Origin of the sequence: Spirillospora sp. NPDC052242 (assembly GCF_040679555.1) — a bacterium.
Lineage (GTDB): Bacteria > Actinomycetota > Actinomycetes > Streptosporangiales > Streptosporangiaceae > Spirillospora.
The window spans coordinates 1-56,614 of the sequence record NZ_JBFAUZ010000052.1; the positions used below are offsets into that span (position 1 = coordinate 1).

51 protein-coding genes and 1 tRNA gene (1 of these 52 cut by a window edge) are annotated in these 56,614 nt (G+C 75.0%); 21 read left to right on the forward strand and 31 right to left on the reverse strand.

The genetic code is table 11. The annotated features are described in order from the left end of the window. Nucleotides 1-284: 284 nt before the first annotated feature. Together AB0L25_RS32970 and AB0L25_RS32975 are read left to right on the forward strand one after the other, a co-directional pair. On the forward strand, nt 285-1,298 hold the full coding sequence (locus AB0L25_RS32970; protein ID WP_500176724.1) for a phosphotransferase family protein: 1,014 nt from the start codon (nt 285-287) through the stop codon (nt 1,296-1,298). Continuing rightward, a complete protein-coding gene (locus AB0L25_RS32975; RefSeq protein WP_500176666.1) occupies nt 1,298-2,947 on the forward strand; it encodes a long-chain fatty acid--CoA ligase in 1,650 nt (549 codons plus the stop codon). Before AB0L25_RS32970 ends, AB0L25_RS32975 begins: the two co-directional genes overlap by 1 nt. Before the next feature lie 26 nt (nt 2,948-2,973). Here the strand turns inward: AB0L25_RS32975 and AB0L25_RS32980 are convergent, their stop codons facing one another. The 8 genes from AB0L25_RS32980 to pfkB all read right to left on the reverse strand — a co-directional run bounded on the left by AB0L25_RS32980 (nt 2,974) and on the right by pfkB (nt 8,938). Beyond that, on the reverse strand, nt 2,974-3,576 hold the full coding sequence (locus AB0L25_RS32980; RefSeq protein WP_500176667.1) for a TetR/AcrR family transcriptional regulator: 603 nt from the start codon (nt 3,574-3,576) through the stop codon (nt 2,974-2,976). A gap of 118 nt (nt 3,577-3,694) precedes the next feature. Continuing rightward, nucleotides 3,695-4,456: a DeoR/GlpR family DNA-binding transcription regulator gene (locus AB0L25_RS32985; protein WP_500176668.1), complete on the reverse strand. Its 762-nt coding sequence runs from the start codon at nt 4,454-4,456 to the stop codon at nt 3,695-3,697. 55 nt (nt 4,457-4,511) lie between these two features. After that, the gene (locus AB0L25_RS32990) at nt 4,512-4,820 is read right to left on the reverse strand and encodes an HPr family phosphocarrier protein (RefSeq protein WP_500176669.1); all 309 of its coding nucleotides are present in this window, start codon (nt 4,818-4,820) and stop codon (nt 4,512-4,514) included. Between the two features lie 18 nt (nt 4,821-4,838). Beyond that, complete coding sequence (locus tag AB0L25_RS32995) at nt 4,839-5,879, reverse strand: zinc-dependent dehydrogenase (protein WP_500176670.1); 1,041 nt, start codon at nt 5,877-5,879, stop codon at nt 4,839-4,841. Then, a complete protein-coding gene (locus AB0L25_RS33000; RefSeq protein ID WP_500176671.1) occupies nt 5,876-6,382 on the reverse strand; it encodes a PTS mannitol transporter subunit IIA in 507 nt (168 codons plus the stop codon). The genes AB0L25_RS32995 and AB0L25_RS33000 overlap by 4 nt, the downstream gene beginning before the upstream one ends. Next, nucleotides 6,375-6,677: a PTS lactose transporter subunit IIB gene (locus AB0L25_RS33005; protein WP_500176672.1), complete on the reverse strand. Its 303-nt coding sequence runs from the start codon at nt 6,675-6,677 to the stop codon at nt 6,375-6,377. Before AB0L25_RS33005 ends, AB0L25_RS33000 begins: the two co-directional genes overlap by 8 nt. Continuing rightward, nucleotides 6,674-7,942 carry a mannitol-specific PTS transporter subunit IIC gene (gene mtlA / locus AB0L25_RS33010; protein ID WP_500176673.1) on the reverse strand — a complete coding sequence of 423 codons (1,269 nt, stop codon included), beginning with the start codon at nt 7,940-7,942 and terminating at the stop codon, nt 6,674-6,676. The genes AB0L25_RS33005 and mtlA overlap by 4 nt, the downstream gene beginning before the upstream one ends. Before the next feature lie 54 nt (nt 7,943-7,996). Continuing rightward, nucleotides 7,997-8,938, reverse strand: a complete 942-nt coding sequence (gene pfkB, locus AB0L25_RS33015) for a 1-phosphofructokinase (RefSeq protein ID WP_500176674.1) — start codon at nt 8,936-8,938, stop codon at nt 7,997-7,999. Nucleotides 8,939-9,160: 222 nt separating this feature from the next. On the opposite strand from pfkB, the gene AB0L25_RS33020 reads away from it, so the two are divergent. Both AB0L25_RS33020 and ligA read left to right on the forward strand, forming a co-directional pair. Next, on the forward strand, nt 9,161-11,281 hold the full coding sequence (locus AB0L25_RS33020; protein ID WP_500176675.1) for a bifunctional phosphatase PAP2/O-acyltransferase family protein: 2,121 nt from the start codon (nt 9,161-9,163) through the stop codon (nt 11,279-11,281). A 66-nt stretch (nt 11,282-11,347) separates the two neighbouring features. After that, on the forward strand, nt 11,348-13,441 hold the full coding sequence (gene ligA, locus AB0L25_RS33025; protein ID WP_500176676.1) for an NAD-dependent DNA ligase LigA: 2,094 nt from the start codon (nt 11,348-11,350) through the stop codon (nt 13,439-13,441). Between the two features lie 6 nt (nt 13,442-13,447). Here the strand turns inward: ligA and AB0L25_RS33030 are convergent, their stop codons facing one another. The 4 genes from AB0L25_RS33030 to AB0L25_RS33045 all read right to left on the reverse strand — a co-directional run bounded on the left by AB0L25_RS33030 (nt 13,448) and on the right by AB0L25_RS33045 (nt 17,757). Further along, entirely contained in the window at nt 13,448-14,611 is a 1,164-nt protein-coding gene (locus AB0L25_RS33030) for a PucR-like N-terminal domain-containing protein (protein ID WP_500176677.1), read from the reverse strand. A gap of 52 nt (nt 14,612-14,663) precedes the next feature. Beyond that, nucleotides 14,664-15,920 carry an acyltransferase family protein gene (locus AB0L25_RS33035; RefSeq protein ID WP_500176678.1) on the reverse strand — a complete coding sequence of 419 codons (1,257 nt, stop codon included), beginning with the start codon at nt 15,918-15,920 and terminating at the stop codon, nt 14,664-14,666. Between the two features lie 119 nt (nt 15,921-16,039). Continuing rightward, on the reverse strand, nt 16,040-16,933 hold the full coding sequence (locus AB0L25_RS33040) for an SAM-dependent methyltransferase (RefSeq protein ID WP_500176679.1): 894 nt from the start codon (nt 16,931-16,933) through the stop codon (nt 16,040-16,042). A gap of 374 nt (nt 16,934-17,307) precedes the next feature. Further along, the gene (locus AB0L25_RS33045; protein WP_500176680.1) at nt 17,308-17,757 is read right to left on the reverse strand and encodes a hypothetical protein; all 450 of its coding nucleotides are present in this window, start codon (nt 17,755-17,757) and stop codon (nt 17,308-17,310) included. 238 nt (nt 17,758-17,995) lie between these two features. On the opposite strand from AB0L25_RS33045, the gene AB0L25_RS33050 reads away from it, so the two are divergent. Then, on the forward strand, nt 17,996-18,532 hold the full coding sequence (locus AB0L25_RS33050; protein ID WP_500176681.1) for a hypothetical protein: 537 nt from the start codon (nt 17,996-17,998) through the stop codon (nt 18,530-18,532). A gap of 24 nt (nt 18,533-18,556) precedes the next feature. On the opposite strand, the gene AB0L25_RS33055 is transcribed toward AB0L25_RS33050, so the two are convergent. Further along, a complete protein-coding gene (locus AB0L25_RS33055) occupies nt 18,557-19,465 on the reverse strand; it encodes a LysR family transcriptional regulator (protein ID WP_500176725.1) in 909 nt (302 codons plus the stop codon). An 80-nt stretch (nt 19,466-19,545) separates the two neighbouring features. Here AB0L25_RS33055 and AB0L25_RS33060 point away from each other — a divergent pair, with 80 nt between their 5' ends. Beyond that, nucleotides 19,546-20,481 (forward strand): EamA family transporter, encoded by a 936-nt coding sequence (locus AB0L25_RS33060; RefSeq protein WP_500176682.1) that lies wholly within the window; start codon nt 19,546-19,548, stop codon nt 20,479-20,481. 10 nt (nt 20,482-20,491) lie between these two features. Next, nucleotides 20,492-21,403: a phosphotransferase gene (locus AB0L25_RS33065; RefSeq protein WP_500176683.1), complete on the forward strand. Its 912-nt coding sequence runs from the start codon at nt 20,492-20,494 to the stop codon at nt 21,401-21,403. A 28-nt stretch (nt 21,404-21,431) separates the two neighbouring features. On the opposite strand, the gene AB0L25_RS33070 is transcribed toward AB0L25_RS33065, so the two are convergent. The 5 genes from AB0L25_RS33070 to AB0L25_RS33090 all read right to left on the reverse strand — a co-directional run bounded on the left by AB0L25_RS33070 (nt 21,432) and on the right by AB0L25_RS33090 (nt 25,555). Beyond that, entirely contained in the window at nt 21,432-22,415 is a 984-nt protein-coding gene (locus AB0L25_RS33070) for an anti-sigma factor RsbA family regulatory protein (protein ID WP_500176684.1), read from the reverse strand. 177 nt (nt 22,416-22,592) lie between these two features. Next, nucleotides 22,593-23,714, reverse strand: a complete 1,122-nt coding sequence (locus tag AB0L25_RS33075; RefSeq protein WP_500176685.1) for a carboxylate-amine ligase — start codon at nt 23,712-23,714, stop codon at nt 22,593-22,595. Between the two features lie 122 nt (nt 23,715-23,836). Next, complete coding sequence (locus AB0L25_RS33080; RefSeq protein WP_500176686.1) at nt 23,837-24,019, reverse strand: hypothetical protein; 183 nt, start codon at nt 24,017-24,019, stop codon at nt 23,837-23,839. 2 nt (nt 24,020-24,021) lie between these two features. Next, a complete protein-coding gene (locus AB0L25_RS33085) occupies nt 24,022-24,231 on the reverse strand; it encodes an HGxxPAAW family protein (protein ID WP_500176687.1) in 210 nt (69 codons plus the stop codon). A 145-nt stretch (nt 24,232-24,376) separates the two neighbouring features. Continuing rightward, nucleotides 24,377-25,555, reverse strand: a complete 1,179-nt coding sequence (locus AB0L25_RS33090; RefSeq protein ID WP_500176688.1) for an acyl-CoA dehydrogenase family protein — start codon at nt 25,553-25,555, stop codon at nt 24,377-24,379. A 133-nt stretch (nt 25,556-25,688) separates the two neighbouring features. On the opposite strand from AB0L25_RS33090, the gene AB0L25_RS33095 reads away from it, so the two are divergent. The 7 genes from AB0L25_RS33095 (at nt 25,689) to AB0L25_RS33125 (ending at nt 33,667) form a co-directional block, all read left to right on the forward strand. Next, nucleotides 25,689-27,509, forward strand: coding sequence for a methylmalonyl-CoA mutase family protein (locus tag AB0L25_RS33095; protein WP_500176689.1), 1,821 nt, complete (start codon nt 25,689-25,691; stop codon nt 27,507-27,509). Further along, complete coding sequence (gene scpA, locus AB0L25_RS33100; protein ID WP_500176690.1) at nt 27,509-29,740, forward strand: methylmalonyl-CoA mutase; 2,232 nt, start codon at nt 27,509-27,511, stop codon at nt 29,738-29,740. Before AB0L25_RS33095 ends, scpA begins: the two co-directional genes overlap by 1 nt. Further along, complete coding sequence (gene meaB / locus AB0L25_RS33105; RefSeq protein ID WP_500176691.1) at nt 29,737-30,717, forward strand: methylmalonyl Co-A mutase-associated GTPase MeaB; 981 nt, start codon at nt 29,737-29,739, stop codon at nt 30,715-30,717. The genes scpA and meaB overlap by 4 nt, the downstream gene beginning before the upstream one ends. Nucleotides 30,718-30,809: 92 nt before the next feature. Then, the gene (locus tag AB0L25_RS33110) at nt 30,810-31,835 is read left to right on the forward strand and encodes a GNAT family N-acetyltransferase (RefSeq protein WP_500176692.1); all 1,026 of its coding nucleotides are present in this window, start codon (nt 30,810-30,812) and stop codon (nt 31,833-31,835) included. A 95-nt stretch (nt 31,836-31,930) separates the two neighbouring features. Further along, nucleotides 31,931-32,002, forward strand: a tRNA-Asn gene (locus AB0L25_RS33115). A gap of 24 nt (nt 32,003-32,026) precedes the next feature. Then, nucleotides 32,027-32,467 carry an HNH endonuclease gene (locus tag AB0L25_RS33120; RefSeq protein WP_500176693.1) on the forward strand — a complete coding sequence of 147 codons (441 nt, stop codon included), beginning with the start codon at nt 32,027-32,029 and terminating at the stop codon, nt 32,465-32,467. 162 nt (nt 32,468-32,629) lie between these two features. Continuing rightward, nucleotides 32,630-33,667, forward strand: coding sequence for a VldE C-terminal domain-containing protein (locus tag AB0L25_RS33125; protein ID WP_500176694.1), 1,038 nt, complete (start codon nt 32,630-32,632; stop codon nt 33,665-33,667). Nucleotides 33,668-33,695: 28 nt separating this feature from the next. On the opposite strand, the gene AB0L25_RS33130 is transcribed toward AB0L25_RS33125, so the two are convergent. Continuing rightward, nucleotides 33,696-34,745 (reverse strand): Gfo/Idh/MocA family oxidoreductase, encoded by a 1,050-nt coding sequence (locus AB0L25_RS33130; protein WP_500176695.1) that lies wholly within the window; start codon nt 34,743-34,745, stop codon nt 33,696-33,698. A gap of 107 nt (nt 34,746-34,852) precedes the next feature. On the opposite strand from AB0L25_RS33130, the gene AB0L25_RS33135 reads away from it, so the two are divergent. Then, complete coding sequence (locus tag AB0L25_RS33135; protein ID WP_500176696.1) at nt 34,853-36,499, forward strand: NAD(P)/FAD-dependent oxidoreductase; 1,647 nt, start codon at nt 34,853-34,855, stop codon at nt 36,497-36,499. Next, nucleotides 36,496-37,908, forward strand: a complete 1,413-nt coding sequence (locus AB0L25_RS33140) for an ATP-binding protein (RefSeq protein ID WP_500176697.1) — start codon at nt 36,496-36,498, stop codon at nt 37,906-37,908. The genes AB0L25_RS33135 and AB0L25_RS33140 overlap by 4 nt, the downstream gene beginning before the upstream one ends. A 43-nt stretch (nt 37,909-37,951) precedes the next feature. On the opposite strand, the gene AB0L25_RS33145 is transcribed toward AB0L25_RS33140, so the two are convergent. After that, complete coding sequence (locus tag AB0L25_RS33145) at nt 37,952-38,746, reverse strand: class II aldolase/adducin family protein (protein WP_034521876.1); 795 nt, start codon at nt 38,744-38,746, stop codon at nt 37,952-37,954. 127 nt (nt 38,747-38,873) lie between these two features. Between AB0L25_RS33145 and AB0L25_RS33150 the strand changes: the two genes are divergently transcribed. Then, entirely contained in the window at nt 38,874-40,004 is a 1,131-nt protein-coding gene (locus AB0L25_RS33150) for a helix-turn-helix domain-containing protein (RefSeq protein ID WP_500176698.1), read from the forward strand. Nucleotides 40,005-40,102: 98 nt separating this feature from the next. Further along, complete coding sequence (locus tag AB0L25_RS33155) at nt 40,103-40,972, forward strand: LLM class flavin-dependent oxidoreductase (RefSeq protein ID WP_500176699.1); 870 nt, start codon at nt 40,103-40,105, stop codon at nt 40,970-40,972. A gap of 95 nt (nt 40,973-41,067) precedes the next feature. Here the strand turns inward: AB0L25_RS33155 and AB0L25_RS33160 are convergent, their stop codons facing one another. From AB0L25_RS33160 to aceA, 11 genes are all read right to left on the reverse strand, one after another. Then, nucleotides 41,068-41,928: a helix-turn-helix domain-containing protein gene (locus tag AB0L25_RS33160; protein ID WP_500176700.1), complete on the reverse strand. Its 861-nt coding sequence runs from the start codon at nt 41,926-41,928 to the stop codon at nt 41,068-41,070. A 56-nt stretch (nt 41,929-41,984) separates the two neighbouring features. After that, on the reverse strand, nt 41,985-42,734 hold the full coding sequence (locus tag AB0L25_RS33165; protein ID WP_500176701.1) for a hypothetical protein: 750 nt from the start codon (nt 42,732-42,734) through the stop codon (nt 41,985-41,987). A 251-nt stretch (nt 42,735-42,985) separates the two neighbouring features. Beyond that, nucleotides 42,986-44,395: an aldehyde dehydrogenase family protein gene (locus AB0L25_RS33170; RefSeq protein ID WP_500176702.1), complete on the reverse strand. Its 1,410-nt coding sequence runs from the start codon at nt 44,393-44,395 to the stop codon at nt 42,986-42,988. A 140-nt stretch (nt 44,396-44,535) separates the two neighbouring features. Continuing rightward, the gene (locus AB0L25_RS33175) at nt 44,536-45,180 is read right to left on the reverse strand and encodes a hypothetical protein (RefSeq protein ID WP_500176703.1); all 645 of its coding nucleotides are present in this window, start codon (nt 45,178-45,180) and stop codon (nt 44,536-44,538) included. Between the two features lie 5 nt (nt 45,181-45,185). Further along, complete coding sequence (locus tag AB0L25_RS33180; protein ID WP_500176704.1) at nt 45,186-45,818, reverse strand: hypothetical protein; 633 nt, start codon at nt 45,816-45,818, stop codon at nt 45,186-45,188. An 85-nt stretch (nt 45,819-45,903) separates the two neighbouring features. Continuing rightward, complete coding sequence (locus AB0L25_RS33185) at nt 45,904-48,006, reverse strand: DUF6077 domain-containing protein (RefSeq protein WP_500176705.1); 2,103 nt, start codon at nt 48,004-48,006, stop codon at nt 45,904-45,906. Between the two features lie 252 nt (nt 48,007-48,258). After that, nucleotides 48,259-49,323: an ABC transporter ATP-binding protein gene (locus AB0L25_RS33190; RefSeq protein ID WP_500176706.1), complete on the reverse strand. Its 1,065-nt coding sequence runs from the start codon at nt 49,321-49,323 to the stop codon at nt 48,259-48,261. Between the two features lie 79 nt (nt 49,324-49,402). Beyond that, entirely contained in the window at nt 49,403-50,188 is a 786-nt protein-coding gene (locus tag AB0L25_RS33195; RefSeq protein ID WP_500176726.1) for an ABC transporter permease, read from the reverse strand. 22 nt (nt 50,189-50,210) lie between these two features. Further along, complete coding sequence (locus AB0L25_RS33200) at nt 50,211-50,933, reverse strand: ABC transporter permease (RefSeq protein ID WP_500176707.1); 723 nt, start codon at nt 50,931-50,933, stop codon at nt 50,211-50,213. A gap of 161 nt (nt 50,934-51,094) precedes the next feature. Beyond that, nucleotides 51,095-51,457, reverse strand: a complete 363-nt coding sequence (locus AB0L25_RS33205) for a M1 family aminopeptidase (RefSeq protein ID WP_500176708.1) — start codon at nt 51,455-51,457, stop codon at nt 51,095-51,097. A gap of 194 nt (nt 51,458-51,651) precedes the next feature. Further along, nucleotides 51,652-52,935, reverse strand: a complete 1,284-nt coding sequence (gene aceA / locus AB0L25_RS33210; protein ID WP_500176709.1) for an isocitrate lyase — start codon at nt 52,933-52,935, stop codon at nt 51,652-51,654. 150 nt (nt 52,936-53,085) lie between these two features. Between aceA and AB0L25_RS33215 the strand changes: the two genes are divergently transcribed. The 3 genes from AB0L25_RS33215 to AB0L25_RS33225 all read left to right on the forward strand — a co-directional run. Then, a complete protein-coding gene (locus AB0L25_RS33215) occupies nt 53,086-54,519 on the forward strand; it encodes a helix-turn-helix domain-containing protein (protein ID WP_500176710.1) in 1,434 nt (477 codons plus the stop codon). A gap of 203 nt (nt 54,520-54,722) precedes the next feature. Beyond that, nucleotides 54,723-55,706, forward strand: coding sequence for a glucosyl-3-phosphoglycerate synthase (locus AB0L25_RS33220; RefSeq protein ID WP_500176711.1), 984 nt, complete (start codon nt 54,723-54,725; stop codon nt 55,704-55,706). Between the two features lie 111 nt (nt 55,707-55,817). Beyond that, nucleotides 55,818-56,614, forward strand: the 5' portion of a protein-coding gene (locus AB0L25_RS33225; protein ID WP_500176712.1) for an acyl-CoA dehydrogenase family protein. The gene runs 433 nt beyond the window's last position; 797 of the gene's 1,230 nt are visible here — the first part of the coding sequence; the start codon lies at nt 55,818-55,820; the stop codon falls past the right edge of the window.

A 56,614-nucleotide genomic window follows, 5' to 3' on the forward strand; every position in this document is an offset into this window, starting at 1 on the left:
GCGGTCACCGCGAGCACCAGCGCCGCGGTGACCGCCGCCGCCCGCGCGGCGATCTTCATGACCCCCGATCAAACGCCCCGGGGCGCCCTGGGCGATACGTCCCGGTCCACAGAAATCCCGGGCGGGCTTTGGTCATCGGGCACAGTATCGGCGCGAATCCGGCCGGACTCTTGCGTACCGACCGGTCGGTATGGTGTTCTCGGCGGGTGTTCGACGACTCCGCCGCCCCCGGCCCGGACGAGCGCGGGCCCGCGGGCTCCGGACCCGGCGGGTTCGGGACCGACGTGCCCGGCCTCGACCTGGACCGGTTCCGCGCCTTCTTCGACGGGGCCCGCCCGGGCGCCGTCACCGGCCCGCTGCGCGCCCGCGTCGTCGCGGGCGGCCGGTCCAACCTCACCTACGAGGTCACCGACGGCGCCGGCCGCTGGATCGTGCGCCGCCCGCCGCTCGGCCACGTGCTCGCCACCGCCCACGACATGTCCCGCGAGCACCGGGTGATGAGCGCGCTCGCGGGCGGCGGCGTGCCCGTCCCCGAGACGTACGCGCTCTGCGAGGACCCCGGCGTCATCGGCGCGCCGTTCTACGTGATGGAGAAGGTCGAGGGCACCCCGTACCGGGACGCCGCCGAGCTGGCGCCGCTCGGCCCCGCGCGCGCCGCGGCGATCGGGGAGCGGATGGTCGACACCCTCGCCGCGCTGCACCGCGTCGACCCGGACGAGGCGGGCCTCACCGGCTTCGGCCGTCCGGACGGCTTCCTTGAGCGGCAGGTGCGCCGCTGGAAGAAGCAGCTCGACGCGTCCCGCAGCCGCGACCTCCCGGACGCCGACGCGCTGCACGCGCGGCTGGCGGCGAACGTCCCCGCCCAGTCCCCGCCCGCCGTCGTCCACGGCGACTACCGGCTCGACAACCTCCTCGTGGACGCGGACGACCGCATCGCCGCCGTCCTCGACTGGGAGATGGCGACGCTCGGCGACCCCCTCACCGACCTGGCGCTCCTCCTCGTCTACATGCGGCGGCAGGCGCCCGAACCGGGGCGGGGCGACGCCATGCGCGCGCCCGGGTTCCCCTCGCCGGACGACGTCGCCGCCCGCTACGCCGAGCGGAGCGGCCGCGACCTCGCGGCGCTCGGCTTCTACGTCGGGCTGGCCTGCTTCAAGCTCGCGGTGATCTCCGAGGGCATCCACTACCGGTACCTGCACGGCCAGACGGTGGGGGAGGGCTTCGAGGCGATCGGCGCCGCCGTGGAGCCGCTGCTGAAGTCGGGGCTGGAGGCCCTGGAAGAACTGGGAGAAGAGTGATGATCCAGAGCACGATGCAGGACTTCCCGCTGTCGGTCGCCGCGATCCTGCGGCACGGGGCGCGGGTCTACGGCCGCAGCGAGTGCGTCACGTGGACCGGCGGAGGGACGCCGAAGCGGGCGACCTTCGCGGAGGTCGCCGCCAACGCCGAGCGGCTAGCGGCGGCCCTCACCCGGCTCGGCGTGCGCCCCGGCGACCGGGTCGCGACGTTCCAGTGGAACGACCAGGAGCACCTCGAGGCGTACTTCGCGGTGCCCGCGATGGGCGCCGTGCTGCACACCCTGAACATCCGGCTCTTCCCCGAGCAGCTCTCGCACATCATCAACCACGCCGACGACCAGGTCGTGATCGTCGACGACAGCCTGATCCCGCTGCTGGCCCGCGTCGTGCACGAACTCCCGGCCGTGGAGGCGTTCGTCGTGGTCGGCGACGGCGACGCGGCGCCGCTCGAGCGCAACGGCAACGGCGCGCCCGTGCTGCGCTACCACGACCTGCTCGCCGCCGAGGAGCCCGGCTTCGCGTGGCCCGACGTGGACGAGCGCGCCGCCGCGTCCATGTGCTACACCAGCGGCACCACCGGCGACCCCAAGGGCGTCGTGTACTCGCACCGCTCCACGTTCCTGCACGCGATGGCCGTCCAGTCGGCGTCGCTCGTCGGCATCACCGAGGCCGACCGGGTGCTGGCGATCGTCCCGATGTTCCACGTCAACGCGTGGGGGCTGCCGTACGGGGCGTTCCTGTCGGGCGCGACGCTGCACATGCCCGGGCCGTTCATGCAGGCCGAGCACCTGACGGCGTTCATCGAGGCCGAGCGCAGCACGCTCGCCTCGGCCGTCCCGACGATCTGGAACGCGATCCTCGCGCACGGCGAGCAGCGGGAACTCGACCTGTCGTCGCTGCGGGCCGGCACGTCCGGCGGCGCCGCCGCGCCGCGCGTCCTGCTGGAGCGCTTCGAGGAGCGCTACGGGCTGCGGATCATCCAGGGCTGGGGGATGACCGAGACCAGCCCGCTCGGCGGCATGGCGTTCCCGCCGCCCGGCGTCGAGCCCGGCACCGCGCAGGACGTCGACTGGCGGATGAAGTCGGGCCGCGTCGCCGCCGGCGTCGAGATGCGGATCGTGAACGACGCGGGCGACGAGCTGCCCTGGGACGGGACGAGCGTCGGCGAGATCGAGGTCCGCGGCCCGTGGATCACCGGCGCCTACCACCGGAACCCGGCGCCGGAGAAGTTCCACGACGGCTGGCTGCGCACCGGCGACATCGGCACGATCGACGACCGCGGCTTCTACCAGATCACCGACCGGGTCAAGGACGTCATCAAGTCCGGCGGCGAGTGGATCTCGTCCGTCGAGCTGGAGAACCACCTCATGGCGCACCCGGCGGTGGCGGAGGCCGCCGTCATCGGCATCCCGGACGCCCGCTGGGACGAGCGCCCGCTCGCCTGCGTCGTCCTGCGGCCCGACGCGGCCGCGACCGCCGCCGAGCTCGCCGCGTTCCTCGCCGACAAGGTCGCCCGCTGGCAGGTCCCCGAGAACTGGACGTTCATGGACGAGATTCCGAAGACCACGGTCGGGAAGTGGGACAAGAAGCCGCTGCGGGCGCGGTACGCCGAAGCGGAACTGAAGGTGGAGCGCGTCGAGAAGGGCTGACCGAAAGGGCTGAACCCCCCTCGGCGTCAGCTTCGCAGGCCGTTGAGGAACAGGTCGACGTAGTGCTCGCTGATCGCCGTCGTCTCCAGCCGCCCGCCCGGCCGGTACCACATGCCGAGCTGGTGGACGGTGCCGAAGAAGAAGTGCACGGCGATGTCGGCCGGGGGCGGCGCGCGGAACGATCCCTCGCGCTGCCCCTCCTCGACCAGCGCCCGGAACCGCTCGTGGTACCGGCGGCGCTCCGCCCGGACGGCCTCCCGCCGGTCGCGCCGCAGCAGGTGCGTCGACTGGAAGAACACGGTGAAGTCGTCCAGGTGCCGGAACGAGGTCTCCAGGACGTCGACGGCTGCGGCGCGCAGCCGCTCCGCGGCCGTGCCGGGCCCGTCGGCGATCCGCTCGAGCCTGCCCATCTGCAGCGCGAGCAGCCGGTGGTAGATCTCGTAGAGCAGGTCGTCCTTCGAGCCGAAGTAGTGGTACATCGCGCCCTTGGTGACGCCCGCCGCGGCCACGATCTCCTGCACCGAGGTGTCGGCGAACCCCTTCTCGGCGAACAGCCGGGTCGCCTCGGACAGGAGCCGGTCCGGGACGGACGCCTCCTCCGGGGCCCGCTCTGCCGACGCCCGCGTCACCGCTCCACCTCCGTCCGGCGGCCCCCGGCGGGCGCGCCGTTCCCGCGCCGCCCCGAGACCGGCCGACAGCCTACCGGCCGGGCGGGACGCCGCCGGACCGGCCGTGCCGCCGGACCGGTCACGCGCGGACGACCTCGGGACCGGCGGCGGCGAGGTCGGCGGCGAGGTCGGTGTCCAGCCCGGTGTCGGTGATCAGGACGTCCATGTCCGACACGTCGCCGAACCGCACCAGGTGATCGTGCCCGATCTTGGTGCGGTCGGCGAGCAGCACCCGCCGCCGCGACGAGGCGATCATCGCCCGCTTCACCGCGGCCTCCGCCTGGTCGGACGTGGTCAGGCCGCGCTCCACCGAGCAGCCGTTCGTCGCCATGAACGCCACGTCCACCCACAGGTCGGCGAGCGGCCGCAGCACCCAGTCGTCCACCGTGGCCAGCGTCCGCGGGCGCACCCGCCCGCCCAGGATGATCACCGTGAGGTTGGGGCGGGCGGCGAGCACGGCCGCGTGCGGCGGCGAGTTGACGATCACGGTCAGCTCGCGGTCGGTCGGCAGCAGCTGGACGAACCGGGCCGTGGTCGTCCCGGCGTCCACGATGATCGACCCCTCGGCGGGCAGCTCGGCCAGCGCGGCCTTCGCGATCCGCTGCTTCTCCTCGGTCAGCACCGCGTCCCGCGCGGCCAGCTCCGGTTCGAAGCCGAGGCGCTCGACCGGCATCGCGCCGCCGTGCACCCGCCGGATCGTCCCGGCCCGCTCCAGCACGGTCAGGTCGCGGCGGATCGTCTCGGTCGTCACCGAGAACTCCTCCGCGAGCGCGACGACGTCCACCCGTCCCTTCGAGCGGGCCAGGGCAAGGATCGCCTGCTGTCGTTCCTCGGCGTACATGCCCGCCATTGTCCCCGACGCCCCCGGCCCGCTCGACGTTCCCGCGGCGGCCCGGTCAGGGCGCCGCGCCGGCCGCGGGGCCGGGCTCCGCGTCCGGTTCCGCGTCGAGGTCGCGGGCGAGCAGCGCCGCCAGCTCGTCCAGGACGGCGTCGGCGCCCTCGCCGTCCGCCGACAGGACCACCTCGGCGCCCGGCCCGGCGCCCAGGGACAGCACCCCCAGCAGGCCCCCGGCCGGGACCGGGCCGCGCTCCCCGGTCCGGACGAACACCGGGACGGGCTGCCGCGCCGCCTCCTCCACGAAGATCTTCGCCGGCCGGGCGTGCAGCCCCTGCGCCGAGCCGAGGACCACGGTCCGTTCGGGCATCGCGTGCCCTCCTTCCGGTCAGGGTTCGATGGTCACCTTGATGGCGGCGCCCCGGGTGACGAGGTCGAGCGCCTCGTGCAGCTCGCCGAGGGGCACCCGGTGCGTGATGAGGTCGTCGACCGGGACCGCCCCGGAGGCGATCAGGTCCAGCGCGCGGGCGTTGTGGGCCGGGCTGGAGCCGTTCGCGCCGACGAGGCTCAGCTCCCGGTAATGCACCCGGTTCGCGTCGACGGAGATGACCGGCGCGTCCTTCGGCAGGCCGCCGAACAGGCTGACCCGCCCGCCGGGCGCCATCAGCCGCTGCGCCGTCTCCTGCGCCGCGCCCGACGCGGCCGCGGTGATCGCGACGTCGGCGCCGCGCCCGCCCGTCCGGTCCAGGATCTCGGTGACGACGTCGGACGAGCCCGCGTCGATCGCCGCGTCCGGCTTGACCACCGCCGCCGCCCGCTCCAGCCGCTCGGCGTTGACCTCGACGAGGAACACCCGCGCCGCGCCGCGCGCCCGCGCCACCCGCACGTGCAGGCACCCCACCGGCCCGGACCCGAACACCACCACGTCGTCGCCCTCGCCGACCCGCGCCAGCTCCTGCCCGTTGAGGACGCACGCGAGCGGCTCGGCCACCGACGCCTCGGCGAACGACACGCCGTCCGGGATGCGGTTCACCCCGTTCACCGCGAGCACCTTCGCCGGGACGATCATGTACTGGGCGAACGCGCCGTCGTAGTGGTAGCCCATCGACTCCTGCGCCGCGCACACCGTCATCCGGCCGCGCCGGCACTCGGCGCAGTCGCCGCACGGGATCGCGGCGATGACCTGGACGCGGTCGCCCGGCGCCCAGCCGTCCGCGCCGGGACCCGCCGCGACGACCTCCCCGGCGATCTCGTGCCCCATCACCCGCGGCGGGACGATGTGGTGGTGCCCGAACCGGGAGATCTTCACGTCCGTCCCGCAGGCGGAGCAGTTCCGCACGCGGATCTTCAGCTCGCCCGGGCCGGGCTCCGGCTCGGGCGCGTCCTCCAGGCGGATGTCGCCGGGGGCGTGGAAACGGGCTACCTTCATCCGGTCGGTTCCTGTTCTTCGAGTCGGTCGTCTTCGGTCGTTCCGCCCGCGCCCGCCGGGTCGAGCAGGCGCAGGACGTCTTCGGGGGCCGCGGCCTCGCGGAGCGCGCGGGCCCGGTCCGGGTCGAGCAGGACCTGGGCGAGTTCGGCCAGGATCCCGATGTGGCCGTCGCCGCGCGCCGCGATCGCGATGCACACGGTGACCTCCGGGCCGCCCCAGTCGACGCCGTCCGGGAACCGGACGACGGCGAGGGCGTCGCGGCGGACCAGGTCGCGGCCCGCCGCGGTCCCGTGCGGGATCGCCACGCCCTCCCCGAGGTGGGTGGAGATCGAGCGTTCCCGCTCGAGCATCGCGTCGACGTAGCCGGGCTCGACCGCGCCGGCGTCCACGAGCACCCGCCCGCACAGCCGCACGGCCTCGTCGCGGCCGGCGGCCCGCTCGTCCAGCCGGATCGCGGCCGGGTCCAGCAGCCGCGCCGCCGCGCCCGCGGCGGGCTCAGCCACCGACCTCACCGCCGTCCTTGATGGCCTTGACGAGCCGGTCGACGGCCGGGTCGCCGAGGTAGACGTCGAACGGGATCACCGGGGTGCCGTCGGCGGCGCCCCGGCGGGCCCGCGCGGCGAGGCCGCTGTGGCAGACGACCACGTCGGCGTCCGCGGGGATCGCGTCGACCGGGGTGTGCTCGACCGTCACGTCCTGCTTCTTCAGCGTCTTGCGGAGGTGGCCGGCGAGCATGACGCTGCTGCCCATCCCGGCGTCGCACGCGATCACGAGCTTGCGGACGTCCTTGCCGTTCATCGTGGGGTCCCTTCGGTGGGTCGGTCGGTCAGTGGTGCGGCGTCGTCCCCGGGAGCGGTCTCGTCACCGGCCCGCTCACCGATGCCGGCCGTGCTCTCGACGGCCTTCTTCTCCCCGGCCTCGTGCTCGGTGCCGTCCTCGGCCTCGCCGTCCTTCGCGGTCGTGCCGTCGGCGGTCGTGCCGTCGGCGCCGTCGCCGTCGCCGTCCGACTCGGCCAGCCGCCCGAAGCCGAGCAGGGCGGCGCCGACCCCGAACGAGACGGCGGCGGAGGCGAGCAGGCCGCCGTACACGCCGAACCAGTTCCCGGCGCCCCGGGGCGTCTGCGCCAGGTAGGCGAAGATGCTGCCGGGGGACGGCGACGCGACCAGCCCGGCGCCGGTCGCCGCGAAGATCGCCACACCGGTCATGCCGCCCGCGATCGCCGCGAGGATCATCCGCGGCTTCATCAGGATGTACGGGAAGTAGATCTCGTGGATGCCGCCGAAGAACTGGATGATCGCGGCGGCGGGAACGCTCGGGCGCAGCCGCTTCGGGCCGAAGAACAGGTACGCGAGCAGCACGCCGATGCCCGGACCGGGGTTCGACTCGATCATGAACAGGACGGACTTGCCGGTCTCGGTCGCCTGCTGGATGCCGAGCGGGGTGAGCACGCCGTGGTTCACGGCGTTGTTGAGGAACAGCACCTTCGCGGGCTCGACCAGCAGCGACGTCAGCGGCAGCAGGTTGTGCTCGACGAGCCAGCCGACGACCTCCCCGGCCCAGTCGGACACGGTGCTCATCACCGGTCCGATCACGGCGCGCCCGGCGACCGCCATCGCGGCGCCGATGATCCCGGCGGAGAAGTTGTCCACCAGCATCTCGAAGCCGGTGCGGACGCGGTCCTGCACGAGGTCGTCGAACAGCTTCAGCAGGTACGCGGCGAGCGGGCCGATGATCATCGCGCCGAGGAACATCGGCTGCTCCGCGCCGACGGCGATGCCGACGGTGGCGACGGCGCCCACCACGGCGCCGCGCTGCCCGTGCACCATCCGGCCGCCGGTGTAGCCGATCAGCACCGGCAGCAGCATCTTGATCATCGGGTCGACGAGCTCGGCCAGGTCCTCGTTCGGCAGCCAGCCGGTCGGGATGAACAGCGCGGTGATCAGGCCCCAGGCGATGAACGCGCCGATGTTGGGCATCACCATCCCGGCCAGCTTGCCGCCGAACCGCTGGACGGTCGCGCGGAGCCCGCTGCCCGCGGGCTCGGGGGTGTAGGCGGTGGCCATCGCGGCCTCCTGTCGTTCGGGGGTGGGGTGGTCCCGGGCGGCCCGGGAGGGGGGTCAGGTGAGGAGGGGACGGGCCAGGTCGGGGCGCGGATGGATGCGGACGATGTCGCGGCGGATGTCGCGCGCCCCCGGCATCCGGCTGGCGGGCAGCCGGACCGCGGCGGCGCCCCAGGCCAGGCCCTCGGCGAGGGCGCGCTCGCCGCGCGCGCCCGCGGCGAGGAACCCGGCGAGCAGGGCGTCGCCGGCGCCGACCGTGCTGCGCGGCCGCGCCACCGGGGCGTCGCCGCTGACCACGCCGTCGTCGTCGACCAGCACGGCCCCCTCCGCGCCGAGGCTGACGAGCACGCCGCGCGCGCCCTGCGCGCGCAGCTCGCCCGCCGCCTCGACGGCGTCGGCGACCGTGCCGACCGGGCCGCCGACGGCCTCGGCGAGCTCCTCCAGGTTCGGCTTGACGAGGTCGGGGCCGGCGGCGACCGCCGCGCGCAGCGCGGGGCCGCTGGTGTCGACCGCGACCCGGACGCCGTCCGCCGCGAACCGGCGGCACAGCGCGGCGTAGGCGGTGTCGGGGACGCCCGGGGGGAGGCTCCCGCAGCAGACCACCCAGCCGGCCCCGCCCGCCGCCGCGGCCTCGACGGCACCGGTGACCTCGTCCAGCTCCGCGGGGGACAGCGGGCCGCCCGGCTCGTTGAGCTTGGTGACGACGCCGTCGGGCTCGACGACGGTGACGTTGGAGCGGGTGCGCCCGGCGACCCGGACCGCCCGGGCCGGGAGCCCCTCGGCCCGCAGCAGCCGCCGCAGCTGCTCGCCGTCGGCGCCGCCCACCGCGAGCACGGCGGTGGAGTCCGCGCCGTTGGCCAGCAGCGCCCGGGAGACGTTGACGCCCTTGCCGCCCGGGTCGAGGCGCGCCGAACGGGCCCGGATCACCGCGCCGCGCGTCAGCACGTCCACCTCGATCGTCCGGTCGAGGCTCGGGTTGAGCGTCAGCGTGACGATCATGCGCGGCCCGTTCCCGAAAGCATGTTGGTTTCCTCCTGTTTAAGCTTGGTCACTTGTATTTATGCCTCACTTGTGTCCGAGTCAAGGGGGCAGAGCCGGTTTTTCGCAGAAAAACCCACATCTGGCCCGGCCCCTCCCGGTCGCCGCTCGGCCGTGGACTCACCGCGCAACCGGGGAAGGATGAGCGGTGAGGGGGCAGGCGGCCGATCCGGGGAGGACGGCGTGGCACGACACGGGCGCGCGGCGCCGGCGGCGCGGGAGATCGCCGTCGGGCTGCTCGTCCTCGCCGTGTACGTGCTGGCCACGCACGCGTTCGCCGGGGACCGCGCGGCCGCCGACGCGAACGGGCGGTTCCTGCTCGACGTCGAGCGCCGGACCGGGCTGGACGTCGAGCGCTCCCTCAACGACGCCCTGGCGCGGCACGAACCGCTCGGCGCCCTCGCCGCGTGGGAGTACGCCACCACCTACGTCATCGGCACGTTCGGGTTCCTCGGGTACCTGTGGTGGCGGCGGAGCCCCGCGTACCCGTGGGCGCGCAACACGCTGATCTGGATGACGCTGATCGCCATCGCGTGCTTCGCGCTGTGGCCGGTCACCCCGCCGCGCCTGCTGCCCGGCGGCGGCTACACCGACATCATCGCGCTGCACCATCCGCCCGCCACCTGGGGGACGGGCGTGGTCTCGGCGGGCGCCAACCCCTACGCGGCCATGCCGAGCCTGCACATCGGGTGGATCGCGTGGATCGGCGCCGCCGCCGTCCGCGCCCGCTGCGGGCCCGCGTTGCTGTGGTTCTGCGTCCTGCACCTGGCGGTGACGAGCGTGGTCATCGTGGCGACCGCCGCCCATTACGTCATCGACATCCCCGGCGGGCTGCTGCTGGTCCCGGCCGCCGCGGCCGCCGAGTGGCTGCGCGCCCGGCTGTGGCGCCGCCGCCGCCACCGGACGGACGCCGGCGGCGCCGGGCGGGCGCAGCGGGTGGCGGCGCCCGACGCGTTCTTCCTGTACGTCGAGGACGGCGGCGTCCCGCAGGTCGTCGGCGGGGTCGCCGAGTTCGCCGGGCCCGGCCCGCCGCTGGAGCGGGTCCGCGCCCTGATGGCCGAACGGCTGCCCCGGCTGCCCCGCCTCACCCAGCGCGTCGCCCCGGCCGGGCTCCTGCGCCGCCCGCGGTGGGTGCCGGTCGACGAGGTCGATCTCGACCGGCACGTCGTCGAGATCGATGCGCCCGCCGTCCCGTCCGCCGGGCGGGACGGCCGCCGCGCCCTGGACGAGGCGGTGGCGCGGCTGGCCGCGGCCCCGCTGGACCGCGACCGGCCGCTGTGGCGGTTCTGCCTCGTCCGGGGCGGGCCCGGCGGCCGGGACGCGGCCGTGATCGTCATGCATCACGCGATCGCCGACGGGATCGGCGTCGTCGACATCCTGCGCGGCATCCTCGAGCCGCCGCTGCCCGAGGCGGACGTCCCGCGCGGCCCCGGGCGGCTCGTGCGCGCCGCCGCCGTCGTCCCGGGGCTCGTCGCGCTCGCCCGCGACGGCGCCGCGCCCGCCGTCGCGATCACCGGGCCGCTCGGCGCCCGCCGCCGGTACGGCACCGCGACGCTCCCGCTCGACCGCGTCCGCGCCGCCGCCCGCGCCGCCGGGGTGCGGGTCACCGACCTGCTCCTCGCGCTGGTCGGGGAGGTCGTCGCCGGGGTCCTCGCCGGGCGCGGCGAAGCGGCGGACGGGCGGGCGCCGCGCGCGGCTGCGCCTCCGACGCTGCGCGCGGCGGTGCCCGTCACGCTGCGCGCCCCCGCCCCGCCGGGCCGCGGCCGCACCGCCGTCCCCGGCAACCTGACGGCCGCGTTGCGGCTGGACGTGCCGGTCGACCGCCGCCCGTTCCGGGACCGGCTCGCGGCCGTGCACCGCTCCGCCGAGCGGCGCCGCGCGTCCGGACGGGCGGTGGCGAGCACCGCCGTCCTGCGGCTCCTCGGCGCGCTGCCGCCGCCGCTGCACGCGCGCGCCGCCCGGGCCGTGTACCGCGCTCGGTTCTTCGGCGCGATCGTGTCGAACATGCCCGGCCCGGACGTCCCGATGTCGCTCGCCGGGGTGCCGCTCGGCGACGTCCACCCGATCCTGCCGCTGGCCGACGGGGTGCCCCTCGCGGTGGGGGCGCTCGGCTGGAACGGGGCGCTGCACGTCGCGGTGACCGCCGACCCGCGCCTCCTGCCCGAGGCGGACGGGTTCGCGGACGCCCTCGCCCGCGCCTTCGAGGAACTGGCCGCCGAGCCGGCCGGCGGGCGGGCCGAGGGGCCGAACGCGGGGAACGGCGCCCTGCCCGGGGCGAGCCCGCCCCGCAAGACGCCCATGTGATCACCGCCGAGCCCGGTCACCTCCCGAAACGCCGGAAATGTCGGTGCTGCCGGGAAGGATGAGGACATGACCGAGACACCGGCCCCCACGACCGAGATCGGCGACCAGGCCGCGTACGCCGCCGCCGTCCAGACCGCCGTCACCGCGTCCGCCGCCTACTACGGCGGCGGCGACTCGCCGCTGGACGACGACGCGTTCGACCGGCTCGTGCGCGGTATCGCCGCCTACGAGGCGGCGCACCCCGAGCACGTCCTGCCCGACTCGCCGACCGGCAAGGTCGCCGGGGGAGCGGTGGTCGGGGACGTGCCGCACACCGTCCCGATGCTGAGCCTGGACAACGTGTTCTCCGCCGACGACCTCGAGTCGTGGGCCGCCGGGGTCGCCCGCCGGATCGGCCGCGACGTCGAGGTCTGGAGCGTGGAGCCGAAGCTGGACGGCCTCGCCATCTCCGCCCGCTATTCCGGCGGACGGCTCGTCCAGCTGGTGACGCGGGGCGACGGGGCCGCCGGGGAGGACGTCTCGCACGGCAAGGGCATGATCGTGGGGCTGCCGGAGCGGCTCGCCGAGCCGGTCACCGTGGAGCTGCGCGGCGAGGTGCTGATGACCCGCGCGCAGTTCGAGGCCGGCAACGCGGCCCGCACCGGCGCCGGGGAGGCCGCGTTCGCCAACCCGCGCAGCGCCGCCGCCGGGTCGCTGCGCGCCAGGGACCGCGCCTACCAGGTCGAGATGACCTTCTTCGCCTACGGGGCGCTGCCCATGGACGGCACCGCGGACGAGACGGCGGAGCGCCTGCGGGAGCTGCCGCACAGCGGCGTCATGGAGCTGGTGGCCGGGCTCGGCGCGCACACCGTCGCCGCGACGCCCGTCCCGGGGGTGACGGCGGCGACGACCGAGGAGGTGCTGCGGCGGATCGAGGAGATCGCGGCGCTGCGCGCGGAACTCGACTTCGGCATCGACGGCATCGTGATCAAGGCGGACGCGGCCGCCGACCAGGCCGACGCGGGGCTCGGCTCCCGGGCGCCGCGCTGGGCCGTCGCGTACAAGCTCCCCGCCGTCGAGAAGATCACCCGGCTGATCGGCGTCGAGTGGAACGTCGGGCGCACCGGCGTCATCGCGCCCCGCGGGGAGCTGGAGGAGGTCGAGCTGGACGGCTCGCTCGTCAGGTACGCGACCCTGCACAACGCCGCCGACATCGAGCGGCGCGGGCTGCTGCTCGGCGACCACGTCACCGTCTACAAGGCCGGGGACGTGATCCCCCGCGTGGAGGCGCCGGTGGTGCACCTGCGCACCGGCGACGAGAAGCCGATCGAGGTCCCCGAGGTCTGCCCGCGCTGCGGCGACGATATCGACCGCTCGCAGCAGCGCTGGCGCTGCGTGCGCGGCCGCGACTGCCACGCCGTCGCGTCCGTCCGCTACGCCGCCGGCCGGGACGCGCTCGACATCGAGGGCCTCGCCGGGAGCCGCATCGACCAGCTCGTCGAGGCGGGGCTCATCGCCGACTTCGCCGACCTGTTCACCCTCACCCGCGAGCAGATCATCGGGCTGGACCGGATGGGCGAGACGAGCACCGCGAACCTGCTCGCCGCGATCGAGGCCGCCAAGGCCAAGCCGCTCAGCAAGGTGTTCTGCGCGCTCGGCGTGTACAAGACCGGCCGCTCCCTGTCCCGGCGCATCGCCCGGCACTTCGGCACCATGGACGCGATCCGCGCCGCCGACGCCGAGGCGTTCCAGGAGGTCGACGGCATCGGGGCGGACAAGGCCGCGGTGTGCGTCGAGGAGGTCGCCACGCTCGCGCCGCTGATCGACAAGCTCGTCGCCGCGGGCGTCAACATGACCGAGCCCGGCGCGCCCGGCCGTCCCGCCGCGCCGTCCGAGGACGGGACGGGCGAGCCGGCGGAGCCCCCGGCGGACCTCCCGCTGGCCGGGCTGTCGGTGGTCGCGACCGGCGCGATGTCCGGCCCGCTCGACGGGCTGTCCCGCACCGAGGTCAACGACCTCATCGAACGCGCCGGGGGACGGGCGTCCTCGTCGGTGTCGGCGAAGACGTCGCTGCTCGTCGCCGGGGAGAAGGCCGGGTCCAAGCGGGCCAAGGCGGAGAAGCTCGGCGTCGAGATCGTCACCCCCGAGGAGTTCGCCGCCCGCGTCGCCGCGTTCCTCTGACGGCCGTCAGCCGGTTCCGCCGGACCGGACGAGCCAGCTGAGCAGCAGCATCACGTCCAGCCGGCCGTCGAGCTCGGTGAACCGGCCGCCGGTCAGCTCGTGGATGCGGCGCAGCCGGTACCGGACGGTCTGCTCGTGGATGTGCAGCCGCTCGGCCGCGACGACGGCGTTGTCACCGGACTGCAGGTACGTCAGCAGCGTCTCGGCCAGCGGCTGCCGCCGCGTGCGGGGCAGCTCCAGCAGCGGCCCGAGGACGGCGCCCGCGGTCGCGCCGACGAGCTCCTCGGCCGCGAGCGTCGCCAGCGACGACACGTGCTCGGCGCAGCGGACCGGCTCGCCGCGCGGCAGCATCCCCCGCTCGATCAGCGTCAGCGCGTGCCGCGCCCACCGCAGCGACACCGCGCCCTGCGCGACGGGCACCGTCGGGCCGATCGCGGCGGTGCCGAGCCGGCGCAGCGCGGGCCACAGCCGCTCCTGCCCGGGGCCGTCCGGGTCGGGCACCACCAGGAACGGGATGGGCGCGTCCCAGTCGGCCAGCACCGACGGCGGCAGGATCCGGGCCCCGGCGGGCGCGCCCGCCGGGAGGGCGATCAGGCCGATGCTCTTCGGCAGGTCCCAGCGCGCCGCGACCGCCAGCTCGGCGATCGCCTCGTGCCCGGGGGACGGCTCGATGATCAGCATGTCGCGGAGCCGTTCGCGGCGCCGCTCCCGCGCGGTCGCCAGCTGGCCCTGCTCGCGCGCGTACCCCTGCGCGGCGGCGTCGGCGATCCGGGAGACCAGCATGAACAGCGAGTCGGTGAGGCGGCCCAGCGTCTCCCGCGACCAGCCGAGCCGGTAGGCGTCCATGATGAACCGCTGGCACGCGACCTGGCAGCTCACCCGCATCGCCGTCTGCAGCGCGTCCAGGCCGCGGCCCTGCCGGGCCTCGAGTTCGCCGAGCCGCATGTACAGCTCGGTGAGCTTGCGGGGGTCGGCGTCGGGATGGTCGACCGAGTCGACGAAGAACGCGACCGCGTCGCGGACCGCGCGCTCGATCCGCTCGGCGTACTCGCCGTCGTCGCCGGAGTACTCGGGGACCTGCTCGCGGATCTCCCGCTCCATCTCCCGGACGGCCTCCTGCACGTGCTGGCGCAGCATGCCGGGCAGTTCGTCGGGCAGGGAACCGACCACGAAGACCTCCCTCCGGGGACGGCCTCACCTTAGGCGGCCGGGGTGATCGCTGTCACGCCGGGGGCCGCGTCAGCCGTTTGCCCAGCCGTTGCGCGGGCTTTTCCACGTACCGGTACGCGAGCGCGGCCGACCCGAGTACGCCTGCCACCAGCACGGCGCCCCAGCCGAGCCGCTCCGCCGCCGGCAGCGAGTCCGGATCCCCGCCGGAGGCCGACCAGACCGCCTGGATCACCAGCGGGTGGAGCAGGTACAGCGAGTAGCTGACGAGGCCCGACCAGACGAGCGCCCGCGGCATCGTCCGGTGCCGCAGGGCGAGGCCCGCGAGGAACGTCAGCCAGGCCGCCGCGACCGCCAGCGACCAGTCGAGGCCGAGCGACTCCGGGTATCCGTGCTGCGACCAGGTGGGCGGCGGCCGCAGACCCGCGAGCAGCGTCAGCACCGGCACCACCGCGATCATCGCGGCGGCGGGCCACGCCCGCAGCCGGCCGTCCTGCAGCCCGCGGACGGCCGTGCCGGCGAACATCGTCGCGATGATGCACAGGCTCTCGACCCCGCCGATGCGGCTGTTGAGCACCAGCAGCGTCAGCGCCAGCGTCGCCACCACCGCGACGCCGATCCGCCGGACCGTCGGGCCGCCGAACAGCGCCGCGAGCCCGGCCGCGAGGACGATCGCGGCGACGAGCGTCGTGCCGTCCGGCCAGCGGGCCGCCAGCATCTGCTGCGGCAGCACCACGCCGAGCAGGGCCGCCGCGACCCCGAACCCGAGCGCGACCCGCGCGCTGGCCCGCTTCACCCCGGCGACGAACATCGCCGTCACCAGCAGGTAGAAGATCATCTCGTACGACAGTGTCCAGAACACGTTGACGACGTTCGGCACGCCGAGGAGGTCCTGCAGCATCGTCAGGTGCGCCAGCGCCGCCGTCCACGGCCGGTCGCCGAGCGCTGCGGGCAGGCCGTAGCCCAGCCCCGCCACGGCGAGCGCCAGCGCGAGCGCCACCGACACCGCCCACGCCGGGTACAGGCGGAAGAACCGCCCGACCCAGAACGCGCGGACGCTGCCGCGCCGCTCCAGCGAGAACGGCACCACGTAGCCGCTGACGAGGAAGAAGACGAAGACGCCGTAGCGTCCGAAGTCGAACCAGGGACTCGCGGTGGCGCGGACCTCGGGCAGCAGCACGTCGAGCGAGTGCTCGAAGACCACGACCAGGGCGGCGATCCCGCGCAGGGCGTCCAGCCAGCCCATCCGCGGCCGGCTCGCCGCGGGCGCGTCGATCCGAGTGTCCGGTGGGGTCAGAGTGTTCGCCGGCATCCCGGCCACCCTAGGGGCCCTTCCCCGGTGCTCCGCCCAGTGCCCCCTGAACGTCCGCTGAACGCCAGGTCGTCGCCCTTGCGGCGTGTCGCCGCCCGGTTCATGCCGAGATCGGGCGATCAGTGGCGGAACGTCCCCTGTCCGGTGCCGCCGGGGAGGACGCCCACCGCCGCGTACAGGAGGGGCGGGCCGGCCGGAAGGTGCGGCCGGTCGGGACGCCACGCCGCCGCGGGGGTCACGCCGGGCGGCAGCGGCGCGAACGGTCCGAGCAGCCTCCCGACCTCCCCGGCGCCGCGCGGATGCAGCGGGACGCCCGCGTCCCGGTACAGCCGCACCGCCTCGGCCGTCGCGGCGGGCGCGAAGTCGCCGGTGGCGTGCGCGACGACCAGCGCGCTGCCCGGCGCGGCCGCCGCCGCCAGCGCGGCGACGGGCCCGTGCGGGTCGGGCAGGAAGTGCAGGACGGACGAGAACACGAGCGCGACCGGCTCGGCGGGGTCGATCAGCCGCCGCACCTCCGCGCTGGCCAGGATCGCCGCCGGGTCGCGCAGGTCCGCCCGCAGCGCCGCGACGCCGTCGGCGGCGAGCCGGGCGCGGGCGTGCGCGATGACCAGCGGATCGCCGTCGACGTACACCACGCGGGGGCCGTGGACGTACCGGGCCGCCATCTGGTGCAGGTTGTCGTCGGTGGGCAGGCCGCAGCCGAGGTCGAGGAACTGCCGGACGCCGCGCGCGGCGAGCGTCCGGACGGCGCGGGCGACGAACGCGCGGCCGTCCCGGGCCGCCGCGGCCGCGCCCGGCAGCACGTCGAGCAGCCGGTCGGCGAGGTCGCGGTCGGCGGCGTAGTTGTCCTTGCCGCCGAGCAGGCGGTCCTGGACCCGGGCGAGGCCCGGGCGCCGCAGGTCGGGCGCGGGACGCGGCCCGCGCTCCGGTGGTGGTCCGAGCGCGGCGGCGGGCGCCCGCCCGTCCGCGGGCCCCCGGCCGGGGGTCCGTCCGCTCGTGGCCGTCCCTGGCATCACCTGTCGCCTTCCTCTGGGGAGCAAGTGCGGTGGCTGCCATCGACGGTAGAACGCCCCAGGCGGATCGCGCGGGGCCGGGTGTCCGGGCGGACCGAAACGCTCGCGGAGAGTGACCGGATCGGGTCACGCGCGTTTCGGCGGCGGCGCGGCGGGCCGGGCGGGGCGAGCGCGCCGCCGCAGGAAGAGGCGGTCGCGGGGGAGGGCGGGAGTGATCCGGGCGAGAGGGAGAGCGTTCCGCCGGATTGGCCGCTTCCGGCCATGACAGCGAGTTGACGGCCGGTGTGAAGGCTTGTCGGTATCCGCCGACCTACGGGGGTGCCGTATGGCGCATCTCGCCATACGAACCGTGGGGCGGTGTTCTCGGCGCGTTGTCAGCGGCGGCGGCGCCCGCGGCCGTCCTCGGCGGTCCGGGTCAGCTCCTCGAGCACGAGTGTCGCGCCGATCCCGGCCAGCCACGTGTCCTTCGCAAGCGGGATGCCGTCCTGGGTCGGCCGGATGCTCCCCTTCTCGTGCATCCCGGGCAGCCGCAGGTAGAGGCCGGTGAGGCCGCCCGCGAACGCGGTGAGCGCGGCGCCCGCGAGCACGGTCGGGACGAACGGCGCCATCAGCGCGCCGCCGAGGGCCGCCTCGGCCGTCCCGAGCATCCGGGTGAACTGCTGCGGGTCCTTCGACGCCAGGAAGGGGTACGCCGTCTTCGCCGTGCCGTGGATGTAGTCCGCGGTCCCCGGGTCGCCCTTCAGCTTCGACAGCCCCGAGTTCAAGATGAACGCGCCCACGACCAGGCGGGCGGGCATCTGGTGCGCGCGAGCAAGAAAACGCATCGTTCCCCACAAGGATCGGGTGAAGTCCGGGCGCAACCCTTCATTCCCGCCGATTCCCACGCGCACCCGTGGGCGCGGTCAATTCTCGGCATCCCCGGCCGGCTACCCCGCCGGGCGCAGCCGCTCTCCGGGGCCCTGCTCCCGGCGGCGGCCCCCCGGAGCATCCGCACACCCGACGACGGCCCCGGTGACGGCCGCGCACCATCGCAGGGTCGTACCGAGAGCGAGGAGTCGTGAGATGTCGGTTCAGGAAGCCGCCCCGAGAAGGAGCCCCGCGGGACGGGCGTGGCGTCCGCGTCCGGCCGTCCGCAAGACGCTGCTGCTGGTGCACGTCCTCGCGTCCGTGGCGCTGGTCGGCGAGGTGTGGGCGCTCGTCATGCTCAACCTCACCGCGACGCTGACCGCGGACGCCGCGCTGGTCGAGCCCGCGTACCGGCTGATGCCCGTGCTGGTGTTCGGCGGCGGGATCCCGCTGAGCTTCATCGCGCTGGCCAGCGGGATCGCGCTCGGCCTGGGCAGCAAGTGGGGCGTGCTGCGGCACTGGTGGGTGTTCGCGAAACTGCTGCTGCTGGTCACCACGATCCTGTTCGGGGCGGTGCTGGGGCAGCCCGAGGCGATGGCGGAGGCCGCGGCCGACGGGACCCTCCCGGACGCCGCGCGCAGCTGGCGGGAGGTCGCGGTGGTCGCCGCCCAGCTCGCCATGCTGCTGGTGGCCGCCGGCCTGTCGATCTTCAAGCCGCGCGGCCGGGTCCACTGGCCGCGCCGCCGGTCCTGAGCGGCGCGGCGGGCTCAGGCGGGCTCAGGCGGGCTCGTCGGCGAGGCGCTCCGCCACCGCGCGCAGCGCCTCGACGCACGCCCGCACCGCCGGCCGGTCGGCGTCCGTCCGCCAGGCGGCGTAGATCGTGCGGCGGACGGCGGGGCGGGTGGCGAGCATCCGCACCCCGCCGGGGACCGGGTCGCGGCCGAGCCGGGGGATCAGCGCGGCGGCCAGGTCGGCGGCCACGAACGCGAGCTGCGTCGGGTAGTCGGCGACGTTGCAGACGATCACCGGGTCGGCGCCGTGCTCGCGGAGCGTCTGCAGCAGCTGCCGCTCGCAGGTGCCGCCCGCCGTCCACGCCGCCCACCGCATCCCGCGCAGCTCGGCGAGGTCGACCGACCGCCGCCGGGCCAGCGGGTGGCCGGCGGGGAGCGCGAGGTCGATGACGTCCGACGCCAGGAGCAGCCGCGACACCGTGGCGGGGACCGGCGTCGGCAGCGTGTCCCAGCTCTCCACCACCGCCACGTCGATGTCGCCGCGGACCAGGGCGGGCAGGACGGTCTCCGCCTCGCCCTCCTGGAGGGTGGGGGACAGGCGCGGATGGCGGTCCCGCAGCGCGCTGAGCGCGGGCGGCAGCACCGCGCGGGCCGCGGTGACGAACGAGCCGAGCCGCACGGGCCCGACCGCGTCCTCGCGCAGCCCGTCCAGCTCCGCGCGGGCGGCCGCCAGCTGCGCCAGGACCTTCGCCGCGTGCCCGGCCAGGACGTGCCCGGCGCCGGTGAGGCGCACGCCGCGGCCCCGCGGCTCGAGCAGCCGGTGCCCGGTCTCCCGTTCGAGCTTCGCGAGCTGCTGCGACACCCCGGACGGCGTCACGTGCAGGGACTCGGCGGCTGCCGCGATCGTGCCGTGCACCGACACCGCGTGCAGTGCGCGCAGCCGTTCGACGTTCATCGTCACGGTAGGAAGGCTACCGATTCAGGGTTAAAAAGCGTCGCTTGTGCTAACTGTTCTACTGCGGCAGCGTGGAGCGCGTGCGAAGGATCGACCCGCGGCTCCTGGTGATCGCCGGCGCCGCGTTCATCTCCGCGTCCGCGATCTTCGTCGGGCTCTCCGGCGTCTCCTCCGGCACGGCGGCGTTCTTCCGCTGCGCGCTCGCGGTGCCGCTGCTGCTGCCGCTCGTCCGGTGGGAGCGGCGGCGCGTCGGGCCCGGGCGCGGCGGTCTCCTCGACGTCGCCGCCGGGCTGCTGCTCGGCGTGGACCTGGTGCTGTGGGGCGCGGCCATCGAGGGCGTCGGCGCGGGGATCGCGACCGTCCTGGTCAACGTGCAGGTCGTGGTGGTGCCGCTGCTCGCGCTGGCCGCCTTCCGGGAGCGCCCGTCGCGGGCGTTCGCGGTGGCGCTCCCGGTCATGCTCGCGGGCGTCGCGCTCGCGGCCGGCCTCGCCGACCAGGGGCCCCACGCCGCCGACCCGCTGCGCGGGGCGCTCTACGGCGTCGGCGCCGGGGTCGCCTACGGCGGCTACCTGTTCCTGACGCGCGTCGGCGGGCGGCGCGGGCCCCACCGGGCGCGGCCCGTGCTGCTGGCGACGCTCGGCGCGGGCGCGGCGTCCGTCGCGGTCGGCGTCCCCTGGCACGGCGTCGACCTCACGCCCGGCTGGGCCGCGTTCGGCTGGCTGGCCGCGCTGGCGGTGACCGGGCAGGTCTGCGGCTGGCTGCTGATCAACGCCGGGCTGCCGCGGCTGCGCGCCGAGGTCGGCGGGGCGCTGCTGCTGCTCCAGCCGGTGCTCGCCGTGCTGCTCGGCGCCGTCGTCCTGGCCGAGCGGCCCGCGCCGGCCCAGCTCGCCGGCTGCGCCCTGGTCGTCGCCGCCGTCTGGCTCACCGGCCGCCGCGAGCCACCGCCGCCGCAGGACGTCCTGCCCGCGGTCCCGGCGGGGGCGGAACGGGAGGCCGCCGCGGAGCCCGCGCGCTAACGTCGGGCCCATGGAATGGGCGGCCGAGTACGAGATGACGGCCGGCGCCGCGGCGGCGCTCGTGGGGGAGCGGTTCCCGGACCTGCGCGGCGCGCCGGTCGAGCCGCTCGCGACCGGCTGGGACAACACGGTGTTCCGCGTCGGCGGCGACTGGGCGTTCCGGTTCCCGCGCAGGAAGATCGCCGTGCCGGGCGTCGAGCGCGAGATCGCGACGCTCGCCGCGCTGGCGCCGCGCCTGCCGCTGCCGATCCCCGTGCCGCGCTACGTGGGGGAGCCCGGCGGCGGGTTCCCGTGGCCGTTCTTCGGCGCGCGGCTCGTCCCGGGCCGGGAGCTCGCCGAGGCCCGGCCGCCGGACGGGCGGCGCGCGCCGATCGCCGCCGCCGTCGGCGGTTTCCTGCGGGCGCTGCACGACCCCGCGCTCGTTCCGGTCGCGGGCGCCGGGCTGCCCGTGGACCCTTTCCGGCGGGGCGACCCCGCCCACCGGGCCGCGGCGGCCGCCGAGCGGCTGGCGCGGCTCGCCGCGCTCGGCCTGTGGGAGCCGGACGCCGCCGTCCGCGGCTTCCTGGACGCCGCCCGCGACGCCGCACCGCCCGCCGGGGAACCCGTGATCGTGCACGGCGACCTGCACGTCCGGCACGTCCTGATCGGGCCCGCGGGGGAGGCCGCGGGAGTGATCGACTGGGGCGACGTCTGCCGCGCCGACCCGTCCGTGGACCTGTCGGTGGCCTACGCCGCGTTCGCCGGCGGCGACCGTGCCGCGTTCCTGGACGCCTACGGGCCCGTGCCGCCGGACCGGGAACGGGCGGCGCGGGTGCTGGCGCTGTTCATCACCGCGACGCTGGCCGAGTACGCCGCGTCCGAAGGGCTCGCGGCCCTGCTCGGCGAGTCGCTCGCCGGGATCGGGCGGGTGCTCGCCCCCTGAGCCGTCCTCCCGGCGCCGCCCGGGACGGTCAGGCGCGCATGTAGACGCGGATCGCCGTGCCGTCCGGGCCCGTGTGCACGCGCACCAGGTCGGCGAGGTGGTTGACGAGCAGGATCCCCCGGCCGCCGTGCGGGCTCATCTCCACCGGGATCCGCCCCGCCAGCGGATCGGTGATCGTCCCGGCGTCCCGCACCTCGCAGACGACCTGGCCGTCCTCGGCCCAGATCCGCGCGGTGCCCGCGCCGCCGCCGTGCAGGCAGGAGTTCGCGGCCAGCTCGTTGACGGCCAGCTCCATGTCGCCCGCGGCGTCCGGGCCGAGGCCGAGCCGCGCCGCCCAGGCCCACGCGAACTCCCGGACCCGCGGGAGCGCGTCGAGATCGAAGTCGATCCGGTACGCCTCGGCGGGCGGCGGCAGCGGCCGGTTGTAGTCGTGGACGATCCGCTCCGGCGCGTAGTCGCCGCTCTCCCGCTCACCGTCCGCGTCGATGAGCACCGGGTGCGTGGCGCGGGCGTCGGTGAGCACGCGGTCGTCCAGCCGGGTCGCGTCGTACGGGCACAGGATCGACACGCGCCGCCCCGCGAACGCCAGGTTGATCAGCGCCTCGTGCTGGGCGCAGGCCGGGTACTCGGTCTCCGACCGGCCCGGCCAGATCGGCTCGCCGATGATCCGCACCCGTCCGGTGCGGTGCCGGTCGGCGAAGTTGCGCAGCACGCCGGGGATGATGCGGCCCGGGTTGCGTCCCGCCTCGGTCATGTCGAGCCAGGTGACGGACGCCGCCGCGCCGTCCGGGTCGTCGCCGCCGAGGGCGTCCCGCAGCGCCGCCAGCTTCTCGCCGGGCACCGCCACGGCGACCGGCTCGCCCGCCGCGACGCCCTCCCGGAGGAACGGGACGGTGCCGGCGAGGTACTCCTCGTCGCTGCCGTAGAACAGCGCGGGGTGGACGAACGCGTCGCCGTCCGCGCCGGGATCTGGCGCCGTCGTGCTCGTGAAACTCGTGTCCGCGGGGTTCATCGCGTCGCCGCCCCGCCCGGATCCCCCATCTCGTCCATCGGCCCGAGCGTACGCGCGATCCGGCGGCGGTGCGGTATGGACCCCGTCGATGGCCTGCCCCCTGCCTCGGTGAACGCCGTTCACCTATCGGTTACCCCGCAGCGAAATGCGAAAACGGGATGTTTCGCATCATTTCCGCTACGTTACCTGCCGGAAGCACGGCGCTGGTCCCGCCGGTTCCGGCAGCAGCGCGGCGTCCACGACGTCCGTGAGCCGGTCCCGCCTGCGGTGCGCGGCGCGCTGCCGCTCGGCGCCCGTCCCGCCCGCCAGCAGCCGCCGGACCCCGCGCGCGACGCTCACCGCGTCGCCGCTGTCGCGCAGCGCCGGCGCCGCGCGGGCGAGCAGCCCGGCGGCCAGGTCCCGCTGCGCGGCGGGCCGCCCGGTCCGCACGTCCAGGCCCGTCCCGGCGGTCCCGTCCCGGGCCGCCAGCCAGTACGCGGCGCGCAGCATCTCCTGCGGCGGCGCGGGCCCGGGATCGCCGGCGTCGACGGCGGCGGCGGCCCGCTCCACCAGCGCCCGGATCAGCCCGGCGAGCGCCGCCGCGTCCGCCGCGGTCAGCGCCACGTCGGCGACCCGCACCTCCACCGTCGGGAGCCGCGCGGACGGCCGGACGTCCCAGAAGATCGTCCCCGTGTCCATGAGCGCGCCGCACTCCAGCAGCGACGCGACCAGTTCCTCGTAGTGGGACAGCGACGCGAAGTAGGGCGGGGGCCCGGCCACCGGCCAGCGCGCCCACGTCAGCGCCCGCCAGCAGGCGTGCCCGGTGTCGCGGCCCGCCCAGAACGGCGAGTTGGCCGCCAGCGCCAGCAGCGTCGGCAGCCAGGGCCGCAGGTGGTTGCCGACGAGGACCGCGCGCTCCCGGTCGGGCATCTCGACGTGCACGTGGCACGAGCAGATGCACTGCTCGTCGTCCAGGCCGCGGTAGGTCGCCCGGCTCTCGGCGTACCGGGCGCCCGCGCTGATCGGCGCGGGGACGAGGTCGCCGAGCACCGGCGTGCCGGTCGCGGCGAGCCGCAGGCCCTCGGCCGCGGCGGCGCCCGCCATCGCGGCCCGCATCTGCCGGATCTGCTCCTCGAGCTTCACCAGGTCGTCGCAGGGCGGGGTCTTGGCCTCGGCGAGGAAGCCGACCAGTTCGGTGGACGCCCGCTCGCCCAGCGTCGCCGCGGCGCGGCGCACCACGTCGGCGGCGCGGGGGACGACCTCCCGCGTGCCCGGATCGACGACGAAGTACTCTTCCTCGATTCCGAAACGCGGCGCCATCCCACCACCTCGGCTCGTGCGCGCCGCGGGCCGCCTGTCACGTCACAGCCGCGTCACCGCGACGGCACATCACTTCGACGTTACGTGACGGACGGCGGCTTGGCACCTGCCTTTTCGGCGTGTCAGGGCCCCGAGTCGATCCACAGCACCGCGAGGGCCGCGAGATGCGTGATCACGACGATCGCCAGGCTGGCGATGAACAGCATTTTCGCCGGGCCGTGCGGGAAGTACTTGCCCTGCTTCAGCGGCCCGAGCTCGCGCTGGCGGGCGGCGATCCGCTCCTCCAGCGGCGGGCGGCCGAACATCGCTACGCGCGGGGCTCGTCGACGACGACGTCGCTCATGATGTCGACGGCGAGGGCGACCACTCCGCCGAGGGCGATCACCGCGGCGCCGGCGCCGAAGACCACCCAGCTCGGCCCCATGACGAGTCCCGCGCCGCCGATGGCGAAACCGATGAAGATGATGGTGACGGCGACCCAGGACTTCGGGCGCCCGGCGTGGCTGCCGCTCGACATGCGCGTTGTCTTCCCTCTAGCAGGTTCCGGTGGGGATTCGATCTACGTGGCCGAACTCTAGCAACGCCCGTCCGCACGGGCGTTTCCGGGGTGCCCGTACCGTCCCGCCGACCGGCCCGCCGGACCGGACCCCCGGACCGGCCCGTCACACGAAGGCGCCGTGGCCGGTCGCCGCGCGGCCGACGATCAGGGTGTTGATCTCCCGGGTGCCCTCGTAGGAGTACAGCGCCTCCGCGTCGGCGACGAACCGCCCGATGTCGTAGTCCAGGACGATGCCGTTGCCCGCCATCAGCTCGCGCGCCCAGCCGACCGCCTCGCGCATCCGGGTGGTGCAGTACGCCTTCGCGAGGGCCGAGTGCTCGTCGCGGTACATGCCCGCGTCCTGGAGCTGCGCGAGCCGCACCACCATGCCGAGGGACGCCGTCGCGTTGCCCAGCATCCGCACCAGCAGGTCCTGGACGAGCTGGAACTCGGCGATCACCCGGCCGAACTGCTCCCGCTCGACCGCGTAGCGGCGGGCGATCTCGTACGCGGCGAGCATCACCCCGACCGCCTGCCACGCGACGCCGCTGCGCGTCCGGCGCAGCACGGCGGCGGTGTCGCGGAACGTCCGGGCCTCCGCCAGCCGGTCCTCCTCGGGCACCCGGCGGTCCTCGAGCACGATGTCGGCGTTCTGCACCGTCCGCAGCGCGATCTTGTTCTCGATGCGGGTGGCGGTGAACCCCGGCGTGTCCTTGCCGACCACGAAACCCTTCACCTGCCCGTCGTCGGCGTCGCGCGCCCACACGACGATGAGGTCCGCGAACGTGGCGTTGCCGATCCACCGCTTGGCGCCGTTCAGGATCCAGTGGTCGCCGTCGCGCCGCGCCGTCGTGCGCAGGCCCAGCGCGACGTCGGACCCGCCCTCCGGCTCGGTCAGCGCGAACGCCCCGATCTTCTCCATCCGCCCCATCGCGGGCAGCCACCGCGCGCGCTGCTCCGGCGACCCGCACCGGCCGATGCTGCCCATCGCCAGGCCCGAATGGACGCCGAAGAACGTGGCCATGGACGGGTCGACGCGGGCCATGTCCATCGCCAGGAACCCGGTCAGCAGGCTGCTGGGCCGTTCGCCCGGGCACTCCTCGTAGGGCAGGCCGGCGACGCCCAGGTCGGCGTACCCGGGGATCAGGTCGAACGGGAACTCCGCGCGGGCCCAGCAGTCGTTCGCGATCGGCGCGACCTTCTCCTCCAGGAAGGTCCGCACCCGCCCGACGATCTCCTGCTCGCGCTCGTCGAGGAGGTCCTGCATGTGATAGAGGTCACCGGGAAGGGAATCCAAGGTCATGCGGGCCACCTTCCCGGTGACCCGGCCCCTAACCTGAGGCGCCGGACGTCCGGCGCGCGCCCTCCGACGGGTCTCCCGGCCACCGGGACCCCGCCCGCGAACGCCCGGTATGCGCTCGCTTACCATCCAGGGCATGACGGTGCCGCCTGAAGAACTCGAACTGGCCGCCGCCTTCCCCCCGGTCGAGCGGGACCGGTGGCGGGAGATGGTGAAGGGGGTGCTGCGCAAGTCCGGCGCGGCGACCGACGACACCCCCCTTGAGGAGATCGAGGGTCTGCTGACCCGCGAGTCGTACGACGGCGTGCCGATCGGCGCCCTGTACGCCGTCGAGGACGCCCCCGCGGGACGGCCGGGACTCGCCCCGTACGTCCGCGAGGTGCGGCCGGACGGCGAGGGCCTCGCCGGCTGGGACGTCCGGCAGCGGCACGACCACCCCGACCCGGCGGTCACCCGGGAGGCGATCCTCGCCGATCTGGAGAACGGCGCGACCTCGATCTGGCTGCGGCTCGGCGAGGCGGGCCCGCCCGTCGCCGCGCTGCCCGAGGCGCTGCGCGGCGTCCTGCTCGGCCTCGCGCCCGTCGTGCTGGACGCGGGGGAGCAGGGCGCCGAGGCCGCCGAGGCGTTCCTCGCGCTGGCGGCGGAGCGCGGCGACGCCGACGCCGTCGCCGGGAACCTCGGGCTCGACCCGCTCGGTCTCGCGGCCCGCACCGGCACGGCCCGCCCGCTCGGCGACGCCGCCGCGCTCGCCGCCCGCTGCGCCCGCGAGTTCCCGCGGCTGCGCGCGATCGTCGCCGACGGCACCCCCTACCACGACGCGGGCGGCTCGGACGCCGAGGAGCTCGGCGCCGCCGTCGCCGCCGGGGTCGCCTACCTGCGGGCCCTCACCGACGCCGGGCTGGGCGTGGACGAGGCGTTCGCGCAGATCGAGTTCCGGCTCGCCGTCAACGCCGACCAGTTCTCCTCCATCGCCAAGCTCCGCGCCGCGCGCCGCCTGTGGACGCGCGTCGCCGAGGTGAGCGGCGCGGCGGAGGGGACGTCCGCGCGGATCCACGCGGTGACGTCCGCGGCGATGATGACGCGCCGCGACCCGTGGGTGAACATGCTGCGCACCACCGTCGCCGCGTTCGCCGCCGGGGTCGGCGGCGCCGACGCCGTCACCGTCCTGCCGTTCGACGCGCGCCTCGGCCTGCCGGACGACTTCGCCCGCCGCATCGCCCGCAACACCCAGACGCTGCTGCTGGAGGAGTCGAGCCTGGCCCGCGTCGTCGACCCGGCGGGCGGCTCCTGGTACGCCGAGCGCCTCACCGAGGACCTCGCGCGCGCCGCCTGGGACCGCTTCACCGAGATCGAGCGGGCCGGCGGCCTCGCCGCCGCCCTCGAGTCCGGGCTGGTCGCCGATCGCGTCGCCGCGACGTGGGAGCGGCGCCGCCGGGACATCGCGCGGCGCAAGGCGCCGCTCACCGGCGTCAGCGAGTTCCCGAACCTCGCCGAGCGGCTGCCCGAGCGGGAGCCCGCACCTTCCCGTCCCGGCGGCGGGCTGCCCGTCGTGACGTACGCGCAGGACTTCGAGGCCCTCCGCGACCGCTCCGACGCCCACGCGGACGCGACCGGCGCCCGTCCGACGGTGTTCCTGGCGACGCTCGGACCGATCGCCGTCCACACCGCCCGGGCGTCCTTCGCCGCGAACCTGTTCCAGGCCGGCGGCGTCGAGACCGTGACCGGGCCGCCCGAGGAGTTCGCCGCGTCCGGCGCGTCGGTCGCGTGCGTCTGCTCCGGCGACAAGGTGTACGCCGAGCGGGCCGCGGACGCCGCCCGCACGCTCAAGGACGCGGGCGCGAAGCGGGTCTGGCTCGCGGGCAAGGGAACGTACGAGGGTGTGGACGCCAACGTGTTCGCCGGATGCGACGCGGTCGAGGTGCTGGAGACGACCCTCCACGATCTGGGAGTGAAGTGATGATCCCCGACTTCAGCGACATCGAGCTCGGGACGCCGCCGCCCGCGGCCGACGCCGCCGCCCGGTGGCGCGCGGCCGTCGCCGAGGCCACCGGCAAGGAGCCCGAGGCCCAGACGTGGGACACCCCCGAGGGCATCGACGTCCTTCCGCTGTACACCGCGGACGACCTCGGCGGCGTCGACTTCCTGGGCACCCTGCCCGGCATCGCGCCGTACCTGCGCGGTCCCTACCCCGCCATGTACGCGACGCAGCCGTGGACGATCCGCCAGTACGCCGGGTTCTCCACCGCGGAGGAGTCCAACGCCTTCTACCGGCGCAACCTCGCCGCCGGGCAGAAGGGCCTGTCGGTCGCGTTCGACCTCGCCACCCACCGCGGCTACGACTCCGACCACCCGCGCGTGGCCGGGGACGTCGGCATGGCCGGGGTCGCGATCGACTCGATCTACGACATGCGGCAGCTCTTCGACGGCATCCCGCTCGACAAGATGAGCGTGTCGATGACGATGAACGGCGCCGTGCTGCCGGTGCTGGCGCTCTACATCGCCGCGGCCGAGGAACAGGGGGTGAAGCCGGAGGCCCTCGCGGGGACCATCCAGAACGACATCCTCAAGGAGTTCATGGTCCGCAACACCTACATCTACCCGCCGCAGCCGTCGATGCGGATCATCTCCGACATCTTCGAGTACACCTCGCAGAAGATGCCGAAGTACAACTCGATCTCCATCTCCGGCTACCACATCCAGGAGGCCGGGGCCACGGCCGACCTGGAGCTCGCCTACACCCTCGCGGACGGCGTCGAGTACATCCGCGCCGGGCGCGACGCCGGCCTCGACATCGACGCGTTCGCGCCGCGGCTGTCGTTCTTCTGGGCGATCGGGATGAACTTCTTCATGGAGGTCGCGAAGCTCCGCGCCGCGCGGCTGCTGTGGGCGAAGCTCGTCAAGGGCTTCGACCCGAAGAACCCGAAGTCGCTGTCGCTGCGGACGCACTCGCAGACGTCCGGCTGGTCGCTGACCGCGCAGGACGTCTACAACAACGTCGCCCGCACCTGCATCGAGGCGATGGCCGCCACGCAGGGCCACACCCAGTCGCTGCACACCAACGCGCTCGACGAGGCGCTCGCGCTGCCGACCGACTTCTCCGCCCGCATCGCCCGCAACACGCAGCTGCTGCTGCAGCAGGAGTCCGGGACGACCCGCGCCATCGACCCCTGGGGCGGCAGCGCCTACGTCGAGCGGCTCACCTACGACCTCGCCCGCCGCGCCTGGGGCCACATCACCGAGGTCGAGCAGGCCGGCGGCATGGCGAAGGCGATCGACGAGGGGCTGCCGAAGCTGCGGATCGAGGAGGCCGCGGCCCGCACGCAGGCCCGCATCGACTCCGGGCGGCAGCCCGTCATCGGCGTCAACAAGTACCGCGCGGACGCCGAGGAGCAGATCGAGGTCCTCAAGGTCGACAACGCGTCCGTCCGGGCGCAGCAGCTCGACAAGCTGCGGCGGCTCCGCGAGGAGCGGGACGGCGCCGCGGTCGAGTCGGCCCTCGCGGCGCTGACCGCCGCCGCCGACGCGGCGACGAACGGGAACCGCCCGTCCGGGCTGGAGCACAACCTGCTCACCCTCGCGATCGACGCCGCCCGCGCCAAGGCGACCGTCGGCGAGATCTCCGACGCCCTGGAGCGGGCGTGGGGGCGGCACGCCGCGCAGATCCGTACGATCTCCGGTGTGTACCGGGACGAGGCAGGGCCCGCGGAGGGCATCGAGCGGGCGCGCGCCGCGACCGCCGCGTTCGAGGAGGCCGAGGGGCGCCGCCCGCGCATCCTGGTCGCCAAGATGGGGCAGGACGGCCACGACCGCGGCCAGAAGGTGATCGCGACCGGGTTCGCCGACCTCGGCTTCGACGTCGACGTGGGCCCGCTGTTCCAGACCCCGGCCGAGGTCGCCCGGCAGGCGGTGGAGGCCGACGTGCACATCGTCGGCGTCAACTCGCTCGCCGCCGGCCACCTCACGCTGGTGCCCGCGCTGCGCGAGGAGCTCGCCGCGCTCGGCGCCGAGGACGTCATGATCGTCGTCGGCGGGGTGATCCCGCCGCAGGACTTCGACGAGCTGCGCGCCGCCGGAGCGTCCGCGATCTTCCCGCCCGGGACCGTCCTCGCCGACGCCGCGCAGGGCCTGCTGGACGAGCTGTCCGCGCGGCTGGGCCACGAGAAGGCGGGGGAGAACGGCGACCGGTGAGGCCCCTGGAGGACTACGTCGCCGGGGTGCGGGACGGCTCGCGCGCGTGGATCGCGCGGGCGATCACGCTGGTCGAGTCGGCCCGCCCCGACCACCGCGCGCTCGCGCAGCGGCTGCTGGTCGAGCTGACCCCGCACGCCGGCGGCGCCCGGCGCGTCGGCATCACCGGCGTGCCGGGGGTCGGCAAGTCCACGTTCATCGACGCGCTCGGCACCCTGCTCACCGGGCGCGGGCACCGGGTCGCGGTGCTGGCCGTGGACCCGTCGTCCACGCGGACCGGCGGCAGCATCCTCGGCGACAAGACCCGCATGCAGCGGCTCTCCGCCGACGACAACGCCTTCATCCGGCCGTCGCCGACCGCCGGGACGCTCGGCGGCGTCGCCAAGGCCACCCGCGAGGCGATGGTCGTGATGGAGGCCGCCGGGTACGACGTCGTCCTCGTCGAGACGGTCGGGGTCGGGCAGTCCGAGACGGCCGTGTCGGAAATGGTCGACTCGTTCCTTTTCTTGACGCTCGCCCGCACCGGCGACCAGCTCCAGGGCATCAAGAAGGGCGTCCTCGAGCTGGCCGACGTCATCGCGGTGAACAAGGCCGACGGCGAGCACAGGATCGAGGCGAAGCGGGCCGCGCGGGAACTGTCGGGCGCCCTGCGGATGCTGCGCGGCGACGAGCGCCACCGCGACATCCCCGTCCTCACCTGCAGCGCCCGGGAGGGCACCGGGCTCGAGCGGGTGTGGGACGAGATCGCCGCCCACCAGGACGCCCTCCGCGAGAGCGGCGAGCTGGACGCCCGGCGGCGCCGCCAGCTCGTCGGCTGGGCGTGGGCGATGGTCCGCGACCGGCTGCTCGCCGACCTGCACGCCGATCCGGACGTCCGCAAGATCGCCCCCGAGCTGGAGCAGGAGGTCGCGGACGGCGCCCTCACCCCCGCGCTGGCCGCCGACCGCATCCTGGAGGCGTTCGCGCGGGGCCGCTGAGGTCCGGCCGCCGGGGACCGAGCGTCCGTCCGAAACCACGCGTTGTCACGAGGGCCCGGGTCCGGCGGGCTCCGATCCGGTACAACAGTCGGATGGACGTCATCGCGCTCGACGACCCGACGGACGCGCAGATCAGGCAGTGGCACGGGGTGCTGGCCGCCGTGCACGCCGACGATCCGGCGGCCGAGCCCGCGCCCGAGCCCGCCCAGACGGCCGCGCGGCTGCTGGGCGGCGGCCCCGCGGGCCGGCAGCGGCTCTGGGCGGTGCCCGCCGGCCCCGCCCCGGACGGCTCCGCCGCGGCCGGCCGCGGCCCGGACGGCGGGCTCGCCGCCGTGGCCGCCCTGCTGCTGCCCGGCGATCCCGGGACCGGACGGCCGGGCGAGATCGACATCCGGGTCCGGCCCGAGCACCGCCGCCGCGGCCTCGGCAGGCGGCTGCTGACGGCGGCCGCGGCGGGCCTGCGCGCCGACGGCCGCACCAGCGTGATCGCGCAGGTGCTCGCGGGCACCCCGGCCGTCCCGTTCCTGGAGTCGCACGGCTTCGAGTGCGTGCTGACGCTGCGCGGCATGGTGCTCGACCTCGACGAGCTCCCGGCGGAGCGCGTCGCCCGGCTGGTCGCGGCCGGGCCCGCCGGGTACCGGCTCGTCCGCTGGCGGGGCGTCGTCCCGGACGGGCGGGCCGCCGCGCTCGCCCGCGCCAAGACCGCGATGGCCGACCTCGCCGAGTACGAGGGCGCCCCCTGGGACGCCGCGCGCGTCCGGGAGATGGCCGAGCTGGTCGCCAAGCGCGGCGACGACCTCTACACCGTCGCGGCCCTCACCGCCGACGGCGCGTCGATCGCGGGCTTCACCGAGATGGTCGTCCCGGCCGGGTCGGCGGGCCGCGCCGCGCAGTACGACACCGCGGTCGTGCCCGAGCACCGCGGCCGCCGGATCGGCATCTGGGTGAAGGCCGAGATGCTGCGCTGGCTCGCCGCGGAGCGGCCCGAGGTCCGCGAGATCGAGACCGACAACGCCGGCGACAACGCCCACATGATCGCGGTGAACGAGGAACTCGGGTTCCGGGTGGAGCGCGAGTCGATGGAGTACCAGGCCGCGGCGGCCGACCTCCCGTCCTGAACCGCCGGAAAATGCGTTGCCCGCCCCGCCGGGAATCGGCAGGCTAATAGCGGCTTCCGGGAAATGCTCGGAAGTCCGGAGAATTGCCGGACCTTTTCCTCGTAGTTCAACGGCAGAACGCCGCACCGTTAATGCGGATGCTCCAGGTTCGAATCCTGGCGGGGAAGCGGCAGGGCCAGGGGAGGTGACGCATGCACGTGCTCGTCCTGAACGCGACGTACGAGCCGTTACAGAAGGTCGACCTGCGGCACGCCATCCGCATGCTGGTGCGCGAGGTGGCGGTCGTCGAGGAGGTCGAGGAGGGCCGGACGATCGGCGCGTTCCCCGTCCCGCGCGTCCTGCGCCTCGTCCGGTACGTCGCGATGCGCTGGCGCCACGGCCGCCGCCCGCCGTGGAGCAAGCGCGGCGTCCACCTGCGCGATCGCGGCCGCTGCGCGTACTGCGGGCGCCGCGGCGACACCATCGACCACGTCCACCCGCAGTCGCGCGGCGGCGGGAACACGTGGGAGAACACCGTCCTGGCGTGTGGGAAGTGCAACAACCGCAAGGGGAACCGGACGCCCGCCGAGGCCGGCCTGCGGCTGCGCCGCACCCCGCACGTGCCGCGCTGGGAGGAGCTCATGGGCCTGTGACCGCCGGGCCTGACGCTCCGGGCCGGGGCCGCGCGCCCCGGCCCGCACTCCAAGATCCGTACACCTTTCGTTACGCTATGTGATGTTCGCATCAACTGAGACGAAATGGTCGTATGTGGTAGCGTGCCGCCAATCTTGAGGCTTGTTATCAAGGAGTGATCTGTGGCGGCCCTCGATCCACCCGGCGGCACGGAGCGTCCCGCCGGCGGACGCCCGACGGCTCGGCGCGCGCGGACCGGCGCGCTGGCGATCGCGCTCGCGCTGGGCGTGACGGCCGTCCCGTCCGCCCGCGCCGCCGCCGTCCCCCGCGCGCCCCAGGATCCGGCGGCCAAGTACGCGGAGCTGAAGAAGCGCGCCGACAAGCTCTCCAAGGAGTACCGCGGCGGGCTGGTCACCCTCGAGGACGCCGAGAAGGCGGCCGAGCGGGCCCGCGCGGCCGCCGACCGGGCCTCCGGCGAGTACGACCGGGCCCGCGCGTCCGTCGCCACGATCGCCTCCACCGCCTACATGACCGGACGCTACGAGTCGATCCCGATCGTCACCGACGGCGATCCGCAGGCCGCCCTGCGCGCCGCGAGCGGCCTCGAGCACATCAGCCGCAACAACGGCCGCCGCGTCCAGGCTCTGGCGGCGCTGGACGCGCAGGCCGAGCAGGCCAGCGAGAAGGCGGAGGCGAAGCTCGAGAAGGTCGAGAAGGAGATCGAGAAGCTCGAGGGCCAGCGCGAGCGCGTCAAGAAGCTGCTCGCGAAGTACAAGCCCGAGAAGCCCACCACGTCGGCGTCGTCCGGCTCCGGTTCCGGGTCGGCCCGGCCGGACGGGGCGTCCGGCACCAAGTCGCCCGTCACCGGCAACTCGATGACCGCGCGCATGCGCACCGTCCTCGAGGAGGTCGACGGCAAGTTCGGGCCGTTCCCGACGATCGGCTGCCTGCGCCCCGGCGACCCGCAGGACCACGGGTCCGGCCACGCGTGCGACTTCATGGAGAGCACCGGCGGCCAGATGCCGAGCGCGTCGGCGAGCGCCCACGGCGACCAGGTCGCCCAGTACCTCATCGACAACGCGAGCCGCCTCGGCATCAAGTACATCATCTGGAAGCAGCGCATCTGGGACTCGCGCAGCGGCGGCGGGTGGAGCCAGATGGAGGACCGCGGCAGCGTCACCCAGAACCACTACGACCACGTCCACGTCTCCGTGCTGTGACGCCGGGCGCTCGGGGGAGGGGACGTGCTCAGTCCAGCGTCACCGTCGCGCGGTCGCGGGCGGAGAGCAGCGCCGCCTCGATGACCTCCAGGCCGGTGATCGCGTCGGCGAGGTCGACCGGCGGGGGAGCGCCGTTCCGCAGCATGCGCGCCACGGCGGCGTAGAAGTCGTGGTAGGCGCCCGGCGCGGTCGGCTCGGGCCGCTCGTCGCCCGGGACGCCGACCAGACCGTGCGCCTCGGGCGGGGCGATGCCGTAGCCCGGATCGTTCGGGACGAGCCCGGCGCGGAGCGCGTCCTCCTGCACGTCCATGCCGTGGACGGTGTACGCGGCGCGGGACCCGAGGATGCGGAAGCGCGGGCCGAGCTGCGCGGCCGTCGCGCTCGCCCACAGGTGCGACCGGGTGCCGCCGCGGTGCTCGAGGGCGACGAACACGTCGTCCGGCGCCGTCGCGCCGCGCCGCCGGGTGTCGATCTCGGCGTGCACCCGGACCGGACGCCCGAACAGCGCGATCGCCTGGTCGATGAGGTGCGAGCCCAGGTCGTACAGGATGCCGCCGGCGTCCCGGGGGTCGGCGCTCTCCTTCCACCCGGGCTTGATCGTCGGCCGCCACCGCTCGAACCGGGACTCGAAGCGCAGCACGTCGCCGAGCGCCCCGGAGCCGACGAGGCGGTGCGCGGTCAGGTAGTCGCCGTCCCAGCGGCGGTTGTGGAACGGGACGACCGGCAGGCCCCGGACGGCGCTGAGCGCGGCGAGGGAGCGGGCGTCGGCGGCGGTGGCGGCGGCGGGCTTGTCCACGACGACCGGGACGCCCGAGGTCAGCGCCGTCCGGGCGAGGGCGACGTGGTACCGGTTCGGCGCCGCGACCACCACCAGGTCGTAGGCGCCCGACACCTCCCACAGCCGGTCGGCGTGGTCGAGGACCCGCGCGTCCGGGTACCGCTCCTCGACGGCCTTGCGCCGCTCGGGGTCCCCGGTCACGACCGCCGCCAGGTGCATCCCGGGGACGGACGAGATGAGCGGGGCGTGGAAGACCGCGCCCCCGGTGCCGTATCCGATCAAGGCAACACGCAGGTCCATGCCCCGATCATGGCCGATGCCGCCCCCGCCGACCGGCGGCGGGGTGGGCCGTGGCCTGCGGCGCATAGGATCTTGCCCACGAATCGGACGCGACGAGGAGACGCCCGGTGAGCAAACCTGTCCTGCTGACGGTCGACGACGATCCGGGCGTCTCCCGGGCCGTGGCCCGCGATCTGCGCCGCCGGTACGCCGAGTCGTACCGGATCGTCCGTGCCGAGTCCGGACCGCAGGCCCTGGACGCGCTGGGCGAGCTGCGGCTGCGCGGCGAGGACACCGCGATGCTCCTCGCCGACCACCGGATGCCCGAGATGAGCGGCGTCGAGTTCCTCGAGCGCGCCATGGACCTGTACCCGTTCGCGCGCCGCGTCCTGCTGACCGCCTACGCCGACACCGACGCGGCGATCCGCGCGATCAACGTCGTCGACCTGGACCACTACCTGCTGAAGCCGTGGAACCCGCCGGAGGAGAAGTTCTACCCGGTGATCGACGCGCAGCTCGACGCGTGGCGGCGCACCGACCGGGGGCGGCCCGCGGAGCTGCGCGTGGTCGGCCACCGCTGGTCGTCGCGCTCCTACGAGATCCGCGACTTCCTGGCCCGCCACCAGGTCCCCTACACCTGGCTGCTGGACGGCGACCCGGAGGCCGCCGAGCTGATCGCGGCGGCCGGGGAGCCGGAGCTGCCGCTGGTGGTGACGCCGGACGGCGCCGCGCTGCCGGCCCCGACCGACGCGGAGCTCGCGGCGGCGATCGGGCTGCCGACCACCCCGTCGACCGGCTTCTACGACCTGATCGTCGTCGGCGGCGGCCCGTCCGGGCTCGGCGCGGCCGTCTACGGCGCGTCCGAGGGGCTGCGGACGGTCGTGGTCGAGCGGCGGGCGCTGGGCGGGCAGGCCGGGCAGAGCTCCCGCATCGAGAACTACCTCGGCTTCCCCGACGGGGTCACCGGCGCGCAGCTCGCCGACCGTGCCCGGCGGCAGGCCGGCCGGTTCGGCGCCGAGCTGCTGCAGGCCGGCGAGGTCACCGCGCTGGAGGCGCGCGGGACGGCGCGCGTCGCGACGCTGTCGGACGGCTCGGAGATCGCCGCGCACGCCGTCATCCTCGCCACCGGGGTGTCCTACCGGCGGCTGGACGCGCGCGGCGCCCCCGATTTGACCGGGCGCGGCGTCTACTACGGCGCGGCGCTCAGCGAGGCGCCGTCCTGCCGGGACGAGGAGGTCGCCGTCGTCGGCGGCGCGAACTCCGCGGGGCAGGCCGCCGTCCACCTGGCCCGGTACGCCCGCCGGGTGCACATGATCGTCCGGGCGGACGGCCTGGAGCGCTCGATGTCGCACTACCTGATCGAGCAGATCGCCGCGATCCCCAACATCGAGGTGCACACCGGGACCACCGTCGCGGCCGCGGAGGGCGACGACCACCTGAAGCGCGTCGTCTGCGACGGGCCGGACGGGGCCCGCGTCCTCGACGCGCAGTGGATGTTCGTGTTCATCGGCGCCGAACCGCGCACCGACTGGCTCGCCGGGTTCGTCGAGCGCGACCCGCGCGGGTACGTGCCGACCGGCCCCGACCTCGTCACCGGCGGCGCCCGTCCCGCCGGCTGGCCGCTGGCCCGCCAGCCCTACCACCTGGAGACCAGCGTCCCCGGCGTGTTCGCCGCGGGGGACGTCCGCGCCGCGTCGATGAAGCGCGTGGCGTCCGCCGTCGGCGACGGCGCGATGGCCGTCGCGCTCGTCCACCGCTACCTGGAGCGCTCGTGACCGCCGTGACGCCCGGCGAACTGCGCGGGCTCTTCCTGTTCGAGGCCCTCGACGACGCGAAGCTCGACTGGCTGGCGGCCCACGGGAGCGTCCGGGAGCACCCCGAGGGCGAGGTGATCTGCGCGCAGGGCGCCCCGGCGGAGTTCCTGTTCGTCCTGCTCGGCGGCGAGATGCTGATGACGCAGGAGGTCCGCGGGCACGTCCACGAGGTGAGCCGCACGGACCGGCCGGGCACCTACGGCGGCGCCGTCCAGGCCTACCTGGACGACAAGATCGAGCAGCGGTACCAGCACACGCTGCGGGCGACGCGGCCGTGCCGGACGTTCGTCCTGCCGGCGCGCAAGTTCGCGAAGGCCGTCCGGGAGTGGTTCCCGATGGGCGCGCACCTGCTCGCGGGCGTGTTCTTCGGGATGAGCAACATGCGCCGGACCGTGGACCAGCGCGAGCGCCTGACCGCCCTCGGCACGATCACCGCCGGGCTCACCCACGAGCTGAACAACCCGGCCGCCGCGGCGGCGCGGGCCAGCGCGGAGCTGGGCGATCGGCTGCTCGGCGCGCAGCGGCGGCTGGCCGAGCTCGCCGCGCAGGGCGTCGACTGCACCCGGCTGAGCGCCCTCGTCGCGCTGGGGCCCGCCCTGCCGTCGGGGGCGGCGCGGCGCACGCCGCTGGAGGTGAGCGACGCCGAGGACGAGCTGGGCGACTGGCTCGAGGACCACGGCGTCGACGACGCCTGGGACCTGGCGCCCGGCCTCGTCGCGGCGGGCGTCGGCGTCGCCGAGGCCGAGCGGGTCGCGGAGGCCGCCGGGGAGCACCTGCCGGCGGCGGCCCGCTGGCTCGCCGAGGTGCTGGAGGTCGCGCAGCTGCAGGCGGAGATCTCCGAGGCGGTCGGCCGCATCACCGCGCTGCTGGATTCGGCGCGGCAGTACTCCCAGCTCGACCGGGCCGAGTACCAGCCGGTCGACCTGCGGGAACTGCTCGACAGCACGCTCACCATGCTGCGCCGCAAGATCGGCGACGGGGTGGAGGTGCGGCGCGACTACGACCCCGGGCTGCCGCCCGTCCCGGTCCACGCCGCCGAGCTGAACCAGGTGTGGACGAACCTCATCGTCAATGCCCTCGACGCGATGCGGGGGACGGGCGTCCTCACCGTCCGGACGGCGCGCGAGAACGGCAACGCGCTCGTGGAGATCGCCGACACGGGCGTCGGGGTCCCCGAGGCGGACCTCGACCGGATCTTCACGCCGTTCTTCACCACGAAGGCGGTCGGGCAGGGCACCGGCCTCGGCCTGGACATCTCGTGGCGGATCGTCGCCGACCGGCACGGCGGCGACATCCGCGTCGAGTCGGCGCCGGGCGACACCCGGTTCGGCGTCCTGCTCCCGCTGGACGGGCCGCGGACCGCGGAGTGAGTGCGCGGGGGCGGCGCCGCGCGGCCCGCCCCCGGCGGCGCCGTCAGTCGAACAGGTCGGGCTGCTCGCGGGTGATCTGGTCGTACAGCGGCTGGTAGTTGATCCAGCCGACCAGGTCGTTGCCGATCTGCTCGTGGGTGAGGACGGCGTTGTCGTGCTCGATCGGGACGACCGGGCCCGCGGCCTGCGCGAGCAGCTGCACCTGGCAGGACCGCTCCATCGTGATGAACCACCAGGCGGCGGCGTCCACGGTGTCGCCGACCGTCAGCAGGCCGTGGTTGCGCAGGATGACGGCCTTGTGGCCGCCGAGGGCGGCGGCGATCCGCTTGCCCTCCTCCAGGTCGGTGACGACGCCGGTGTAGTCGTCGAACAGCCCGTGGTCCTGGTAGAACGCGCACACGTCCTGGGTGATCGGCTCCAGCTTCCGGCCGAGCGCCGACATCGCCCGCCCGTACGTCGAGTGGCTGTGCGCGGCGGCCACCACGTCCGGCCGGGCTTGGTGCACCTGCGAGTGGATCGCGAACGCCGCCTCGTTCACCGGGTAGCGGCCCTCGACGACCTTGCCCTCGTGGTTCACCAGGATCAGGTCGCTGACCTTGATGTGCTTGAAGGACATCCCGAACGGGTTCACCCAGAAGTGGTCGGTGCGCTCGGGGTCGCGCGCGGTGATGTGCCCGGCCACGCCCTCCTCGAAGCCGAACTTGCCGAAGATCCGCAGCGCGGCGGCCAGCCGCTCCTTGCGGTGCCGGCGCTCGTCCTCGACGCTGTCGAAGTTCGGCGGCAGCCGGAAGATCAGGTCGGTGGGCAGCTTCTCCAGGAACTCTTCGTCCTCGGCCATCGGTCGCTCCTCGGGTTTCGGCTGCCTCCACCGAACACCACTCGGCGGCCGTCCGGCTAGACCCGCGCCGCCCAAGCCGGGCGCGCCCGGTTGTCCCGCGGAGACAACGGGGCCGCACAATGGCGGCATGGAGCCACGAGAGGGCGACCGGTTCTTGCGGCTGCTGGTCGAGCGCAGCGCGGACCCGGCGGTGCTGGACGCGACGGTCCGCGCCGCCCGCACCCGTTCGGACCTCGTCGCGGCGCTGCCGGAGGAGGAGACGCGGCGGCACACCGCCGCGCTCGTCCAGGGCGTCCTCGCCGCGCTCCGGGAGGGCGGCCCCGGACCGGACGTCCTCGCGGCGGCCGAGCGGCTCGGCTCCGACCGCGCCCGCCAGGGGGTGCCGGTCGCCGCGTTCCTGGACGGCTTCCAGGCGGGCCGCGCCCACCTCGTCCGGACGCTCATCGCCGACGGCCGCCGCCTCGGCGTCCCCGACGCGCAGCTCCTCGACGGGGTCAGCCGGATCGACGAGATCACCACCGCGCTCGTCCACCGGATGGTCCACGCGCACCGGGTGGCCGAGCTGGAGATGGCCCGCACCGCGCGGGAGAGCACCCTGCAGACGCTCCGGCAGCTGCTGCACGGCGAGCCGGTCGCCGTGCCCGCCCCGCTCGACGCCCGCGCCGCCTACCACTGCGTCGTGTCCGACGTCAGCGACCCGGCGGTCGCGGCGCGGCTGGAGGCGCGCCTGACCTCGGCGGGGCCGGGCCTGTGCGGGCTCGTCGACGGCCGCTTCGCCGCCCTCGTCGCCCGGCTGCCGGACCCGCCGCCCGCCGGGCCGCTGCTGGTGGCCGCGCCGCCCGCCCGTCCCGCCGACGTCGCGCCGCTGTACACGCTGGGACGTCGGGCGCTGCGGGCGGGCGCCGCCGCGGGCCTGACCGGGCTGCGCGACCTCGCCGACCTGGCCCTCGCCACGGTCACCGACGCCGAACCCGAGTTGGGCGGCCTGCTGGCGGCCGCGCTCCTGCACGGGCTGGACTCCGGCGACCCGTTCCACCGGGAGCTCGCCGAGACAGCCCTCGCCTACCTCGACCACGGCGGCCGCATCGAACCGACGGCCGCCGCGCTGCACGTCCACGGCAACACGGTCAAGTACCGGGTGCGGCGGCTGCAGGAGCTGACGGGACGCCCTCTGCTCGACCCCTCCGACGGCGCGGCGGTCGCCCGGACCGCGCACCTGTGGTGGGCGCTGCGCCACTGGCTGGCCGCCGCCCGCTGACCCGGACGATTCTCCGGCGGGCGGACGGGGCGGGGTTCGTGATCTAGTGGACGCGGCGTCCCGCGGCGGGGCGCCCGGAGCGAGCGGAGGGGGAGCCGGTGACCGGACCTCGGATCGGCACGGTGGTGTGGCCCATGCGGTCCTGGCCGGAGGCGGGGGAGACGTGGCGGCGCGCCGAGGAACTGGGGTTCCACCACGCGTGGGTGTACGACCATCTCGCCTGGCGCGGCACGACGCCCTGGTACGACGCCTACACGACGCTCGCCGCCGCGGCCGTCGTGACGTCCCGGGTGCGCCTCGGCACGATGGTGACGTCGCCGAACTTCCGCCATCCGGTGCCCACCGCGCACGCGATCAAGACGATCGACCACGTGAGCGGCGGGCGGCTCGCCGTCGGGATCGGGTCGGGCGGCGCGAACCGGACGTCGGACGGGGGCGTCCTCGGCGGCCCCGAGTGGACGCCCGCCGAACGCGCCGCGCGGTTCGCCGAATGGGTCGGGCTGCTGGACCGGCTGCTGCGCGGACCGGAGACCACCGTCGAGGGCGAGTACTACTCGTCCCGCGAGGTCGTGACGGAGCCCGGCTGCGTGCAGCGGCCGCGCGTCCCGTTCCTGATCGCGGCGAACGGGCCGCGCGGGATGGGCGTGGCGGCGCGGCACGGCGCCGGATGGGTCAACACCGCCGTCGCCCCGGGACGCGCGCCGGACGAGGTCGTCCGGTCCCGGCTGGACGCGCTGCGCGCCGCGTGCGAAGCGGAGGGGCGGGAGGTGCGCGACCGGGTCCTGCTGACCGGTTTCAGCGGCGAGCCGTGGCTGGAGTCGCCGCAGGCGTTCGCCGACCTGGCGGGACGGTACGCCGAACTCGGCGTCACCGACATCGTGCTGCACTGGCCCCGTCCCGGGACGCAGTGGGACGCCGACATGGACGTGTTCGAGGCGATCGCCGCCGAGCACGGCACCGGCGGCTGAGCGGCGGCGTCGACCGCTGCGGCCCGCCTCGACGACGGCGACATGGGCGCGTGCCCGGGGTGTCGGCGGCCGAGGCCGATGCGGGGGAGACGGCGTCAGGGCGGGGTAGATTCGGCGCCGGTCGTGAGGAGTTGCGGTTCGGCGCCTTCGGCGCGCAGGACGGTGGGGGTGCAGCCCGCGAGCGTCCGGAACTCGCGGTTGAGGTGCGCCTGGTCGTAGTAGCCGCAGGCGGACGCGGTGGCGGCCAGGTCGCCGCCGCGCGCCAGCATCCCGACGGCGCGCTCGAACCGCAGCACCCGGCCCATCACCTTGGGCGGCAGCCCGGCCTGCTCGCGGAACCGGTGCGTCAGGTGCTTGCGGCTCCAGCCGACGTCCGCGGCGATCTCGGCGACGCCGGCGGTGCCGCCGCTGCGCAGGAGCAGGTCCCACGCGCGCCGCACCTCCGGATCGGGGACGGGCCCGGTCTCGAGGCGGCGCAGCAGGTAGGCGTCGAGCAGGTCGAACCGGTCGCCCCAGCCGGGCGTCCCGGCGAGCCGGCCGACGAGGGCGGCGGCGTCCGGGCCGAGCAGGTCGGGCAGGTCGACGGCGGAGTTGGTCAGCCGCGCCATCGGCAGCCCGAGCAGCGTGTGGGCGCCGAGCGGCGTGAGGTCGAGCTGGACGCCGAGCTGCCCGCCCGGATGCTCGTACAGGCCGGGGCCGTCGTACATGCCCGCCGCGAACGAGCCGAAGTCGCGATCGCCGCCGGACGGGTCGGGGGTCCGCAGGAACATCGGCGGGCCCAGGTTGATGATCACGACGGCGGTGCGGGTCGGCAGGGTGCGCATCCGGGACGGGACGGCCTCGGTCTCCCAGTAGCCCGCGTAGGAGCGCAGGAGCGGCCGGAGGGCGGGGTGCGGGCGCGCCTCGGCCAGCCACCAGCCGCCCCGGTCGGAGAACGCGACCGGCCTCTCGCTCATGGCCCCACTACTACCACCCGGGACCGACAGTTCCGGGCCGGGCTCTGCTCGGGGCGCTACTCGTACACCTGCCCGCACACGGCGATCCGGGCCAGCTCGGCCCAGGTCATCGCGCGGATCTCCCGGACGTAGGAGCGGACGGGCGGCGCGCCGGGCGCGGCCGGGAGCGGCACCCGGGCCCCGTCCGCGGCGTCCCAGCCGCCGAGGCTCCCGGCGACCGCGCACTCCAGGTAGGTCGCGGGGTCGAAGTTGTACCAGCGGGCGGGCGTCGCGCGGGCGCCGGAACCCGGCGGGCGCGGCGCGTCCACGCCGAACCGGGCCCGCGGGCCGGGCGGGGCGGCGACGAAGTCCTCCAGGTCGGCGATCTGCGAGAGGACGACCCGTTCCCAGTCGGCGTACCCGCCGGGCTCGGGACCCGGCAGCGCGAGGTCCCGGGAGCTCCACGCGGGGTCGAACGGGGCGGGCGAGACGGTCGCGGCGGCCGAGAACATCGCCGCGACGTCGTCGGGGTCGAGGTCCGTCCGGTCGCGGAGCGGGACGCTCACCTTCCACAGGGCGCGCAGGAACGCCGACAGCGACCAGGACGCCGCCCGCGCCTCCTGCCCGAGGTGCAGGAACACCAGGTACAGGTCCCGGTTCGTCCGGACGACCGGGGTCGCCGGGCCGTCGACCCAGTACGTCTGCTTGTGCCGGACGCCGCTCTCCATCGCCAGCACGTGGGCGAGCGCGGAGATCCGGGAGTCGTGCGCCGCCATGTGGACCCGGTTGCCGTTGTCGTCCTGGCGCATGACGTCCCACGTGTGCATTCGTCCTCCGTGGTCGGCGGTGCTGCTCGGCCCCCGTTGATCAAGTGTCGGTGCCCGCCCACCGGACCGCCAGTAGCGGACATATCACTTTCCGGACTCGAAGTCGTGACCTTCCGCACAAGCCGCGGCGCGGCGGCGCGGCGTACGAGAAGTGCGGCGGGGCACGGGCCCGTCGGCGCGGACCGGGCCCGCGCCCCGCTCGCCCGTGGCCGCCGCCCGCGGCGCGGGCGCGGGCGGCGGGGGCGGCCGGGTCAGGACTTCGAGCGGTGCACCACCTGGAGCTCGGTGAACGCCTGCAGGCCCCACGTCCCGTTCTCGACGCCGAGGCCGCTCCACTTGAACCCGCCGAACGGCTGGTTGGGCGCGAGCGCGAGGTGGGTGTTGACCCAGGCGGTGCCGCACTCCAGCCGTCCCGCGACCTCGGCGGCGCGGTCGGCGTCGGCGCTCCACACCGAGCCGGACAGGCCGAAGTGCGTGCCGTTGGCGCGGTCGATCGCCTCGTCCAGGTCGCTGTAGCGGATCACCGGCAGCGCGGGGCCGAACTGCTCCTCGTCCACGATCCTGGTGCCGTCGGAGACGTCGGCGAGGATCGTCGGCTGGAAGAAGTAGCCCGGCCCGTCGATCGGCGCGCCGCCCGCCGCGGCGCGGGCGCCCCCGGCGATGGCGTCGGCGACCAGCTCCCCGACCCGCTCGAACTGCGGCTTGTTGTTGATGGGCCCGTACTGGACGCCCTCCTGCGTGCCGGGCCCGACCTTGGCGGCCTTCGCGCGCTCGGCGAGGGCGTCCACGACGTCGTCGTACAGCGCGTCCGGCGCGTACACCCGCTTGATCGCCGAGCAGACCTGGCCGTTGTTCTGGAAGGCGCCGCCGAACAGCTTGTCGGCGACCGCGGCCGGGTCGGCGTCGTCCAGCAGGATCGCCGGGTCGTTGCCGCCCAGCTCCAGCGTGACCCGCTTGAGGTCGGGCGCGGCCGCCGCGGCGACCCGCTTGCCGGTGGCGACGCTGCCGGTGAAGCTGATCTTGCGGGGGACGTCGTGCGAGGTCATCCAGGCGCCCAGCTCGTCGCCGCCGGTCACCACGTTGAGCACGCCGGGCGGCAGGACGTCGCGCAGCGCCGCGCCGAGCTTCAGGCTCGACAGCGGGGTGAACGGCGACGGCTTGAGGACCATCGTGTTGCCCGCGAGGAGCGCGGGCGCGATCTTCCAGGTCGCCAGCAGCAGCGGGAAGTTCCACGGGGTGATCGCCGCGACCACGCCCATCGGCCGCCGCAGCACCTCGACGCGCGCGTTGTCGTCGTCCTGGATCACCTCGACGGGCAGCTCCAGGCCCGCGAAGTACTTGAGCCAGACGCCCGCCGCGACGACCTCCATCGTCGCGTCGGCGAGCGGCTTGCCCTGCTCCAGCGTGATGACGCGGCCGATCTCCTCGGACTTGGCGAACATCAGGTCCGCCGCCGCCAGCAGCGCCTCCCGCCGGACGGACTCGTCCCGGCGCCACGTCGCGTACGCGGCCCGCGCCGACTCCATCGCCGCGTCCAGTTGCTCCCGGGACGCGTCGGGGGCCTGCTCCGCCACCTCTCCGGTCGCCGGGTCGATCACGCCGAAGGTGGCGGGCGCGTCCACCGCCCGGCCGTCGATGGTCATCGAGAACTCGTCGGACACCGTTGATCCTCCACTCCCGGGGGCCTAACCGAACGGGATTCAGTATTCCCCGTGGGGAGGTGCTTTGACGAGGCGCCCCGCGCACCGAAAACCGGCGGGCGCCCCGTGGAACCACGGGACGCCCGCCGGTGCGGGGACGGTCAGAGCCCGGCGACGCGGTCGAAGAGGTCGCGGTAGGCGCGCAGCGCCAGCCGCAGCCGCTCGGTGTCGGGCCCGCCGGCGTCCGCGTCCCCGCCCGTGCCGAGCCCGTCGGCGAGGGCCTCGCGGCGGCCCGCCAGCGCGCGGGCGAGGGCCTGCGCGGCCTCGGTCACCAGGCCGTCCGCGTCCCGGACGGCCTGGCGCGGGTCGTCGACGAACGCGGCCTGCAGCTCCCGGAAGCGGGCCCGGAGCCGGTCGGCCTCGGCCGGATCCAGCAGCCGCTCGGGGACGGCGCCCGGACCCGCGGCCCGGGGCTTGTCGAGGGCGCGAGCCGCAGGGGCCGCCGGCTCGGGCGTCCCGCCGCGGGATGCGCCGGGCGCCGCGTCCGGGGTGATCCCGGGCTTGAAATCGGGCCTGGTGTCGGGACCGGCGCCGGGCGCGCCGTCCCCCGTCGTCCCGGGGGAGTGGTCCGGCCGCCGGGACGGCGCGGGCCGTGCGGCCCCGGCCGGCCGGGCCGGCGCGGGACGCGGGCCCGCGACGTGCGTGTCGCCCGCCACGCCCGGGTCGGCCGTGCCGGCGGCGCGGGCGCGCTCGTCCTCGGTGACCGGCCCGCCCGGGGCCGGAGCGTCGGATCGCCTGTGCACCATCGGGGTCACCTCCTCACGTCTCGGGCGGGACCGGCGGCCGGTTCCGCGGCCGCCTCCCCGGCGGGCGCGGCCGGCGCGGCGGGGGCGGCGCGGCGGTCCTCGCCGGGCGCCTTCAGCAGATCCTCGAACAGGGCGCGGTAGTGCACCATGGCCTGCCGCAGTTCCTCGGTGGACGCCTCGCCCGCCGCGGCCTTCCCGCCGATGACGTGCGCGCTGCGGTAGTGGTCCAGCGTCCGGGCGTGCTCCACCGACAGGTGGGCGACCTGGTCCTCGAACCCGCGCGTCGGGTAGCCGCGCTCGCCCATCACCACCCGGACGAGGTCGTCGGCCTCCTCGACGGCCTGCGCGGGCGCGTCCACGAACCGCTCCTGGACGCCGACCCACCGCGCGCGGAACTCCTCGCGGCGCGCCGGCGCGAGGTCGCGCAGCTTCAGCTCGCGGTGCCTGCGCTCGCGGCCGATCAGGTCCTCCTCGGCGGCCGCCCGGCCGCCGTGGCGCTCCACCGCCCGGTCGTACTCGGGGCCGAAGCGCCGCCGCAGCCGCCGGGTGCGCGCCCGGGACCGGCCCAGGAACGCGACCGCGGCGACCACGGCGGCGACGATGATCACGGCGATGACGACCATCACCACGGTCGACATGTCATCCTCCAACGTGCGTCGGATCGAACGACACGCCGATGCCCGGGTAAAGAGCCGTCAAACGGGCGAACCGGGTTGTCGGCCCTTACCTCCGCCCGCCACCTGGGAAGACGCACGCGAGCGAGCCGATCCTCCGGTCGCCGCCGTACCCGGCGGTCCGCAGCAGGTCCAGGCCGCGCTCGTCCCACGGGTACGCGCACGCCACCCGGACGTCCAGGCGCCGCAGCGCCCCCTCGACCTCCGCGGGAGCGGGCTTCTCGCTCCGCGCCGACCGGACGGCCGCCGACAGCAGCTCCCGGTCCTCGACCGCCCGTTCCGGCGCGGGCAGCAGCGACAGGTAGTGCGAGTTGGGGTTCACCGCGTGCGTCTCGGTGGTCAGCAGCGGGACGAGCCGCATGTACCGGCCCGGCATCAGCACGATCCCGCCCGGCCCGGCCTCCGCGACGATCGCGCGCGCCGTCCCGACCCGGGCCGGGTCCGCCTTCCAGGACGGCCGTTCCGCGACCACCGATCCGTTCGACTCCGCCCAGACCGGGGTCCCGCCGACGACGATCGCCGCGGCCAGGACGGCCGCGGGCGCACCGGCCGCGGCGACCCGCGCGCCCCGGGCGGAGATCCGCGGGCGCACCGCGTCCGGGAGGCGCACCGCGGCGAGCAGGCCGATCAGCGCGGGCGCGGGCACCAGCCACATCGTCCGCCACAGCACCTGCCCGGCGCCGGTGACGTCGGCGGCGAGCGCCAGCACCCCCGGCAGGATCAGCAGCGTCAGCAGCGCCGCGGCGCCCCCGCAGATCAGCGCGGGCACGCCGGGCCGGACCGTCCACGGCGCGAGCCACAGCGCGCACCCGGCCAGCACCCCCAGGGTGGCGTACAGCAGGACCGCCCGGTAACTGGCGGGCGCGTCGTGGACGGTTCCGTGCACCGACACGCTGTCGTACAGCAGGATGACCGCGAGGCCGGCCGCGACCGGGTACGCCATCGCCGCGCACGCCGCGAGTCCGGTCCGGACCCGCCCCGCGACGACGAGCGGCGCGACCGCCGCCAGCACGACCAGCGACACCACGAACGCGGCCGTCGAGGTCAGCCCCACCGCCGCGACCCCGGCGGCGCCCAGCAGGACGAGGTCGCGCCGCGTGCGCCGCTCCGCCCAGTGCGTCAGGTAGGCGAACAGCAGCGGGACGAGCAGCGACACCAGCACCGCCTTGCCCTGCCACATCCGCAGCAGGTGGAACGACCCGAGCGACGCCGGGCTCAGGCCCGTCCACAGCAGGTAGACGACGCCGACCGCGAGGCAGAGCGCGGCGCGGCGCGGCGCCCACGCCCGCACCAGCCGCCACAGCGCCCAGATCGCCAGGAACGTGACCGCGGGCAGCAGCACGTACCAGACGAACGACGCGCCGGGCACGCCCACGATCCGCGCGAGCGCCCCCGCGAAGACCTCGACCGACGACACCGGGGGCTCCCCGGCGATCGCGCCGGTGGTCCCCCGGGTGAAGATGACGTCGTTCATGGGGATGCGGCCCGTCTCGGCCGTCGCCACCGACCGGGACACGAAGTAGGCGTCGTCGCCGTCGGAGTTCAGGACGAACAGCGACGCGACCGCGAGCCCGGCCCCGGTGAGCAGCGCGAGCGGCGTGCCCCAGCGGGCGGCCTCCGTCTCGTCGCGGTCCCCGCGTTCCCCGTCTCCCCGGGGCTGCCCGGCGCCGCCGCCGTCCCCGTCCGCGCCCTCGGCGCGCTCGGCGGGGCGGCGCAGCAGGGCCGCCGCGGTCGCCGCGACGCTGACCGCGCCCGCCGCCCACGTGCACCACCACGGGACGCCCTCCCCGTGCAGGCCCGCGCTCGTCCCCGCCACCACCGCCGACGCGACGGCCACGCCCGCGAGGACCCGGTTCGCGGCCGCCGCGGCGACGCGGTCGTCCCACAGCGGGCGTCCCGCCGGGCGGCGGAACCACACGGCGATCCCGGCCGCCGACACCGCCGCCCAGCACGCCAGCATCACCCAGGTCGGGGGCTGGAGCAGCAGGCAGACGTGGTAGATCACCGTCCACGCCGCGAACGCGAGCACCGCCGCGTCGACGAGTCCGTCCACGGCACGCGTGACGCGTGTCCACGCGCCCGGCCTGCGTCCCCCGGCCGCGCCGCCGTCCCCGTTCCTCGGTCCGGCCACGCGGTCCCTCACCTCGGTCATCCGTTGTCCCCTGATCCGTGCGTACCTCCGGTGCCGGGCCGGCACCGGGCCGCTTCCGCGATGTCACAGAGACGCGGCGACGGGCCTCGAAGTTGTCCGCGCCGACGATCTTGGCGGATTCCGGCTCGGTCCCGTTCCCGCGATCGTCCGCTCCATGCCATCGGGCGGACACGCGTACGTCTCCCGGTAGTACTTGCCCGACGGCCCGTTCGCGTTTCACGTGAGCCGACCTGAACCGGCGGCGGGGCGCGGTCACTCGGCGGCGAGCGCCTCGGCGGATCCGGCGCCGGGCGCCCCGGGCTCCGCGGCCCCGGGAGCGACGTAGGCGTGCTCCCCGCGGTACAGGCCCGCCAGGACGTCCTCGATGCCGGCCTCCCGCAGCGCGATGTCGCGGACGTCGTGGTCGCGCGCGATCGCGGCGACCACCGCCGCCGCGTTGGCCGACCGGGGCAGCCGCAGCCACTGCCGCGGGCCCTCGGTCCGCTCGGCCGCGACCCGCTCCGGCCCGGCGCCGTCCACCGTGATCGGCGGGCCGGGCCGCGCCAGCTCGACGACCAGCATCCGGTCGGCGTCCACGGTCCGGCGCAGCTCGCCGAGACCGCCGTCGAACGCCAGCCGCCCCCGGTCGATGATCATGACGCGGCGGCAGAGCCGCTCGATGTCGCCGAGGTCGTGCGTGGTCAGCAGGATCGTCGTGCCGCGCTCGGCGTTCGTCCGCGCCAGGAACTCCCGCACGGTGGTCTTGCTCACCACGTCGAGGCCGATCGTCGGCTCGTCCAGCACCAGCAGCTCCGGATCGTGCAGCAGCGCCGCGGCCAGGTCGCCCCGCATCCGCTGGCCCAGGCTGAGCTGCCGCACCGGCGTGTCGAGGAACGGGCCCAGCTCCAGCAGCCCCGTCAGCTCCGCGAGCCGCGTCCGGTGCGCCTCCGGCTCGACCCCGTAGAGCTTCCGGACGAGCGCCAGGCTGTCGCGCAGCGGCAGGTCCCACCACAGGGTGGTGCGCTGCCCGAACACCACCCCGATCCGGCGGGCGAGGGTCGTGCGCCGCCGCGACGGGTCCAGCCCGCACACGCGCAGCGTCCCGGACGAGGCCGTCAGGATGCCCGTCAGCATCTTGATCGTCGTGGACTTCCCCGCGCCGTTCGGGCCGAGGTACCCGACGAACTCGCCCCGCCCGACGGTGAACGAGACGTCGTCCACCGCCCGCACCGCCGTGCGGACGCGCCGGCGGCGGCCGTCGCGCCGCGCGCGCACGGTGAACGACTTGCCGACCCGCTCGGCGACGATCATCGCGCCGCCCCCTTCGTCCCCGCCCATCTCGTTGCTCCCTCGGTCCTCTCGCCCCGTCGTTCTCCGTACGTGCGTTCCGTTCGGGCGGCTCGGCCGCCCGGCTCCTTCAGCTGCCCGTCGACCGGTAGCGCCGCAGCCCCGCCCGCCACGCGAGCGCCGCCGCCGCGCACACCGCGAGGGCGACGGCGGGCGAGGCGAACCGCGCCGCGTCCGGCAGCCCCAGCGGATCGGGACGGTCCAGGACGTACAGCGCGGGCTGCCAGTTCACGAACGCGAGCGGCACGACGAACGTCGCCCCGCGCACGAGGTCGCGGGCGAACATCGTCGGCGGATACTGCGTCAGGAACGCGCCCCCGTAGGTGATCGCCTTGGTCGCCCCGTGGCTCTCGACGAGGAAGAACTGCGCCGCGCCCACCATCACCCACAGGCCCGCGAAGATCGCCGTGCCGGCCGCCACCATCAGCGGGATCATCGCCGCCCGGCCGGGCGTCCAGTCCGCCTCCAGCCGCGGCAGCGCGAACGCCAGGACGAGCGCGGCCGGGACGAGCTTGCCGACGCGGCGGGGCGTGAACTCCTCCGTCGCGACCTGCACCAGCGGGCTCACCGGCCGCACCAGCATCGCGTCCAGCGTCCCGTTCCGCACGTGCTCGCCGAGCCGGTCGGCGGTGCCGAGGACGCAGTCCGACAGCGCGAACGACAGCGCGGACGTCCCGTACAGGAACAGGACCTCCTCCGCGCGGAACCCAGCGATGCTCTCGGCGTGCGCGAACAGCAGCACGATCGCGAGCGCGTCCAGCCCGGTGATGGCCGCCGTGGCGACCACCATCAGGCCGAGCGACACCGGGTACTGCGCCGCGGCGCGGACCCACGTCCACGCCAGCAGCGCGTACATGCGCACCTCGCGCGTCACCGGATCAGCCACCGTGCACCACCAGCTTCCGCCGCGCCGCCCGGGTGAGCAGCGCCCCGCACGCGAGCAGCAGCGCCGCCCAGCCGGCCTGGAACGCCAGCGCGGCCGCGACGTCCGCGCCGGCGCCGCGGCCCAGCCACACGTCGGCCGGCACCTGGACCAGCGCCGACCACGGCAGCGCCGCCGCGACGTCGCCGAACGCGCCGGGGAACACCACCAGCGGCAGGATCATCCCGGAGAAGAACAGCGACATCACCGTCGCGACCGTGCTCAGCCCGCGGTCGTCGTGCAGCCAGAACGCCCCCAGCGCCACCAGGTAGCGCAGCGCGAACCCGACGAGGAACGCCAGGACGAGCGACACCGCGAACGCCGCCGACGCGGCCGGGCCCGGCCACCGGAACGGGAACACCAGCGCCCCCGCCAGCAGCGGCGGCCCGCCGCGCAGCAGCAGCGCCGCGGCCGCACGGCCCAGGTCGTCCGCGAGCCACCACGCCTGCAGGCCGACGGGACGGTGCAGATCGATCGCCACGTCGCCGTCCCGGATCCGCCGGCTCAGCTCCATCCCGCCGAAGATCTGGACGGGCCCGATGAGCGCCTGGGTGAGGAAGCAGAAGGTGACGGCGTCGGCCGCGTCGTACCCGCCGAGGCCCGGCCGCGCGTCCCACAGCGCCAGCAGGACGTACGCGCGGATGAAACCGAAGACCGTGTTGGTGACCGCCTCCGCCACGGAGGCGAGCGGATATGCGGTGTGACGGCGGTAGCCGTACAAGCAGACCCAGGGAAGAACGCCCACTTGCCGAGAGCCTAAACGTCGCGGAACGTCGGGGCCACGGGTTTCGCGAGACAGGCCCCGGTGATCGGCGCCGGGGCCCGCCGGCGGGCGGACGCCTACTCGGGGAGGGCGGGCCTGGTCGCGGAGTAGATCCAGGACTTGAAGAACGCGTCCAGGTCTTGGCCGGAGACCTTCTTCGCCAGGGCGGTGAACTGCGCGGTGGTCGCGTTCCCGTCCTTGTGGGTCGCGTACCAGGTCCGCAGCAGCCTCATGAACGCGTCGTGGCCGATCTTCTCGCGGAGGAACTGCAGCGCCATGGCGCCGCCGCTGTAGACCCGCGCGTTGAACATGGTGTCGCGCCGCGGGTCGGCCGTGACGACCGACCAGAACGGGCGGCCCTCCCGGTCCGGGAACGGGCGCGCCGCGTACACCGCCCGGGCCTGGTCCGCCACGGCGTGCCGGGTGCGGCGCATCGCCATCGGAGATTCTCCCTGAACAGAGATCATCAACGGAGACGACGATGACTTTCTTCGCGGCCGCTGTCGAGGGCGGTGCCGGAAGTGGAGGCTCGTGTCCGTGATGTCGTCTGAATTGTCCAGAGACACGGAAAGGCCCCCGCGGGTGTAGGAACGCGGGGGCCTTCCGTGGGGGAGGAAGGGTCAGCCGGCGAGGATCAGTGGAACTGGCCCTCTTCGGTGGAACCCTTCAGGGCGGTGGTCGACGAGTCCGGCGCGATCGCGGTGCTGACCATGTCGAAGTAGCCGGTGCCGGCCTCGCGCTGGTGCTTGACCGCGGAGAAGCCCTTCTCCGCCGCGGCGAACTCGCGCTCCTGCAGGTCGACGTAGGCCGTCATGCCCTCGCGGGCGTAGCCGTGGGCCAGGTCGAACATGCCGTAGTTGAGCGCGTGGAAGCCCGCCAGGGTGATGAACTGGAACTTGAACCCCATGTGGCCGAGCTCGCGCTGGAACTTGGCGATGGTGGAGTCGTCCAGGTGCGCCTTCCAGTTGAAGGACGGCGAGCAGTTGTAGGCGAGCATCTGGTCCGGGTACTCGGCCTTGACCGCCTCGGCGAACTTGCGGGCCTGCTCCAGGTCCGGGGTGCCGGTCTCCATCCAGATGAGGTCGGAGTACGGCGCGTAGGCCTTGGCGCGGGCGATGCAGGGCTCGATGCCGTTGCGGACCCGGTAGAAGCCCTCGGCGGTGCGCTCGCCGGTGATGAACTCGCGGTCGCGCTCGTCCACGTCCGTCGTGATCAGGGTCGCGGCCTCGGCGTCGGTCCGCGCGATGATCAGCGAGGGAACGTTGGAGATGTCGGCCGCGAGACGGGCCGTGTTGAGGGTCTTGATGTGCTGCGAGGTCGGGATGAGGACCTTGCCGCCGAGGTGGCCGCACTTCTTCTCGGACGCGAGCTGGTCCTCCCAGTGCACGCCCGCGGCGCCCGCGGCGATCATGCCCTTCATCAGCTCGAAGGCGTTCAGGACGCCGCCGAAGCCGGCCTCGGCGTCGGCCACGATCGGGGCGAGGAAGTGGGTGTCGCCCTCGCCCTCGGCCCACTGGACCTGGTCGGCGCGCAGCAGCGCGTTGTTGATGCGGCGCACGACGGCCGGAACCGAGTTCGCCGGGTAGATGCTCTGGTCCGGGTAGGTCTGGCCCGCCAGGTTGGCGTCCGCCGCGACCTGCCAGCCGGACAGGTAGATGGCCTTCAGGCCGGCCTTCACCTGCTGGACGGCCTGCATTCCGGTGAGCGCGCCGAGCGAGTGGACGTAGTCCTCCTCGTGCAGCAGCTTCCACAGGCGCTCGGCGCCGAGGCGCGCGAGCGTGTGCTCCTCCTGGACCGACCCGCGGATCCGGACGACGTCCTCGGCCGTGTAGGTCCGCTCGATGCCCTTCCAGCGGGCGTCGGTCTCCCACTGACGCCGCAGCTCCTCGGCTGCGCCCTTGAGGCGACTGTCGCTCATTGTTCTGCCCTTCCGTGTCGTCCCCTGGGTGCTTGGAGACGACTATGCCCCGATTCGCCAGCCCTAATGAACTCGCGAGTAACAGAAGAACTGCGAAATTTCCGCTAATATGAAGCCGTGACGACCTTGCAGCCAGAAGAACCCCTCAACTTGACGAGCGACGTAGACCTCGTCACCTTCGGGCAGCGGCTCCGCCACCTGCGGCGCGCCCGCGGCCTGACCCTCGCCGAGCTCGGCGAGCGCGTCGGCCGCGCCCCGTCCCAGCTCTCCCTGCTGGAGAACGGACGGCGCGAGCCCAAGCTGTCGCTGCTGCAGGCCCTCGCGGCCGCGCTGGAGTGCCCCGTCGAGGAGCTGCTGCGCCGCCAGCCGCCCAGCCGCCGCGCCCAGCTCGAGATCGCCCTCGAGGAGGCGCAGCGCGACCCCCTCTACCGGACGCTCGGCCTGTCGCACCTCAAGGTCGGCAAGCGCATGCCGAACGAGGTCATCGAGCACATCCTCGCCCTCTACGGGGAGCTGAAGCGCAGCCGCACCAAGCCCACCGCGAGCCCCGAGGAGGCGCGCAAGGCCAACGCGGAGCTGCGCCGCCAGATGCACGAGCGCGGCAACCACTTCCCCGACATCGAGAAGATCGCCGCGCAGACGCTCGACGCCGTCGGGTACCGGGGCCGCGCCGTCTCCCAGGGCACCCTCATGTCGCTGGTCGGGCACTTCGGCTTCAGCCTGCAGTACGTGCAGGACCTGCCGCGCTCCGTCCGGTCCGTCACCGACCTGCGCAACCGCCGCATCTACCTCGAGCGCGAGCAGCTCGGCATGCACACCCCCCGGACGATCCTGCTGCAGACCCTCGGGCACATCGCGCTCGACCACGACCAGCCCCGCGACTTCGCCGACTTCCTGCGGCAGCGCGTCGAGGCGAACTACTTCGGCGCCGCGATCCTGATGCCCGAGCGCAGCGTCGTCCCGTTCCTGCAGGAGGCCAAGGCCGCCCGGGAGCTCTCCGTCGAGGACCTCGCCGACGTCTTCTCCGTCTCCTACGAGATGGCCGCGCACCGCTTCACCAACATCGCCACCCACCACCTCGGGCTGCAGCTGCACTTCACCAAGAACGACGAGAGCGGCACGATCTACAAGGCGTACGCCAACGACGGGCTGGAGTTCCCGCAGGACGAGGACGGCGCGATCGAGGGCCAGCGGATGTGCCGCCAGTGGGCGGGCCGCCACGTGTTCGGCGCCGAGGACCGCTTCTCCGTCTACTACCAGTACACCGACACCCCGAACGGGACGTACTGGTGCCTGTCGCACATCGACCCCAGCCACGAGCGCGACTTCGCGATCACGCTCGGCGTCCGCTTCGAGGACTCCCGCTGGTTCCGCGGCCGGGAGACGACCCGCCGCGTCAAATCGGCCTGCCCGGACGGCGACTGCTGCCAGCGCCCGCCCAAGGCCCTCGCCGACCGCTGGGAGGGCATGGCCTGGCCGTCCGCCCGCGCGCACTCGCACGTCCTGTCCGTGCTCCCGCCCGGCGCCTTCCCAGGCGTGGACGACCGCGACGTCTACGAGTTCCTCGACCGCCACGCCGACTGACCCCCGCCCGGCCCGGCGGTCTCCCGGCCCCCGGCCGGGGGCCAGGTGGCGACCGCCGGGCCGGATTCTTTTTACGATGGCGCACGCCCCGACACGGCAGGGTGATTGGTCCACTGTCGTCCCGACAGGGAATGATTTGGGGTGTCCGGTGTGCTTCCCGGGGGATGTCCGGTTTTCAGAGCTCGTCGTCGGAGGGAGAGCGCGTGCTTCCTGAGGTGGCTTCGTGGCTGCGCCGCCGCACGAGCACGGCGGAGGACTGGCCCCCGCACGTCCTGCTCGCCGCCAAGGGGACGAGCAGGATCAGCGTCGTGCTGCCGGCGCGCGACGAGGAGGCGACCGTCGGGACCATCGTGGAGTGCATCCGCGGCGACCTGGTCCGGCGCGTCCCGCTCGTCGACGAGATCGTCGTGATCGACTCGCGGTCCACCGACCGGACGGCCGCCGTGGCGCGCGCCGCAGGCGCGCGGGTGGTGGCGCAGGACTCGGTGCTCCCCGCCCTCGGTCGCATGTCCGGCAAGGGCGAGGCGCTGTGGAAGTCCCTCGCCGTGACGTCCGGGGACATCATCGTGTTCGTGGACGCCGACCTGCGCGAGTTCACCTCGTCATACGTGACGGGGCTGCTCGGGCCGCTGCTGACGGACCCGTCCGTCGGCTACGTCAAGGCCTGCTACGACCGGCCGCTGGTCGACGGGGGGCGCAGCGTGGAGGGTGGCGGCGGGCGGGTGACCGAGCTGGTCGCCCGCCCGCTGATCAATATGCACTGGCCGCTGCTCGCGGGCGTGATGCAGCCGCTCGGCGGCGAGTACGCCGGACGTCGCGCGCTGCTGGAACGGCTCCCGTTCGTCACCGGCTACGGCGTGGAGATCGGCCTGCTGGTCGACGTCTACCGCGATTCGGGGCTGGACGCCATCGCGCAGGTGGACCTCGGCCGCCGGGTGCACACGAACCAGGGCACCGAGGCGCTCGGCGTCATGTCCGGGCAGATCATGGTGACCGCCTGGTCGCGGCTGGAGCGGCACGGCCGGATGGTCCCGCTGAGCGCCCCGTCGACGGCGCTCACCCAGTTCCGGCGGTCCGCGGACGGGCACGATCCCCGCACGGCCGACATGGGCGTGGGGGAGCGCCCGCCGATGATCGAGGTGCCGGGTTACGCGTCGTCCCGGCCCGTCACGCCCGGCCGCCGCTGACCCCGGCCCCCGCGACGTCCCCTTGTGACTCCGGCCACGGTGTTACCCGCGGTAACGCCAGGCGGTGCTACCGTGGGTAACACAGACTTATTGGAGAAGGGGTCAATTGGCATGACGAGTGCGGAGACGGCGCCGTTCTCGCTGGAGCTCAGCGAGGACGTGCGCGAGGTCAGGGAATGGGTGCACGAGTTCGCGCGGGACGTCATCCGTCCCGCGGCGGAGGAGTGGGACGAGCGCGAGGAGACCCCCTGGCCGCTGATCCAGGAGGCGTCCAAGGTCGGGCTGTACTCGCTCGACTTCTTCGCCACCCAGTGGCTCGAGCCGACCGGGCTCGGCATCCCGGTCGCCTTCGAGGAGCTGTTCTGGGGCGACGCCGGCATCGCGCTGTCCATCGTCGGCACCGGCCTGGCCGCCGCGTCCGTCGCCGCCGTGGGGACCCAGGAGCAGGTCGCCGAGTGGGTCCCGCAGATGTTCGGGACGGCCGACGACGTGCGGCTCGGCGCGTTCTGCGCCTCCGAGCCCGACGCCGGCAGCGACGTCGGGTCGATCCGCGCCCGCGCGGTGTTCGACGAGGCCAAGGACGAGTGGGTGCTGAACGGCACCAAGACCTGGGCGACGAACGGCGGCATCGCCGACGTCCACGTCGTGGTGGCGTCCGTCCACCCCGACCTGGGCAGCCGCGGGCAGGCGAGCTTCATCGTCCCGCCGAACACCCCCGGCCTGCGGCAGGGGCAGAAGTTCAAGAAGCACGGCATCCGCGCCTCCCACACCGCCGAGGTGATCCTCGAGGACGTGCGCATCCCGTCCGGGCTGATCGTCGGCGGCAAGGAGAAGTTCGACGAGCGCGTCGCGCGGGCCCGGGAGGGCAGGAGCTCCAAGGGCCAGGCCGCGATGAAGACGTTCGAGAC

Excerpts from the sequence above, each read along its gene's own strand:
- AB0L25_RS32975 (WP_500176666.1), top strand. The coding sequence starts at position 1,298 with ATGATCCAGAGCACGATGCAGGACTTCCCGCTGTCGGTCGCCGCGATC.
- AB0L25_RS32985 (WP_500176668.1), bottom strand. The coding sequence starts at position 4,456 with ATGTACGCCGAGGAACGACAGCAGGCGATCCTTGCCCTGGCCCGCTCG.
- AB0L25_RS32990 (WP_500176669.1), bottom strand. The coding sequence starts at position 4,820 with ATGCCCGAACGGACCGTGGTCCTCGGCTCGGCGCAGGGGCTGCACGCC.
- AB0L25_RS32995 (WP_500176670.1), bottom strand. The coding sequence starts at position 5,879 with ATGAAGGTAGCCCGTTTCCACGCCCCCGGCGACATCCGCCTGGAGGAC.
- AB0L25_RS33005 (WP_500176672.1), bottom strand. The coding sequence starts at position 6,677 with ATGAACGGCAAGGACGTCCGCAAGCTCGTGATCGCGTGCGACGCCGGG.
- mtlA (WP_500176673.1), bottom strand. The coding sequence starts at position 7,942 with ATGGCCACCGCCTACACCCCCGAGCCCGCGGGCAGCGGGCTCCGCGCG.
- pfkB (WP_500176674.1), bottom strand. The coding sequence starts at position 8,938 with ATGATCGTCACGCTGACGCTCAACCCGAGCCTCGACCGGACGATCGAG.
- ligA (WP_500176676.1), top strand. The coding sequence starts at position 11,348 with ATGACCGAGACACCGGCCCCCACGACCGAGATCGGCGACCAGGCCGCG.
- AB0L25_RS33035 (WP_500176678.1), bottom strand. The coding sequence starts at position 15,920 with ATGCCGGCGAACACTCTGACCCCACCGGACACTCGGATCGACGCGCCC.
- AB0L25_RS33040 (WP_500176679.1), bottom strand. The coding sequence starts at position 16,933 with ATGCCAGGGACGGCCACGAGCGGACGGACCCCCGGCCGGGGGCCCGCG.
- AB0L25_RS33045 (WP_500176680.1), bottom strand. The coding sequence starts at position 17,757 with ATGCGTTTTCTTGCTCGCGCGCACCAGATGCCCGCCCGCCTGGTCGTG.
- AB0L25_RS33050 (WP_500176681.1), top strand. The coding sequence starts at position 17,996 with ATGTCGGTTCAGGAAGCCGCCCCGAGAAGGAGCCCCGCGGGACGGGCG.
- AB0L25_RS33055 (WP_500176725.1), bottom strand. The coding sequence starts at position 19,465 with ATGAACGTCGAACGGCTGCGCGCACTGCACGCGGTGTCGGTGCACGGC.
- AB0L25_RS33065 (WP_500176683.1), top strand. The coding sequence starts at position 20,492 with ATGGAATGGGCGGCCGAGTACGAGATGACGGCCGGCGCCGCGGCGGCG.
- AB0L25_RS33070 (WP_500176684.1), bottom strand. The coding sequence starts at position 22,415 with ATGAACCCCGCGGACACGAGTTTCACGAGCACGACGGCGCCAGATCCC.
- AB0L25_RS33075 (WP_500176685.1), bottom strand. The coding sequence starts at position 23,714 with ATGGCGCCGCGTTTCGGAATCGAGGAAGAGTACTTCGTCGTCGATCCG.
- AB0L25_RS33080 (WP_500176686.1), bottom strand. The coding sequence starts at position 24,019 with ATGTTCGGCCGCCCGCCGCTGGAGGAGCGGATCGCCGCCCGCCAGCGC.
- AB0L25_RS33085 (WP_500176687.1), bottom strand. The coding sequence starts at position 24,231 with ATGTCGAGCGGCAGCCACGCCGGGCGCCCGAAGTCCTGGGTCGCCGTC.
- AB0L25_RS33090 (WP_500176688.1), bottom strand. The coding sequence starts at position 25,555 with ATGACCTTGGATTCCCTTCCCGGTGACCTCTATCACATGCAGGACCTC.
- AB0L25_RS33095 (WP_500176689.1), top strand. The coding sequence starts at position 25,689 with ATGACGGTGCCGCCTGAAGAACTCGAACTGGCCGCCGCCTTCCCCCCG.
- scpA (WP_500176690.1), top strand. The coding sequence starts at position 27,509 with ATGATCCCCGACTTCAGCGACATCGAGCTCGGGACGCCGCCGCCCGCG.
- AB0L25_RS33110 (WP_500176692.1), top strand. The coding sequence starts at position 30,810 with ATGGACGTCATCGCGCTCGACGACCCGACGGACGCGCAGATCAGGCAG.
- AB0L25_RS33120 (WP_500176693.1), top strand. The coding sequence starts at position 32,027 with ATGCACGTGCTCGTCCTGAACGCGACGTACGAGCCGTTACAGAAGGTC.
- AB0L25_RS33130 (WP_500176695.1), bottom strand. The coding sequence starts at position 34,745 with ATGGACCTGCGTGTTGCCTTGATCGGATACGGCACCGGGGGCGCGGTC.
- AB0L25_RS33145 (WP_034521876.1), bottom strand. The coding sequence starts at position 38,746 with ATGGCCGAGGACGAAGAGTTCCTGGAGAAGCTGCCCACCGACCTGATC.
- AB0L25_RS33150 (WP_500176698.1), top strand. The coding sequence starts at position 38,874 with ATGGAGCCACGAGAGGGCGACCGGTTCTTGCGGCTGCTGGTCGAGCGC.
- AB0L25_RS33160 (WP_500176700.1), bottom strand. The coding sequence starts at position 41,928 with ATGAGCGAGAGGCCGGTCGCGTTCTCCGACCGGGGCGGCTGGTGGCTG.
- AB0L25_RS33165 (WP_500176701.1), bottom strand. The coding sequence starts at position 42,734 with ATGCACACGTGGGACGTCATGCGCCAGGACGACAACGGCAACCGGGTC.
- AB0L25_RS33175 (WP_500176703.1), bottom strand. The coding sequence starts at position 45,180 with ATGGTGCACAGGCGATCCGACGCTCCGGCCCCGGGCGGGCCGGTCACC.
- AB0L25_RS33180 (WP_500176704.1), bottom strand. The coding sequence starts at position 45,818 with ATGTCGACCGTGGTGATGGTCGTCATCGCCGTGATCATCGTCGCCGCC.
- AB0L25_RS33185 (WP_500176705.1), bottom strand. The coding sequence starts at position 48,006 with ATGACCGAGGTGAGGGACCGCGTGGCCGGACCGAGGAACGGGGACGGC.
- AB0L25_RS33190 (WP_500176706.1), bottom strand. The coding sequence starts at position 49,323 with ATGGGCGGGGACGAAGGGGGCGGCGCGATGATCGTCGCCGAGCGGGTC.
- AB0L25_RS33195 (WP_500176726.1), bottom strand. The coding sequence starts at position 50,188 with ATGTACGCGCTGCTGGCGTGGACGTGGGTCCGCGCCGCGGCGCAGTAC.
- AB0L25_RS33205 (WP_500176708.1), bottom strand. The coding sequence starts at position 51,457 with ATGGCGATGCGCCGCACCCGGCACGCCGTGGCGGACCAGGCCCGGGCG.
- aceA (WP_500176709.1), bottom strand. The coding sequence starts at position 52,935 with ATGAGCGACAGTCGCCTCAAGGGCGCAGCCGAGGAGCTGCGGCGTCAG.